Source organism: Chitinophaga sp. 22620 (assembly GCF_052044405.1).
Classification (GTDB): Bacteria; Bacteroidota; Bacteroidia; order Chitinophagales; family Chitinophagaceae; genus Chitinophaga.
This window is the reverse complement of record NZ_JBQEMV010000004.1, coordinates 692059-749729: the sequence shown is the minus strand read 5'-3', so window position 1 is coordinate 749729 and position 57671 is coordinate 692059. Positions and strand designations below refer to the sequence as shown.

41 protein-coding genes (2 of these 41 only partly in view) are annotated in these 57671 nt (G+C 54.0%); 21 read left to right on the top strand and 20 right to left on the bottom strand.

Annotated features, from left to right (window positions below):
• Positions 1-385, top strand: the 3' portion of a protein-coding gene (locus ACTJIK_RS22350; RefSeq protein ID WP_440649762.1) for a DoxX family protein. It extends 26 nt beyond the left edge of the window; only the last 385 of its 411 coding nucleotides appear in the window; the start codon falls outside the window, past its left edge; it ends in the stop codon at positions 383-385.
• Between the two features lie 78 nt (positions 386-463).
• Here ACTJIK_RS22350 and ACTJIK_RS22345 read toward each other — a convergent pair whose 3' ends face one another.
• From ACTJIK_RS22345 to ACTJIK_RS22335, 3 genes are all read right to left on the bottom strand, one after another.
• On the bottom strand, positions 464-1033 hold the full coding sequence (locus ACTJIK_RS22345) for a hypothetical protein (RefSeq protein WP_440649761.1): 570 nt from the start codon (positions 1031-1033) through the stop codon (positions 464-466).
• 302 nt (positions 1034-1335) lie between these two features.
• Positions 1336-2547 (bottom strand): DUF763 domain-containing protein, encoded by a 1212-nt coding sequence (locus ACTJIK_RS22340; RefSeq protein WP_440649760.1) that lies wholly within the window; start codon positions 2545-2547, stop codon positions 1336-1338.
• Between the two features lie 75 nt (positions 2548-2622).
• A complete protein-coding gene (locus ACTJIK_RS22335; RefSeq protein ID WP_440649759.1) occupies positions 2623-3606 on the bottom strand; it encodes a helix-turn-helix transcriptional regulator in 984 nt (327 codons plus the stop codon).
• A gap of 150 nt (positions 3607-3756) precedes the next feature.
• Here ACTJIK_RS22335 and ACTJIK_RS22330 point away from each other — a divergent pair, with 150 nt between their 5' ends.
• The 4 genes from ACTJIK_RS22330 to ACTJIK_RS22315 all read left to right on the top strand — a co-directional run bounded on the left by ACTJIK_RS22330 (position 3757) and on the right by ACTJIK_RS22315 (position 7248).
• Positions 3757-4530 carry a lysophospholipid acyltransferase family protein gene (locus tag ACTJIK_RS22330; protein WP_440649758.1) on the top strand — a complete coding sequence of 258 codons (774 nt, stop codon included), beginning with the start codon at positions 3757-3759 and terminating at the stop codon, positions 4528-4530.
• Between the two features lies 1 nt (position 4531).
• On the top strand, positions 4532-4699 hold the full coding sequence (locus tag ACTJIK_RS22325) for a hypothetical protein (RefSeq protein WP_440649757.1): 168 nt from the start codon (positions 4532-4534) through the stop codon (positions 4697-4699).
• 59 nt (positions 4700-4758) lie between these two features.
• Entirely contained in the window at positions 4759-5151 is a 393-nt protein-coding gene (locus tag ACTJIK_RS22320; RefSeq protein WP_440649756.1) for a hypothetical protein, read from the top strand.
• A gap of 366 nt (positions 5152-5517) precedes the next feature.
• Positions 5518-7248: a hybrid sensor histidine kinase/response regulator gene (locus tag ACTJIK_RS22315; protein ID WP_440649755.1), complete on the top strand. Its 1731-nt coding sequence runs from the start codon at positions 5518-5520 to the stop codon at positions 7246-7248.
• Between the two features lie 6 nt (positions 7249-7254).
• Here ACTJIK_RS22315 and ACTJIK_RS22310 read toward each other — a convergent pair whose 3' ends face one another.
• The 7 genes from ACTJIK_RS22310 to ACTJIK_RS22280 all read right to left on the bottom strand — a co-directional run bounded on the left by ACTJIK_RS22310 (position 7255) and on the right by ACTJIK_RS22280 (position 16971).
• Positions 7255-8223, bottom strand: coding sequence for a terpene synthase family protein (locus ACTJIK_RS22310; protein ID WP_440649754.1), 969 nt, complete (start codon positions 8221-8223; stop codon positions 7255-7257).
• Positions 8224-8519: 296 nt separating this feature from the next.
• On the bottom strand, positions 8520-9116 hold the full coding sequence (locus tag ACTJIK_RS22305) for a papain-like cysteine protease family protein (RefSeq protein WP_440649753.1): 597 nt from the start codon (positions 9114-9116) through the stop codon (positions 8520-8522).
• Positions 9106-10779: a hypothetical protein gene (locus tag ACTJIK_RS22300; protein WP_440649752.1), complete on the bottom strand. Its 1674-nt coding sequence runs from the start codon at positions 10777-10779 to the stop codon at positions 9106-9108. The genes ACTJIK_RS22305 and ACTJIK_RS22300 overlap by 11 nt, the downstream gene beginning before the upstream one ends.
• Positions 10776-11378, bottom strand: a complete 603-nt coding sequence (locus tag ACTJIK_RS22295; RefSeq protein ID WP_440649751.1) for a hypothetical protein — start codon at positions 11376-11378, stop codon at positions 10776-10778. Before ACTJIK_RS22295 ends, ACTJIK_RS22300 begins: the two co-directional genes overlap by 4 nt.
• Positions 11379-11381: 3 nt before the next feature.
• Positions 11382-12098, bottom strand: coding sequence for a hypothetical protein (locus ACTJIK_RS22290; protein WP_440649750.1), 717 nt, complete (start codon positions 12096-12098; stop codon positions 11382-11384).
• A 158-nt stretch (positions 12099-12256) separates the two neighbouring features.
• Entirely contained in the window at positions 12257-13939 is a 1683-nt protein-coding gene (locus ACTJIK_RS22285) for a RagB/SusD family nutrient uptake outer membrane protein (protein WP_440649749.1), read from the bottom strand.
• An 11-nt stretch (positions 13940-13950) separates the two neighbouring features.
• A complete protein-coding gene (locus ACTJIK_RS22280; RefSeq protein ID WP_440649748.1) occupies positions 13951-16971 on the bottom strand; it encodes a SusC/RagA family TonB-linked outer membrane protein in 3021 nt (1006 codons plus the stop codon).
• 305 nt (positions 16972-17276) lie between these two features.
• Between ACTJIK_RS22280 and ACTJIK_RS22275 the strand changes: the two genes are divergently transcribed.
• Positions 17277-18029 (top strand): sterol desaturase family protein, encoded by a 753-nt coding sequence (locus ACTJIK_RS22275; RefSeq protein WP_440649747.1) that lies wholly within the window; start codon positions 17277-17279, stop codon positions 18027-18029.
• Positions 18030-18120: 91 nt separating this feature from the next.
• Here ACTJIK_RS22275 and ACTJIK_RS22270 read toward each other — a convergent pair whose 3' ends face one another.
• On the bottom strand, positions 18121-18597 hold the full coding sequence (locus tag ACTJIK_RS22270; protein ID WP_440649746.1) for a hypothetical protein: 477 nt from the start codon (positions 18595-18597) through the stop codon (positions 18121-18123).
• 95 nt (positions 18598-18692) lie between these two features.
• Complete coding sequence (locus ACTJIK_RS22265) at positions 18693-18887, bottom strand: hypothetical protein (RefSeq protein WP_440649745.1); 195 nt, start codon at positions 18885-18887, stop codon at positions 18693-18695.
• 136 nt (positions 18888-19023) lie between these two features.
• Between ACTJIK_RS22265 and ACTJIK_RS22260 the strand changes: the two genes are divergently transcribed.
• Entirely contained in the window at positions 19024-19407 is a 384-nt protein-coding gene (locus ACTJIK_RS22260; protein WP_440649744.1) for an iron chaperone, read from the top strand.
• Between the two features lie 120 nt (positions 19408-19527).
• Here the strand turns inward: ACTJIK_RS22260 and ACTJIK_RS22255 are convergent, their stop codons facing one another.
• Entirely contained in the window at positions 19528-19950 is a 423-nt protein-coding gene (locus ACTJIK_RS22255) for an SRPBCC family protein (protein WP_440649743.1), read from the bottom strand.
• Positions 19951-20179: 229 nt separating this feature from the next.
• On the opposite strand from ACTJIK_RS22255, the gene ACTJIK_RS22250 reads away from it, so the two are divergent.
• From ACTJIK_RS22250 to ACTJIK_RS22240, 3 genes are all read left to right on the top strand, one after another.
• Positions 20180-21310, top strand: coding sequence for a DmpA family aminopeptidase (locus tag ACTJIK_RS22250; protein WP_440649742.1), 1131 nt, complete (start codon positions 20180-20182; stop codon positions 21308-21310).
• The gene (locus ACTJIK_RS22245) at positions 21307-22131 is read left to right on the top strand and encodes an aminotransferase class IV (RefSeq protein WP_440649741.1); all 825 of its coding nucleotides are present in this window, start codon (positions 21307-21309) and stop codon (positions 22129-22131) included. The genes ACTJIK_RS22250 and ACTJIK_RS22245 overlap by 4 nt, the downstream gene beginning before the upstream one ends.
• Positions 22132-22207: 76 nt before the next feature.
• Positions 22208-22825 (top strand): hypothetical protein, encoded by a 618-nt coding sequence (locus tag ACTJIK_RS22240; RefSeq protein ID WP_440649740.1) that lies wholly within the window; start codon positions 22208-22210, stop codon positions 22823-22825.
• Between the two features lie 57 nt (positions 22826-22882).
• On the opposite strand, the gene ACTJIK_RS22235 is transcribed toward ACTJIK_RS22240, so the two are convergent.
• Positions 22883-23467 carry a hypothetical protein gene (locus tag ACTJIK_RS22235; protein WP_440649739.1) on the bottom strand — a complete coding sequence of 195 codons (585 nt, stop codon included), beginning with the start codon at positions 23465-23467 and terminating at the stop codon, positions 22883-22885.
• 120 nt (positions 23468-23587) lie between these two features.
• Here ACTJIK_RS22235 and ACTJIK_RS22230 point away from each other — a divergent pair, with 120 nt between their 5' ends.
• Positions 23588-24448 carry a TolB family protein gene (locus ACTJIK_RS22230; RefSeq protein ID WP_440649738.1) on the top strand — a complete coding sequence of 287 codons (861 nt, stop codon included), beginning with the start codon at positions 23588-23590 and terminating at the stop codon, positions 24446-24448.
• Here ACTJIK_RS22230 and ACTJIK_RS22225 read toward each other — a convergent pair.
• The 5 genes from ACTJIK_RS22225 to ACTJIK_RS22205 form a co-directional block, all read right to left on the bottom strand.
• On the bottom strand, positions 24393-25508 hold the full coding sequence (locus ACTJIK_RS22225) for a hypothetical protein (RefSeq protein ID WP_440649737.1): 1116 nt from the start codon (positions 25506-25508) through the stop codon (positions 24393-24395). The genes ACTJIK_RS22230 and ACTJIK_RS22225 overlap by 56 nt on opposite strands.
• Before the next feature lie 110 nt (positions 25509-25618).
• A complete protein-coding gene (locus ACTJIK_RS22220; RefSeq protein WP_440649736.1) occupies positions 25619-26854 on the bottom strand; it encodes a glycoside hydrolase family 88 protein in 1236 nt (411 codons plus the stop codon).
• A gap of 8 nt (positions 26855-26862) precedes the next feature.
• Positions 26863-27783, bottom strand: a complete 921-nt coding sequence (locus ACTJIK_RS22215; protein WP_440649735.1) for a DUF5017 domain-containing protein — start codon at positions 27781-27783, stop codon at positions 26863-26865.
• A 24-nt stretch (positions 27784-27807) separates the two neighbouring features.
• Positions 27808-29823 (bottom strand): RagB/SusD family nutrient uptake outer membrane protein, encoded by a 2016-nt coding sequence (locus ACTJIK_RS22210; protein WP_440649733.1) that lies wholly within the window; start codon positions 29821-29823, stop codon positions 27808-27810.
• A gap of 52 nt (positions 29824-29875) precedes the next feature.
• Entirely contained in the window at positions 29876-33055 is a 3180-nt protein-coding gene (locus ACTJIK_RS22205; RefSeq protein WP_440649732.1) for a SusC/RagA family TonB-linked outer membrane protein, read from the bottom strand.
• A 317-nt stretch (positions 33056-33372) separates the two neighbouring features.
• On the opposite strand from ACTJIK_RS22205, the gene ACTJIK_RS22200 reads away from it, so the two are divergent.
• The gene (locus ACTJIK_RS22200) at positions 33373-37284 is read left to right on the top strand and encodes a two-component regulator propeller domain-containing protein (protein ID WP_440649731.1); all 3912 of its coding nucleotides are present in this window, start codon (positions 33373-33375) and stop codon (positions 37282-37284) included.
• 117 nt (positions 37285-37401) lie between these two features.
• Complete coding sequence (locus tag ACTJIK_RS22195) at positions 37402-40302, top strand: polysaccharide lyase family 8 super-sandwich domain-containing protein (protein ID WP_440649730.1); 2901 nt, start codon at positions 37402-37404, stop codon at positions 40300-40302.
• Between the two features lie 290 nt (positions 40303-40592).
• Here the strand turns inward: ACTJIK_RS22195 and ACTJIK_RS22190 are convergent, their stop codons facing one another.
• Positions 40593-41606, bottom strand: coding sequence for a LacI family DNA-binding transcriptional regulator (locus ACTJIK_RS22190; protein ID WP_440649729.1), 1014 nt, complete (start codon positions 41604-41606; stop codon positions 40593-40595).
• Positions 41607-41874: 268 nt separating this feature from the next.
• On the opposite strand from ACTJIK_RS22190, the gene ACTJIK_RS22185 reads away from it, so the two are divergent.
• The 8 genes from ACTJIK_RS22185 to ACTJIK_RS22150 all read left to right on the top strand — a co-directional run.
• Positions 41875-45018 (top strand): SusC/RagA family TonB-linked outer membrane protein, encoded by a 3144-nt coding sequence (locus ACTJIK_RS22185; RefSeq protein ID WP_440649728.1) that lies wholly within the window; start codon positions 41875-41877, stop codon positions 45016-45018.
• Positions 45019-45035: 17 nt separating this feature from the next.
• The gene (locus tag ACTJIK_RS22180) at positions 45036-46625 is read left to right on the top strand and encodes a RagB/SusD family nutrient uptake outer membrane protein (RefSeq protein WP_440649727.1); all 1590 of its coding nucleotides are present in this window, start codon (positions 45036-45038) and stop codon (positions 46623-46625) included.
• A gap of 3 nt (positions 46626-46628) precedes the next feature.
• Entirely contained in the window at positions 46629-47522 is an 894-nt protein-coding gene (locus ACTJIK_RS22175; RefSeq protein WP_440649726.1) for a DUF5017 domain-containing protein, read from the top strand.
• A gap of 8 nt (positions 47523-47530) precedes the next feature.
• Positions 47531-49237, top strand: a complete 1707-nt coding sequence (locus ACTJIK_RS22170) for a sodium:solute symporter family protein (protein WP_440649725.1) — start codon at positions 47531-47533, stop codon at positions 49235-49237.
• A gap of 2 nt (positions 49238-49239) precedes the next feature.
• Complete coding sequence (locus tag ACTJIK_RS22165; RefSeq protein WP_440649724.1) at positions 49240-51783, top strand: glycerophosphoryl diester phosphodiesterase; 2544 nt, start codon at positions 49240-49242, stop codon at positions 51781-51783.
• Between the two features lie 5 nt (positions 51784-51788).
• On the top strand, positions 51789-55115 hold the full coding sequence (locus ACTJIK_RS22160) for a hypothetical protein (RefSeq protein ID WP_440649723.1): 3327 nt from the start codon (positions 51789-51791) through the stop codon (positions 55113-55115).
• Positions 55112-56518, top strand: coding sequence for an SGNH/GDSL hydrolase family protein (locus ACTJIK_RS22155; RefSeq protein WP_440649722.1), 1407 nt, complete (start codon positions 55112-55114; stop codon positions 56516-56518). Before ACTJIK_RS22160 ends, ACTJIK_RS22155 begins: the two co-directional genes overlap by 4 nt.
• Positions 56519-56633: 115 nt before the next feature.
• Positions 56634-57671, top strand: partial view of a hypothetical protein gene (locus ACTJIK_RS22150; protein WP_440649721.1) — the beginning only. Its footprint extends 1788 nt past the window's final position; only the first 1038 of its 2826 coding nucleotides appear in the window; the start codon lies at positions 56634-56636; the stop codon falls past the right edge of the window.

The window sequence follows — 57671 nt, the reverse complement described above, 5'->3', positions numbered from 1 at the left end:
ACCGCTCAGTACTGATCTTGCAGCACTTCTTTTAAGACTTATTTTCGGCGGCCTGTTTATTTACCATGGCTGGGGAAAACTGTCCAACTACGAAGCAATGCTCGGCATGTTCCAGGACATTATCGGCATAGGCATAAAACCCACCGTGATACTCGTGATATTCGCAGAGTTCTTTTGCGGCCTCTTTGTATTACTGGGTTTCTTTACCCGACTTTCCGTGATCCCGATCTTCATCACGATGCTGGTGGCCTATTTTATCGCTCATGGTAAAGACCCGTTCCAGGTGAAAGAGCTGGCGTTCGCTTACATGCTCCTTTCCATCGTAGTATTCATTTTGGGCAGCGGCCGCTATTCACTGGATGCGGCGTTCCGCAGAAAGAGCTAAGGCATTACATGCCCGGATAAATAAAAAAGAGCGGTTGAAATCAACCGCTCTTTTTTTATGAATTGTACGACGATGTGCTTAGAACCTTGCGCTGATACCGATTTTGGTCCAGCTGATATCGTAACCCAGCTCAGCGAACGCGCTGATATTGGGCGTAAAATAATACCTGCCGCCGGCAACCACGCCCACGAAAGGATGTACGCTGTTGTCGTCCGCGAAAACGCCGGGTACGCTGCCGCCATCTATTTTATAATTCTCGGACCGCACGCCTATTAACGCTGCGCCATATACGTTATATTTCTCGGTCACCAGCTTTTCCCAGTAATAGGTGCCACGCGCGGCGATGAGCAGGGTGTTGAACTTGTTCTTGTAATGATTGTTTCCCGCGTTCCATTTGTAGTTCATGCTGCGGTAACCGACAATAGCGCCGACGCCCAGCAGGCCGGGGCCGATCTCTTTAGGCCAGATGCGCTCGTAGGAAACGCTGAGGGCGGGAAAGCCGCTGTAGTCGGAATGGAGGGAGTAGGTGGAACCGAAACCGATACCGAAATTGATCACGTTGTCGTTAACAGAAAGTTTCTGAGAGTATGCTGTTGAGCATAACAAAAGAAAAAACAGCGTAACTGGGTAAATGGCTTTTTGTTTCATGAAAGTTTAAATTTTTGATTTCAGGCGCCAAATTATAACATTATTTATTCCCGGGGATAATGAATCGGGCTGAGTTGTCATATTTACCGGTTAAACCGGAGACGACGCTACCGGTTTTCGTGTAGCCGTTACTACTGGTTTCCAGGTATTTACCGGTTTTCAGCCACAGGCGGAGTTTCCCGGGCGGTTGCCGGATTTTTTTGGGGGAGGATTGTAAAGTAATCTTGTGAGTATACGGGAAAGGCTAAACGGGCGTGTAGGCGATGGAGTTATAAACAGAAGATTATTAATTATTTTATTCTTTAAAACAGCCTAAGCTGCACCCCTTTCTTTCCTTTCGGCGGCTGCGCTTTTCCGAACACCGTTCTGCCGCCGTACCGCCAGGATTCGTCCCGCTCCTGCTGCACCAGCTCCTCGAAACGGTTATTGGGCACAAAATCCTTCTCCGCCTTAACGGCCAGCGTATGCAACGCTTTGATGGCCTCCTGCTTTTCTGTGTTTCCCAGCTTCGCTTTATGAACGGCGGTCTGCAAAGTGGCAATGGTTTCGTCGTATACCTTAACAGGCACGGGAAAGGGATGCCCGTCCTTCCCGCCATGCGCGAACGCGAAACGCGCGGGGTCTTTGAACCTTGCCGGTGTGCCGTGGATCACCTCGCTCACCAGCGCCAGCGACTGGATCGTACGCGGCCCGGTGCCCTGCAATAGCAGCAGTTCCTCGAAGCTGCCCACAGCCTGTTCATGCGCCATCCACAGCACAGTGCCCAGCCTTTTGAGGTCCACATCTTCCGCCTGCACTTCGTGCCGCGAGGGCAACAGCAGCTGCTGGATCTCCTGCATCATCAGCTCGGGTTTTTCGTGGGTAAGGCCCAGCATGCCGGCACGGGCGGAAGCGGCTTCTTTCGCGGTGAGGTTGAGGATAGGGCCAACATTTTCACCGCAGACGGCCGCGTGCGGCTCTTCCACGAAAGATTGCAGCTGGCCTGAATGCCAATGGTAACGGCGCGCCATCTGGCTGTCGGGGCTCATCCCCTGCTGGATCACCGTCCAGTCGCCGTGATCGCTTACAATAAAATTATGGGTATATAACTGGAAACCGTCCTGCACGGCGGTGTTGTCCACTTTTGCGCTCAGCCTGCTGCAGCGGGCGAGGTGGTTGCCGTCCAGCCCGGTGCGGTCGGCTACCCTGAACAGCTCATCCGGCGCTTCACGGGAGAAGCGGCCTTTGCCGCCGCAGATATACAGCCCCAGTTCTTTCGCGCGCGGGTTCACTGCTCTTTTGAGCGCGCCCATGACGGAAGTGGTGATGCCGGAAGAATGCCAGTCCATACCCATTACCGCCCCAAAACTCTGGAACCAGAACGGGTTGCTCATGCGGCTGAGAAAGGCTTCGTGCCCGTATTCTAGGAGGATGGATTCTGTAACGGCGAGCCCCAGCTTTGCCATTCTTTCGGCAAGCCAGCGGGGCACATAGCCGTAATGTAATGGCAGGTCTGCTGATCCGGAACGCTTCATGCTAACAAATTTAGCATTTTCCCGGTAAACCGCGGCCATTTGTGGCTTCCCGGAAGCCAAATTTTTGAGCTTTTTTTACTTCAGGCTTCCCGGGCTCAGCCCGAACTTCTTCCTGAATTCGTTGCTGAAGTGCTGCAAAGTGGAATAACCGGTTTCGTACGCTACTTCCGTGACGGACTTTCCGCCGCCGCGGATCAGTTCCATGGCCCTTTCCAGCCGGTATTCCTTCAGGTAGCTGAATACCGGCCGGCCGAACATCTTCCTGAACCCGCTTTTCAGCTTGAACTCGTTCAGCCCTGTTTGCCTGGCCAGGGCGCTGAGTGAAGGCGGATTGTGCAGGTCCGCCAGCAATATTTCCCGCGCGTCGCGCACTTTTTGCATATCGGCGTTGCTCAGGCCGGCCGGGCGTGTTTCTCCTTTATTCACCGCTTCCAGCTGGCTGCATTGCAGGGCCAGGAGCTCCAGCAGCTTCGATTGCAGGAACAGGTTCATCAGCCCGCCGCGGTAACAGCCCTGTTCGATCTCCAGGATAATGGCCAGCATACGCGGCGTAAGCGGCATGTTCGGGCCTTTCAGGTAAGGCGTGGGTTTGTTGGCCGCGATGCTTTCCGCCAGCTGGCCCATTACCGGCCCGGCATGCTCTGCCAGTTGCAGGAAACGCTCCGGCTGGAAGCTCATCAGCAGGATCTCCAGGTTTTGCTGCGCCGGTATTTCGGTGCTCACGGCCGTGTAAGGGTTCATAAAAACATTGTGCTGCCCCGCCGTGAACCTGCGCGGCCCGCCGCCGGAATATGCAGTGGTGGTAAGGTTTCCGCGTTTCACAAAGCCCATGCCCGGCAAAGGCCCCTGTTCGTTGGTAACGAGGCGGATATGTTCGTGAACATTGATATTAATAGAGCTGATGTGCATACCGTCGAAATAATGTTCGCGCATTTTCACATCCCAGAAAGGCATGTTTTCCGTTTGCCATTCGTTCCGCGGCGAGGCTGGCGTGATCCAATGTTCGCCCGGGGAGTTGTATAAGATCTCGTCTGTTCCGTACCTGTAGACCGTTTCCATAGTTCCTTTTCCTTTTTACGTAATAAATAATCCGGATGGTGCAACTTATTGCGGATATAATTCCGTCCCTTTGTGTAATAACAGAACGGCATATCCGCTCCCAACCCCTATGGGTGCAGCGGTATTTCGTTTACTTTAACATATGTGCGGATGATCTATCTGATTTTGTATAAAATATTGGGATACAGGTATGCGGTGGTACTGCAAAACCTTTCCCGTTCTTTTCCCGAGCGCTCTTACGAAGAAGTGAACCGCCTGGCGGGAGGATTTTACCGTCATTTTTCGGGAATATTCCTGGAAATGGCGCTGATGCTGCTGGCGCCGGCCAGGCTGGTGAAAAAGCGGGTGCGGGTAAAAAACCCGGAACTCCTTCGGCATTACCATGCGCAGCAGCGCAATATTATGATCATGCTGGGGCATTACGGTAACTGGGAATGCCTGAACGTACTGCCTGCCCATGTTGATTTTGATATGCATGCCGTCTATAAACCGCTGAGCAACCGTTTTTTTGACCGCGTGATGCGCAGGCTGCGCGCCCGTTTTGGGCTGAAGCTGCTGCCGATGGACAAAGCCGCGCGACACATGCTGGCCGCAAAACACCAGCCAGGGGCGTATATTTTTGTCGCGGACCAATGCCCGGGGAAAGAAGCGCACACGGTCGATTTTCTCCAACAGCCCACACCCGTGATCACCGGGGCGGAGCGGCTCGCCAAAATAACGGATGCGGTAGTGCTCTATGCCACTGTCAGCAAAACAGCCGCGCCGGCTTCCTGGGAAATATCCTTTCAACTCATTACCGATTCGCCTGGCAGCCTGCCGCCTTTTGCCATCACGGAGCGTTTTTCGCGTTTCCTGGAGGAAGACATCCGGCGGCAGCCGCAATACTGGCTGTGGACGCACCGGCGATGGAAAAACCGTTCCTGATATGACCACCTTCATCATTATAGCAGCCGCGCTTTGCGGCCTGTTTTTCCTGATGCTCACGGTGCTGGTTACACTATTGCTGCAGCTGCACCGCAGCGCCATCCCTGCCGAACTGGCCTGCTGCCCGTTCACGCCGGAAGAAGATGCCCTTTGGGAAGGCTCTGCCTGAAATTGGGTGTAACTTTTTACCGGCAACGCCCGTTAAAGGAGTATAACCAAAAAAACTCCATGAAGCTCATTTTACTCCCATGCCTTTTGTGCCTGTTCCTGTTCGCCGCCCCTGCGTGCAAAAAAGATAAGCAAGCCCCTTCCGTAACCGGCACCTGGGAACTCAGGCGAATCACGTCCGGCTGGGTGCCCGCCGTTGAATACGCTCCCGGCAACGGCAGCCTGATCGTATTTGACAAGGGCCGTTATAAAAAATACCGCGACGGCCAGCAGCAGTCTGAAGGCGCCTACCACATAGAAATACACGGGAAAGAAAACCGGATCATTTTCGATAAGGGTCAGCGCGCGGAAGTGAGCTACAATTATACGTTTATCGGAACGACCCAACTGGACATCCATACCGGCCCCGAGATATCTGATGGCGACGGTTCCCTGTATGAGCGGATCAGGTAGCGATGTCGCCAGCGGTGTGGGCAGACGACATCCCAATGCGCTTGTAAAAGATCAGGCAAATTATCCAGTCCGCCCCGCCGGGGCGGACCCCAACAGCAAACCCGCTTCAGCAGCACATTTCAACTACTCCTTTAACAAACAGATCACACGCTTCAACTTCCCTTCTATAATTGCTGTTTCAACCTCACCGTACTAAACCAATCATTAATACTTACCGGTAAATCGTCATGTCTGTTTTTCTTCCTGCGCCTGCAATATGCCATTCACAATCATTTAACAAAAACGGTTAAAGATTTAACTAACTTCGGCCCCATAACGGACACCCAACTGAACCAATCCGATTACACCCAAACAAACTCCGTGCATATGGAGCCCCTGCAACCTGTTAAACGCCTGCTTACCGCATGTGCGCAGGCCATCCGCAAATCTGTCATCAACGCCGGCACTTTCAACCTGGAAGAAGAAGCGCGGAAAAAAGTGCAGCTGGTCAACACGCTCTGCTTCATTACCGCCATACTGGCCGTATCTGTCGGGTATGTGTTTTACCGGGCCACCGGGCTGCTGGCCATTTTCATCCCGGCTGTGACGGAAGGCGTATTGTTCGCCGGCATCATCGTGCTCAACAGCCGCAGGCGTTATGCCGCCGCCAGCGTTGGTTTGCTGCTTGTGCATTGCGCGGGCGCATTATATTTCTCCATGCTACTGGGGCAGCTGATGAACTTCTCCCTAATCGTCGTATTTCTTTTCGGGCTTTGTTTCCTCGTTTATTCCAAAAAGAAACAGCGCCTGCTGGGGCTGGCGGCCACCCTGCTCACCCTGCTTTTCCTGGAGATCAACTTTTATTACCACTTCGTTTCCCCTGTGGAAATATCATTGCAGAACCAGTACCTCTTCCGCTGGATCGCCCTTCCCTCCTTCCTCCTGTTCGACGCGATGGTGCTGTATTATTATATCCGGGAAAACAAACGGCTCTTCCAGCAGGTAAAAATGGTTGTGTTCAAAACCACGCACGAGCTGCGCAACAATCTTACCTCCAACTCCATCCTGCTGGAGCTGCTGAAAAACGACGCAAAGGAAAACCCGGACCTGGAAAGGATCAGGCCGTATATCGACCAGCTTAGCATCATCAATGCGGGCATGAGCAACATCGTGAGCAATGTGCTGAGCATGGGCGAGATCGAAAGCGGTAAAATAGACCAGCTGGAAAATCATACTTTCCACATCCGCCCTTTCCTGAACAACATCGTGAGCATCCACCGCATCAAAGCGAAGCTGAAAGGCGTTACCATCAAGCTGTACATAGACAAGGGCATGCCGCCCATTATCGTGAGCGACAGCAACCAGCTGAACATCGTGATCACCAACCTGCTGTCCAACGCCGTGAAATACGCCAACGAAAACAGCGAGATCACCGTTAAGATACTTATCGCGGACGCATTCTTCCGCATCTCCGTCAGCAACCAGTGCCCGGAAATTGCGGAAGACAAGCTGAAATACCTTTTCGAGAAATTCTTCACCGCCAAAAAGAACAGCCAGGTGGAAGGTTCCGGCCTGGGATTGTATATCGTAAAGAATATCGTGGAGAGCTTCAAGGGCACCTATGCCGTGAAAAGCTCCCAGCGGGAAACCACCTTTACCGTGAAGCTGCCGCTGAAAACGGGCCACCCCGGCAACCTGCCGGAAGAACATGAGGACCTCATTTACCGGCTGGACAATGCGCTGGTGCTTTTCGCGGAAGACGACCTGATGAACCACCGCCTGCTGTCCAACCTGCTGCAATCCTTCGGCTGCACCATTTCAGGCAGCATCAACGGGCGGCAGCTGATCGAAACGCTGGGGCAGTGCAACATCCTGCCTGACTGCATTCTGCTGGACGGGCAGATGCCTGAAATGAACGGCCTCCAAACCCTGCGCTACATCCGGAGCCACGCTGATTTCCGGGAAATACCCGTTATAATCATCACCGGCAGGACCGAGAACAGGGACGAGCTGCTGGAAGCTGGCGCATCCGCCATCATCACCAAACCATTCGACAAAAAGACGCTCTTTAGCGTGATCAGCCATCAACTGCTGGCGGCTCATGCAGACCAGTACTGACGCACCTTACACCGTTTTGCCGGCTTGCAGGTCCAGGCTGGGATGGCCTCCTTTCTTATATCTTTCCGTGAGCTGCAGCGTCCAATGCAGGTAACCCGCGATCATCAGTTCAAGATTATTCACATACTCCTTTACCGCCCGGTTGTATTCCCTGAAATCGGGCAGGGAAGCGCCGATGCGTACAAATTCCGCCACGTCCCTGTCGTGGATCTTCAGCATTTCGACATAGGCTTCGCTGAGCGAGCTTTGATTGTGATGTTCCAGCATCAGTACGAGGTTCAGCACATCATGCCCTTTTTCGAGGTGGGCGGAAAAATAATCGTTGCTCCAGGAAAGGATGCGGCAGGTGAGATAGGCCAGGCGTTCCAGGTAAGGGTGCCTGATCACATGACCGGGCAATACAGTGCCGGTAATGGCTTCCGCCAGGTTCACCATGGGCAGCACGTTCACCGCTTTGGTACGCACGGCAATGAAAGTTTCCATGTCAGGGAAGATCATGGGCACGCGGTATCTCGTTTCTTCCTTCAGGCCCTGGAAATACAGTTCAATGCTTTCGCAGAAACGGTCCAGCCATTCAGGGCTGGAAATGGCCAGCAGTTCACGGCGCATAACAGGCAGGGTGGCATAGAGCGGGTCGTTGCTCACAAAGCGGCCATGGCGCAGCGCCTGCAACGAAATGTCTTCAATGATCTCCACCTGTCCGGGCGTGGAAAATTCATAAGTATCGTCTACCGTAAAAGCCCAGATAAAGAACCGGCAGATCGCCTGCAGCTGCTGCATGGACGCTTTCGGGAAAATGCAGCCGCCGCAATGCCCCATGCCCGTGTGCACATATTTTTTCTTTACTTTTTCAGGCAGGAAATCAAAATGCGTGGCCACCCAGGAATGGATGATCTTTTCCATTTGTTCTGCATGGGGATTGGTGCTGTGGGTAAAGGGGTAGTGTAATGTGTTTGCATTTAACATGTCTCCCATAACTCAAAGTTTAAAAGTGATGAATCCTTTTATATGTTGAATTTGATATCCCTTTCAACTTCGCTTACGCGGGCTGATCATGTCTAAGCTGCATATACATCAGAGGAGTGGGTAAAGAAAGGTCTAAGCTATGTGCTGTGTCTCTTTATAAAACCTGTATCGGATAAGGGACGGCCCCTGCCGGGACGCAGATATAAGTTACACCAATCAGTTGGTGTAACGGAGGGGCGATTCGTTAATGTCAACGAAGAGTGGGGTCGAAATCTGTAATGGGAATGTCTTTTTTTGTTAATGCATCAGTCGGGGTCGATGTTGTAGATGGAAGAGATCCAGACAGAGCGGAGCCGGGAATACTCCACGCCGGTGAAACCATTGCTCACCACGCTGTTCCACGAATAGGGATAGGGATCGCGCAGCACCACTTCTGTCCAGGGATTGCCGTATGCATCCCGCCGCTGCCAGATGCCCATGATCACAACGACGTGACCGATACTGGAAAAGGGACTCGGGCGGATGCTGATGATGATGGGCTTGCAGTCCAGGATATTATCCACGATCTCGTTCACGGAAAGGGGGCGGTTCACCAGGTCGCAGGTGAAAGTGGCGCCGAGGTCGTTATCTTCCAGGAAATCCTTCATTTTGTTCATATAACCGCCGGAGAATTCGGCTTCCTCGCAGTCTTCCACATCAAAGTAATCTTCCACGATGTCGCATTGCGAAGCATCCGAAGACGGGTCATGGAAATTGATGATCATTTGCAGCGTGGCGGCCCAGCACCACATGGGAGATTGTTGCCAGGCGCGCCGTACGCGGAAGTCCGATAGACAGTCCTGGGCGGCGGCATTCAGGGAGAAACCCATCAGCAGCAGAAAAACGGTAAGTTTAGTACGCATGTTTGCCGATTTCAAGTGTGATAGTATAATTTTGACTTCTTTTCCAGTATTGCATTTCGAGGTCAAATTCTATATTGCGGGAAGTGAGCGACACGGCTTCGTGCAGGAATTCTCCTTTTACGTTTTCATAAATGGAAAATTTGTTATCCCTTTTCAGGATGTACCCTTTCTCCAGGCTGTGTTTGCTGCCGAGGTACTCGCCTCCCCCCTTGTCCGCTATCCTCTCAAACAGGTCTTCATAATCCCGTTCAATGAACATGTACTTCTTCTTCTCCATATCCAGCAGGGTGCCGATCAGTTCATTGAATATTTTCCGCGCATCCTGTTTGCTGTATGCATCATAAAAACGGATTTGGACGGAGACGGTACTATCTTCCAGGTATTTGGATACAGTGGTTTCCAGCGCACCGGGCACTTCGTGCGAGCAGCTGAAATCAATAAAATCGCCGCTCCATTCCAAAGAAAAGCCGGCCCTGAGATTGCGGAAATTCTTAACGCCTTCGCGCCCGAGAAACATAAGCGAGAGCGGCAGCGACCTATTGCCAGGAGTTTGACGATCATTATGAAATCTGGCGCCTGCTGAACGGCATAGATCGTCCAGCTCAGGCTCGCCGTCCACATACGCTGCGCTGAACAGCACATCGTTATCCGGCGGAAAACGCAGTGTGGGCTGCTGTGCTCCCCTGCTGGCATTCCGCCAGTCCAGATCGCCGCTAAGCGTTACCTCCGCGCCAGGGGCAATTTCAACGATATGGTTTTTCACGCCGCCCTGCAAGGCGATCTGTTTGGGATCGCGATAGTAATTGGTGTCTACGCCGATCACCTTGTATTGCATGGTCAGCCTTATTTTCCTTTTCCCGTTATTGCGCAGTTTTTGCTCGTAATATACCATCGTGCTGCGCTCGTCGTCGTGAAAGCGGTAATGGATGCTGTCTGCCAGGATAGCGATATCCTGCAGGATGACTGAAGGAAAATGCACGATCTTCTTCGCGATATCCAGGCTCCATGGCCAGAGGTCCGTATTATCTGTTTTCATGATCACGCTTGCCAGGTAACGTTTCCGTTCTTCGCTGGAATTACCTTCCAGCTGGCCGTACACCAGCCCGTGCCGGAAGGCGTTGCGGCGCTGTTTGTAACCGGGATGCGTGTTCAGCCCGAATTCGTATGTGCCCATGTCGTACACGTATGCCATGACCGTTCTGAAACTGTTGGCGGTCACCGTGTCCTGCAGGCGGAGCGTATCTCCCAGCTTCCACATGTTTGCAAAAAGATAACCCGCAAGCACATCCGCCTGTGCTTCCAGCAGGGTGCGCTGTTCACAGGAAGCCGTGTTCAGCAGCGAAGCAGGGTGTTCCCTGAACTGCCGCTGGTGGGCGTATTCATGGGCCAACAAAAAGGAAACGCAGAAAGGATACACTTTTGGTCCGTAGCGGTTCATTATTTGGTCCAGGTAAGGCCTGCTCAGGATTATTTCGCCATTCCGGTCCGAATAATTGACTTCCCCGCTGGTTATCTTAACGTTCACGCCCAGGTTCCAGAGGCTGTTATAGTACTGCACGATACGCTCCGCCGTAACTTCATGATTGAAGCCGTTTGCCGCGGGCCGGTTGCCCGAAACCACCCATAATACCAGTATGGCGGCAGCCAGCGTAAGCGTTCTCATGTTATGGCGGTTTTGGGGATTTCGCTGATGCACCGCACGGCCTGCATGCCGCAAACGATGAACAGTGTGGCGAAGAAAATGATCAGCAGGTAGCGGATCACCAGCGTCCTGGCGTTGGCTTCGATCTCCTCCACCGGCCAGGCCTGCTCGGGCTCGTCAAAACCTTCCAGCACTATGCGTGGTGTGATCCTCGCGCCTTTGTTTTTTTCCGACCATGCGTCTATCATGACTTTCGCCTCGGGCAGGTAATTATTCCCGATAATATAACGTTCCTTATGAATGCCATTGTAGGCCGTATGCCGCTGGTAAACATTGTTGTACAGCGCCAGCGCCCCCACGGAAAGCCCGAAGAATAACAGAGCCCCAAACCAGTACCATTTGGCATGACGGCGTTTTTTATACAGTTCGAAAGGTACCAGCAGCAGCAATACAATTCCCAGGATAAGGTAACGGGCCATGCCGATGGTATTAAGATCGGAAGCGGAAAGGGAGCCGCTTATTTCCGGCGGCACCATGATGTCCGTCAGGAACAGCACCAGTATGGTCACCGCTTCCAGGAGGATGACCCATTTGTCTTTGAGGAAAGCCGCAAATTCCATAGTTTATTTTTTCTCGATGTAAAAATCGATCGTGTCGGACTCTACGCCGGCGGGCACAACAATGGTCCGCTCGCCTGCTTTCCGGCCGCCCTGTTCTATCCACACCAGCTTTATACCGGGCATAATACGTTTCAGGGCGTTGTTGGTGGGATTGAATTCTTCGGTATAGCGATCTGGCGCCAGCTGCGGCCTGATGAACACTTTCACGCCGGGAACTTCAGTACCCGAGGGTGCTTCCAGCACCCGCACCTTCAGGTTCACCAGCGCGGGCGGCACAGGACTCGCAGCCCAGGCATTGTCCATTTTGAGGGAAATATCCTCGTCGATAAAACGCAGGATGCTGGTGATGGAATCAAGGGCGTTCAGCTTATAAGCTCTATCCAGTAAGAGTGCGTAGATCTCCAGCTCTTTGTATAACTTTTGTTTGTAGCGCAGCTGTGGCTGTGCATTGTACTTGTTGCTGGAATAGTCCCAGTCCGCGATCTTCATCACTTTGAAATCAATACCGTCCACACGTTTCAGCACTCTGGCAAAGGTGGTATCTGTATCCGCCTTACTACCCCAGGTGCGGTGTGCGGCCAGCAATGTGTTGTTCATTTCATGAACGGAACGTTCAAGGGAATCGTTTACTTTCCTGGGGTCCTGTGCGCGGAGAGAACCCATCATCATAACGGACAGGACAGCGACGATCGCCTTCCTGAAAAGGGGTTGATTGCTCATGGTATAGACGGGGTTTACGGCAAATATGCTTACTGAATATATACCATTTCCGACATATTAACACATTAATAAATACCCCATACGTAAGCCTCAACATCACCAATAAAAAACGCGTGCGACCGGTATAGTGGCCGCACGCGCTGGTGTTAAATGGTTTATTAGTAACCCTGGTTCTGCACCAGGTAGCCGGGAATAATGGAAGCTCCGTCCATGGCGGTTTGCGGGATCGGGAACACGCGTTTGTTCTTGTCGGTGTTTGTCTTTTCGGTCCAGGCGCTTTCGTATTTTCCGAAGCGGATCATATCGGTACGGCGCTGGCATTCCCAGTAGAATTCGAAGCCTCTTTCGCGAAGCAGCAGGTCCAGGTTGATGGTGAGGAGCGGCGGCGCAGGTATGGATGCGGTCCTGGAAGCTCTCACAATATTCACGTCCGCCAGCGCGGTGGGCATAGCGTCTCCCCTTCTCAGCTTTGCTTCAGCGCGCATGAGATATACGTCTGCAAGGCGCAGTATCACGATGTCATGCTCGCCGAAATTACGGCCGCTCACGGAAGTTTTACTGAATTCGTATTTGGATACGCGGAAGCCGGTGTTGTAATTGCTGCCGGCAACGGTGAAATCTACCTGTTCGGTGAAATTCACGGGCATGGTGGGCCTGTTGCGGGTGTCGTAGAACAGCGGGCCTACTTTCATTTTGCCGTCGTCGCATTTGAGGAACACACCGCCTTTGCGGATAAGGCCGTATTGCTGGCCGCGCAGGATGCCACGGTTGATGTTATAAGCGGCTGCATCCACGCAGGTGTCGTTGGGATTGGTGTACACGCTCATGTTCTGCTTGTAGAAGCGCGGATCGGCCGCTGCAGGGTCTATCGGCGCATAGGCATTCACCCAGCTGCGGTAAAAGTCCGACGTGATAGCAGGGCCATCGGTACCGTTCGCGCCGGTATAAGCCGGGATCGGGAACTGGTCGCCGGAAAGCGAAAAATAAGCCATACGGTTGTGCCCGTTCAGGTCAGAACGCTGGTCCACAGCAAAGATCAGCTCTTTGTTGGTATGGTTCGCATCGTCGAACAGCGCGAAGTAGCTGGGCGATAAGGTATAGGCGTTGCTGCCGATGATCTTGTCGCAGTATTCCACCACTTTGTCCATATCCGCTTTCTGGAAAGTGAAGGCAGCGGCGTAGCGGTCGCGGTATACGGCGGCATTGAGGTGCAGGCGGGCCAGCAAGCCCCAAACGGCGGCCTTGGTGATCCTTCCGGGGCCGGTGGTATTATCCAGCACGGGCTCAGCGGCTTCCAGCTCTGTCCTGATATAGGCCATCGCTTCTTCTCCCCTGAGGACCACGGAAGTTTCACGCGGGTCTTCTTTTTTGAACACCAGGCCGAAGAGGTCCAGCGTAAGCATGCTGTAATACGCCCTCATGGCCCTGGCTTCTGCGAGGAATACTTTGGCATTGGCGTCTTTGTTATTCGGCAGCTCTACGATGGCAGACAATGCGCGGGAAATACCCTGGAATGTGTTATTCCAGGTATTGCGGAGGTTCGGGTCAGTGCTGGTGGTTTCGTGTTTATGGAGGGCGAGGTAAATACCGTTGTCTCCCCAGTCCGTACCGCCGCGGTAAGGCAGGATGGCCTCGTCTGTGGATATTTCCTGTAAAGCGAAATAGTTGGTATGGAGGAAGATGTCGGGCAGCTTTGCATATACGGGCGCAATGAGGCCTTCTGCGATCTGTTTATCCGTTGAGCCGGTGGAAGACGTTTCATCCAGCACTTTCTCCTCCAGTTTCGTACAGCCTGCAAACAGGGATACGCCCAGCAGCAGCGCTAATATTTTTTTATTCATGATCCGGTATATTAGAATGAAACATTTAAGTTAAAGATGATGGACTTCGCTTTCGGGTAGCTCAGCCAATCCACGCCATAAGACGAAAATCCTTCAATGGTACGGTCTGTATTCACTTCCGGATCATAACCGTCGTATTTGGTGATCACGAACAGGTTCTGACCGGTAACGGAGAGACGCAGCATGGACGCGTATTTGCTGATGCCCAGCGCTCTCGTGTTGAAGTTATACCCAAGGGTCAGGTTGTTTAAGCGGAGGAAGGCGCCATCTTTCAGGAAACGGGTGCTCACCGGTGCAGCGTTGTTCACGGATTCTTCCGGATATTTCACCGCTTCGGGCGTGGTGTTCAGGCTTTTGGAAAGACGGAGCTTGTAAAAATTCGCGTTGGCCGTGTTGTCGTAGATCTTGTTGCCGCCCACGCCGTTGAAGTTGGCCAGCAGGTCGAAACCTTTATAAGCCACACTTGCATGGAAGCTGTACATGACATTGGGCAATGCAGTGCCGGCAGCGATACGGTCCTTATCGCTTACAATACCGTCACCATCGGTATCACGGTAGGTACTGAGACCATCTTTATCAAAGCCTGTCCATTCTTTCAGGTAGAAAGTACCCAGGGGTTCGCCGTTCACATAACCGTTGATGGTAGCGGAAGTAAGACCAGCGCCGGAAGCAGAGCCGGATGGGATCACTGAGTAAGGTGAGTTCTTCAGCTCGTTCTTTAACAAAGTAATGTTACCGCCAACGTTAAAGTTCACATTGCGGCCGGATTTATAATTGTATTCCAGGTCCGCTTCAATGCCTTTGTTGACAACTTTTGCGTCTTTATTGTTTACCCAGGTTTCGAAAGTAGGATTGATAGGATCGGCGGCAACCACTTTGAGCAGCATATTGCTGGTCACTTTATTGAAGGCGTCGATAGAACCGCTGAGCGCTCCGCCGAGGAAACCGAAGTCTATGCCCACATTCGTCTGGTTAGAGGTTTCCCATTGGATGTCAGGATTGGCGAGGCGTGCGAAAGTAGTGCCTCCAGGGTAAGCGCCTGTCGGGTATAACGGATAGCTGGTTCCGGCAGAAACGGTGGTTTGGTAATATGCTCTGGTGATCTTGTTAGGAATTTCCTGGTTCCCGGTAATGCCCCATCCCGCGCGCAGCTTCAGGTTGCTGAAAAAGGAACCTTTCATCCATTTTTCTTCACTCACCCTCCAGGCTGCGGAGAATGAAGGGAAATAACCGTATTTATTGTTCTCGCCGAATTTGGTGGAACCGTCCGCACGGAAATTTACGGTCAGCAGGTAACGGTCGTCATATCCGTAGTTGATCCTTCCGAAATAACTTTGCTGTTCGTTTTCGATCGCAAACCCGCCGGGCCTGTTGGCGGCCAGCGTGAGTTCCTGCCCCAGGCCGGGATTATAGATCGGATCTACCGGCGTGATGGGGAATTTATTGATACTGGTGTTGCGGCCTTGCTGGAAAAATTTCTGGTAGGAATAACCTGCCAGCGCGGAGAAGCTATGTGCACCTGTTTCAAAATTATAGGTCAGGTAGTTTTCAATTAATGTGTTGCGGTTATAGATATTCCAGGTCACCAGGCGGCCGTCGCGCAGGGGCACCGCGTTGGGCCTGCTCACGCTGTCGCGGGTGGAAGTGGAATTGTCTATCCCGAAATTCAGCTTATACACCAGCCCTTTGATGATGCGAAGGGAGGGCGTAATGTTGCCGGTTACACGGTTAATGGTAGTGATATCGTCTTCCAGCTCCAGGGTTACCAGCGGGTTGCTGAGGTTCTGGTATTTGGCCGGATTGCCGCTGGCATCGTATGCCGGGTAAGTGGGATTGTTGGCAATCGCGTCGCCGATCATCCCGCCGATGGGAGGACGTTCATTCTTGGTATTGGCAACGCCGAGGTTAGCTTCGATGATCAGTGCATCGTCCCAGAATTTCTGGGTGGCGTTGAAGCGGCCGGAATAACGGTTCATATCGTTATTCTTCAGGATGCCCTGCTGCTTCTGCATACCGAAGGATGCATAGTAGGTCAGCTTGTCCGCACCACCGCTGAGATTGAGGTTGTAGTTCTGTGTAACGGCAGTCCTGGTGACCTCTTTCTGCCAGTCCGTATCACCGCCCTGGTCGTCCAGGTCGCCGCCTATGGCCACTACCTGCTTGCGGAATTCCGAAGCGGAGAAGACCGGTAACGCGCGGGCAATAGTAGAGAAACCTACGCCTGCGGAAAAACCGAGAGTAGAAGCACCGGCTTTGCCTTTGCGGGTGGTGATGAGGATCACGCCGTTGGCGCCGCGCGCACCGTAAATAGCGGTGGCGGAAGCGTCTTTTAATACGTCTATCGATTCAATGTCCTGCGGGTTCAGGAAGTTCAGCGGGTCTCCGCCGCCGGTGCTGGAATTATCCAGTGGCAGGCCGTCTACCACGAACAGGGGCGTGTTGTTAGTGCGCACACCACCGGGGCCGCGTACGGTAATACCGAGCATGCCGCCGGGCTCGCCGCTGGCGGAGGTTACATTCACGCCGGCCATCTTGCCCTGCAATAATTCCTGTGGAGCGTTAATAATACCCTTATTGAATTCTGCGCTTTTGAGGGTCTTCGTGGCGCCGGTCACGTCTTTCCGGCTCTGGGTGCCATATCCCACTACCACCACCTGGTTCAGGTCAGTGGAAATGGTCTGCATCAGTACTTCAACGGTAGTCTTACCGGCAATGGGCACTTCCTGGGTAACATACCCCACATAGCTCACCATCAGCGACGTTGCATTGTCGGGCACGTTGATGGAAAAGGCCCCGTTGTCGTCGGAGCTGGTGGTCTGCGCAGCGCCTTTCACGCCGATGGTTGCGCCGGACAGCGGTTTGCCGCTGGCCGCGTCTTTAATTGTTCCGCGTACGGTTTGCCTGAAGGAAATTTCATTCCCGGAAGGCACCACCCTTGCATGCGCACTGGCTGGCAGAATGCTGCATTGGCCGCATACCAGCAATGCTAAAAACGATTGCATCATGCGGTTAGGAAAGTAGACTTTGTTCATGGAAAGCGATTAAGATTTGATTACTAATACGGGCACGAAAAAAACACTCTCATGTTAACAGAATGTTACGTGGAAAATATATATGCCAAAACGTTGAATCTAGCTACCAGACTGACTTTGATTGGTTGATGCCGTAATATAAACGATTCCTGACAAACGGCTGTTGAAATCTACGAAAACGATGTAGTTGCAGCCCGGCGCGGATATTAAATTTATCCCGCCTCACCGGTGAGGATAAAAATTATTAAAGCGTTACTTTTATACAGATGAAGAAGGAGAAAATTGGTAAAGATTAAATTAGTGTTATGGTTTGGCTGGACAAATGGTTGCCCATTTTTTGGATGGTTGCCTTACGGTATTTCCTGCTCGCGGGGATTGCCTTTATTATATGGTACCTTATATTCCGCAAGCGCATCTTTCACCGGAAGATACAGCCCAAAATGCCGCGGAATAAGGATTACCGGAGGGAGATCCTGTATTCCTGCCTCACGATCCTGGTATTTTCGCTGGTGCCGGTGCTGATCCTGTTCACCCCATTACGGCCTTACACGCAATATTACAAAGATCCTTCCACCCACAGCACCTTCTGGTATATCGCGGTGTTCCCCTTAATGTTCCTTGTACACGATGCCTATTTTTACTGGACGCACCGGCTGATGCATCACCGCCGGTTGTTTCCCTGGTTCCATAAAGTGCATCATCTTTCCACGAACCCCTCGCCCTGGGCGGCATTTTCCTTTCACCCGCTGGAAGCGCTGGTGGAAGTGGGCATTTTCCCCGTGCTGCTATTTATGATGCCGCTTACGCAGATCCACCTGGTGGTGTTCTTTCTCGCCATGATGGTCTATAATGTATATGGTCACCTGGGCTGGGAACTCTACCCCCGCTGGTTCGCCCGGCACTGGTTCGGCAGATGGATCAATACCTCCTTCAACCATAACCAGCATCACCAGTATTTCAAAGGGAATTACGGCCTGTATTTCCTGTGGTGGGACCGTTGGGCAGGTACGATCCGGGAAGATTATGAAGATAAATTTGAAGCGCAGGCGCTGAAATAACGGGGATAACCATACGAGGTATAACAAACAGGCCCCGGAAATGAACGTGCTCGTCTTCCGGGGCCTGGGAGATGTTTTTGCTGGCTGGATATTATTGCACGGAGAAGCCGACCTCATTCACTTTCGTGAGCCCGCTCATACCGCCGGCCTGGTATATGGCTTTGTACTGGCCGGGTTTGGTGAGATCATAACCCCTGAGCAGGTCTACGGTAACGGATACACTATCTCCGGCGGGCACTTTAATATAAGCCTCTGCCGGCGGCGGCATTACCCTTTTGGCCATCGCGCCGCGGTATTGCACGTCTGTGCCGGCGGCATCTTTAATATCCAGGAAGGAGCTGATGAAACCTTCGAAGGGAGTATGCCATTTGCAAAACTGTGTGTCCACGGAAGAGCGGTTGTACACGGTAAATTGCAGCATCACGGGGCTGCCGGCTGTTACGGTAGCGGGCACGGACATGATGGTTTCCAGGCCGCCATTGCCGGAAGCGGATTTCTGGGTGTTTTTACAGGCGGAAAATTGAAATACGGCAATGCATGCCGCCAGAGATACGAGCAGGTTTCGCATGGAAAAAATCGGTTTAGGGCGGAAATTTACGATTAGTTCAAGGAACTGCTGTTATAAATACCCTGTTTTTTGTGTAAAAAACGCCCCGTTCCCGGTCAGGACGGCTTATCTTTCGTATTCCTGATCAGCCCCATACCGGCAAAAAAGAACACTGCGCCCAGGACGGCGTAAATAATGATCATCTTCACATCCCGCGTGCCGCTGCTGCCATTCACGAAGCTTACAGCCGCCATGATCAGCCCTACAGCCCCCATCAGGGAAAATACAATTCCAAGGATTCGCTTTTCCATAATGATTTTTAGCCTTGAAGTACAAATAATGTGCCCCGCCCGCGCCGCCTGTCGCATTTAACCCCCTATTTTGTCAGATTCCGCACCGCCAAACCCCGGTTCTCTTCGGTAATTTCATACTATAAAATCAAACCTCATGGCCACCGAAAAAGTAAAATTCGAAACTGTAGACCAGTACATCGGTTCTTTTGGGAAAGAAGACCAGCAGGTACTGGAAAAGATCCGCAAAACGATCAAAAAAGCCCTGCCTGCCGCGGAGGAAGTGATCAGCTACCAGATACCCGCCTATAAATCCAATGGGTTCGTGATCTATTTCTCCTGCTTCAAGGCGCACTACAGCCTGGCGTTCCCCCCGCCAACCCCGTTTGAAAAATTCAAAAAGGAGCTTGCCGGGTACGAGCAGTCCAAAAGCGTGGTGCAGCTTCCGAAGGACCAGCCTGTTCCTTACGACCTGATCGGGGAAATGGCAAAGTTCAAGGCCAAAGAAAATGAAGCGAACGCGGCGAAGAAGAAAAAATAACCACTGGTTTTTTACGATCCGTAAAAAATAATCTATAGCCGGTTCTGCCGGCTTATTGAACATAAAAAAATCGCTCCTGTTAGCCGGGAGCGATTTTCTATTCTGTTAGAAGCTGAATGATCAGGCTTCCACGTGTTTCTTAAAGTTGTCCAGGATAGCCTGCCAGCCGTCCCGTTGCATTTCCACAGGATTAGTGTCTTCCGCGTCGAAGGTGGAAACGATCCTCGTTTCGTTGCCCTGGGGCGTGAATACAACTTTCACCTGGCGGCCGTCGCCCATGATGTATTCGATCAGTTCGTTCTTTACCACCTGGGTGTATTCTCCGCCAAAGTCGAAGCCGAAGCTTCCGTCTTTCGCTTCCATGCGGGTGGTGAATTTACCGCCCGGGCGCAGGTCGTTCTCAGCGCGGGGCGCATGCCATTCGTCTGAAGCAAAGGCCCATTGGGTAATGTGTTCGGGCTCGCTCCAGTATTTCCATACTTTGTCAACCGGTGCATTGACCGTCGCTTCGATAGTTACAGCTGTTTTGTTAGTGGTTTCCATATAATTGTGTTTTTTGTTTTTAAGAATAATGTTTGATTCGATATTGCAAACATACGACGGCCAAACGGAACCCTGCACGTGCAATTACGACATAAAACAGGCGTTATACGACACCCGGTAAAATTCACCCGTTCTTTCTGCCCCGCATGCCGGAAAAACATTATCCCGGCCGGTTCCCCTGGCTGCCCGAGCAAGAGAACTTCGCGTATAATTGAGTATCATTGCAGGTATGTTCAGATCACTCATTCCTGCTTTGCTGATCCTCCCCGCCACCATGCTGGGCCAGGAAAAGAAAAGTCCCAGGCAATACGGCATCTCCATCGGCGTGATGCAACCCGGGCAACAGAACAGCATCACCGATGTGGCGGGTGTAAAAGTAGGCCATACCACCCTCATCAAAGGCGATTCCGTGCATACCGGCGTAACCGCGGTGCTGGCGCATGGCGGCAATATTTTCCAGCAAAAGGCGCCCGCGGCGGTGTATGTAGGCAATGGCTTCGGCAAACTGGCGGGCAGCACACAGGTGAATGAACTGGGCAACCTTGAAACGCCCATCGTGCTCACCAATACCCTCAGCGTGCCCGCCGCCATGGACGCCGTTATTGAATACACCCTCCAGGAAAAAGGCAATGAGAACGTACGCTCCGTGAATGCGCTTGTAGGCGAAACGAACGACGGCTACCTCAACGATATACGCGGGCGGCATGTTACCAAAGCAGACGTGCTGCAGGCCATCCGCAACGCTTCCGCGGCCAGGCCGCAGGAAGGTAATGCCGGCGCGGGAACCGGTACCATCTGTTTCGGGTTCAAGGGCGGCATTGGCACCGCTTCCCGCAAGCTGCCGGCCAGCCTCGGCGGTTTTACCGTGGGCGTGCTGGTGCAAAGCAATTTCGGCGGCGCCCTGCAGATCAACGGCGCGCCGGTAGGCGAAGCCCTTGGCCGGTTCGATTTCAGCGACCAGCTGCTGAACAATGTGGACGGCTCCTGCATGATCGTGGTGGCAACAGACGCGCCCCTGGACCACCGCAATTTGCTGCGCCTGGCCAAACGCGCCATGCTGGGCCTGGGCAGAACGGGCGGCATCGCTTCCAACGGCAGCGGCGATTATGTGATCGCATTTTCAACGGCGGAAGCAGCCCGTATTCCTCATAACCCCGACACGCGGGCGATCATGACCCCCGTTTTGCAAAACGACGCCGTGTCGCCCCTTTTTATGGCGGCCATTGAAGCCACGGAAGAGGCCATCATCAACTCCCTTTTTGCCGCGGAAACCATGACCGGCAGGAACGGGCGGAAGATCGAAGCATTACCTTTGGACAAAGTATTACCCATCCTGGAAAAACATAACAGCATTCCATGAGCAATATATTCGCAGTGATCAACGGCCAGTTCGTACAGGAGCAGGATGCAAAGATCAGCATCAACGACCTGTCTATCCAGCGCGGCTATGGCATATTCGATTATTTCAGGACGAGGAACAACGAACCCGTTTTCCTGCAGGACCACCTGGACCGCTTTTTCCATTCCGCCGCCGTTATGAACCTGCCGGTGGAGCAAAGCCGCGAAGAACTGGAGCAGCTGATCAACGGCCTGATCGCGAAGAACGGTCTCCCCCACTCCGGCATCCGCATCACGCTCACCGGCGGCTATTCGGATAACGGGTACACGCCCGCCAAACCCAACCTGCTCATTACCCAATCCGCCTACACATTCAATACCGAAGCTTTCGGAAAAGGGATCCGGCTGGTTACCTACGACCATCAGCGGCAGCTGCCGCAGGTAAAGACGATCGACTACCTGCAATCCATCTACCTGCAGCCTTTCATCACGGAACACGGGGCGGACGATGTGCTGTATCACCAGCAGGGCGCGTTGCGGGAATGCCCGCGTTCCAATTTTTTCATCGTTACCAAAAAAAATGAGATCATCACTCCCGCCGAAAAAGTGCTGAAAGGCATCACCCGGAAAAAGATCCTCAGCCTGCAGGGCCTGGATGTGAAAGAGGGAACGGTGATGCTGGAAGACCTCCATGACATCCGCGAAGCCTTCATCAGCAGCACTACCAAGGTTGTATTGCCGGTACTGGCGATAGACGGGAAAATCATCGGCAACGGGAAACCCGGGGAAATTACGGCTGAGATCTGCCGGAGATTGGTGGAAGAACGAGGCGGGTCGGAATGACATCATCGCCATGATCACGGGTTTTGATTATTATCCCGAATTTTTTACTTTGCAGCGTTTCAAATGATCTTATCCCATGTACCGTGTATCTCTGCTTATCTTTTTGTTTTTGCTGACCGCTGGTGTTATAGTGAAGGCGCAGAAATTGAAAGACAATGATATTCTCACCTACGAAACCGGCGACACCGGCAGATCTTATAAAAAGCTGCTGATAACAGGATTTGGAACCATCCCCGTAAGGCATTTCATGGAAAACCTCTCGGGCTTGCTGATAAAGCATTACAACGGGCGGTCTGTGAATGGTGCGTACGAATATATCGGCAACAAAATGGCCGCCTTTAACCAGAATGTACAGGTGGCAGTCAGCAAACACCAGCCGGACATTGCATTATGTATCTACGAGGTGCCTGATAATCCTGATACGCTTGCTATGGCCGGCCGAAGCCGCGAATACTGGCGTTGGCTGATGTACCCCGGGGTAAAATACCAGAAGGCCGTTCACGCCAGGAAACAAAAGTTCAAACAAAACCTCCAGGCTGTGCTTTGGGAACCGGCGGAGAACAAGATCGTCTGGAGAGGGGAAATATTTGTTTCCGGAAATGCAGCGTGGGACCTGACTTTTGAGAGGATTTCAGGGCTGATCACCGGCGAATTGGCAAGATTAAATATTCTCACAACTGTGCCCGTGAACTGAATAAAAAGCCGCCCCGAAACCGGGACGGCCTTTTAATTTATTTTTCAATCTTTCTTCTTACTTAACTTTCTTCGCCAGTTCCTTCCCGGCTTTGGCGTACGCCTCGGAGATCCTTTCGCCGGTATCGTAATCGTTGCCCCAGAAGCTGTTGCCGGGTGAATTATCGATCGTCGCTTTGGCTACCACCTTATTCCTGTCCGCCGTTTCAACGATCGTCACCTCTCCGTCGATGTAGGCATTCTTACGATGCACAACCACATTGAAACCAGGTTCCGTGAAAACGGTGTTGAAAATGATGGTGTATTTTGCATTTTTATCCAGCTGCATGCCGCTGGTTTTGCTGAACAGCTCATCGAATTTGGGTTCAAAGCGTTGCTTCCGGTCTGCCACCCAGGCTTTTGCCCATTGGTCGCCCCGGCCGGGTTCTTTTTTGTTCAATTCTGCTGTTCTGCTTTTAACATACTCTTCTTCTTTGTCAAATTTTCCTACTTTCATTCCTTCGTAAGAATACTCGATGTTGATCTCTTTCTGGCCTTCCAGCACATCAAGTTTTCCTTCGGTGACCTTGATGCGTTGCGCATAGGTGCTTACAGCCAGCAGCATGGCGCCGGCAATCATAAAAAGGGGGCGTGAAACATTCATATTGGTATATTTAAGATTTTATAACCGCTGGCGAAGATAAGGAATTTAGAAACATATATTATATTTCTACTTTATTTAAGTTCATTTATTTCATCATTCGTTATCAGAACCTTCCCCCGTATGAAACTGCTTTGTATGGTTGCCGCCGTTCTTTGCCTGGGCTGCCAGCCTGCCGTCATCCGCATTCCCTACCCTTCCCCCCTGCCGGATACAGCCGCGCTGAAGTTCCTGCCGGGCATTGTGAGTTCGGATTCGCTGGATTTTAATGCGGCCTTTTCCCCGGACGGGCAAACGTTCTATTTTTGCCGCCCGGCCAAAGGCAAATGGAATATCTGGCAAACGAGCTACGAAAACGGACAATGGGCCGCCTCACAGCCCGCGCCTTTCAGCGAAGCGGCATATTCGCAGGCAGACCCGTTCTTCGGCCCCGATGGAGCGTTGTATTTTATTTCGAACCGGCCCGCGCATGCAGCGGACACTGCGGGCGATTATGATATCTGGTGCGTGCGGCCCGAAGGCAACGGCTGGTCCGCTCCGGAAAATGTGCCGGGCATCAATTCCGACAGTACGGAATATTATGTTTCGCTGGCAGCCAATGGCAATATATACTTCGCTTCCAACCGCAGCGGCGATTTCGAGATCTATTACAGCCGACTGGAAGGCGGCCGGTACACTTCCCCTGAAAACCTGGGGCCGGCCGTCAATGCCCCGGGTATGGAACATGATCCATGCGTGTCGCCGGATGAAAAACTATTGCTTTTTACGGCGGTGGACAGGTCCGGCGGGCTTGGCTCCGGGGATATTTATATTTCCCGCAGAACTGCGGAAGGGAAATGGAGCAAGGCCGCAAACGCAGGCCCGGCGGTCAATACAGCCACTTACGAATATTGCTCCTATCTCACGCCCGACGGGAAATATCTTTTCTTCAGCAGCGATTATGACGTGAAGTGGATTGATGCGAAGCAGCTGGGAATACGCTAAGCGCTCCGGCGTTCAGCCGCTTCTCCATTTCCATCATCTTCTTTTCCATGGCTTCCTGTTTTTTATTTTGTTCCAGGATGTAAAGCGTCAGCTCTTCGATCTTCTTCAGCAGCGCCGCCTGGTTCTCTCCCAGCTCCAGGCCTTCCTGCTTCACCGTTTCCGCGGAAGGAATGCCCGGCAGATGTTTATGTTCCCCGAGGTACTCTTCCAGTTGTGGCAGGGGCATTAGCGGGTACTTTACGTCGAAAACATAATCCGGCCAATCCGTCAGCGTTACTTTCACTTTCCTGGCTTTGATATTTCCATTTACGTTTAGCTGTTTTTGCACTGCAGTAGTTCCGATATTGATATCGCCGGTAATGCTTCCGCCCGTCAATGGCAGATAGGCAGAAGGGTTGAAGTTATTGGAATCCCAGATGGTGCGCCATGAGGTTTCCCAAGTACCAGCCACTCTTCGCTTCGTGTAAAGGCTTCCGCTATTTGTGCCCATTGCTATCATACCGCTGTAATTGCCATCCCCGGTCAGGGAACCCAAATAAACATACACACCATAGTTATTATTGGGTATACCGTTCGGCGGCTGGAAAAAAGTATTCAGATACACACCTGGCCCGGGATAAGCATAGGTAGTGGGATCGCCGGCGTATGGAGTGGCGTATCGTAAAAAGGCAGAAGAATTCTCCCCATCCAGCAGATCGGCATTTAAGCCGGAACCCGTGCCCATATGGCCGGAGCGCCAGATGGTTTCGGTTGTTCCGTTGTTGTAGTATGTCAGCAGGTTAGCGCCTACATTCAGCGAATAGGTAGTAGTGGGCGCTGCTGCATCAGGATGCCATGTGATATTGCCGGAAGTTTTATTATTGGCAAACCCCACCTGGGTGGTTACTGCTCCATTCAGCCGTTTCACATAAAACCCTCTGAAAGCATCAGCAGCCGGGTCAATGATGATCAGGTCGTTGGTGGTATTCCCGTTGTCAGTCACATTCTGAAGGGTCGGCGTTTGCGAAAATGTGTAGTGAGCGCCACAAAGCATGGTCAACAAAAAGAAATGATATTTCATAGTATAGTGATTAATGTTTCAGCAAATTAAAAAAAATCCCGGAAAGCCCGCATAAAAAAGGGCGCTCCTTGCGGAACACCCCTTTTCTTCTCGTGCTCTAAGCGTATGAGCTATTTTAATGAATTTTCGTAGCGCTGCAATGCTTCGATGAAATAATAATCCGCGTACACCAGCGGCACATCTATTTCAAAATTGTGCGGGATGCTGCCTATACTGTGCATCAGCACAAAATTGCCGTTGCCGCCTTCAGGCGCGCGGTAAGCGCTGCTGCCGAGGGTGTGCAGCATCTTGATGGCCGCATCGCGGTATTTGCCGCTTTTATCGCCCGCATAACCGCTTAACTCAAACAAGGCGGAAGCCGTGATGGCAGCGGCGGACGCGTCGCGGTATCTGGTGCTTACCTTGTTGGCGTTGCTGTTTTTACCGGGTGTGTAACCCGCTTCCTGCACGTTGAAATCCCAGTACGGTATTTTGTCTTCAGGCAGGTTTTTATGATCCAGGAAAAAATCCGCCATACCCATCGCCGTTTTCAGGAAACGCGGGTCTTTCGTTTCGCGGTATACCATGGTGAAACCATAAATACCCCAGGCCTGGCCGCGCGCCCAGGTGGAGTTATCGGCGTATCCCTGCGCGGTTTCACGGCCTTCCACTTTACCGGTGATAGTATCGTAGCATACCACGTGGTAAGAACTGTAATCCCCGCGGATCTGGTTCTTCATCGCGTTTTCCGCATGGGTTACGGCAATGTGACGGAAAGATGTGTCGCCGGTTTCGCGGGATGCGAAAAAGAGCAGCTCCAGGTTCATCAGGTTGTCTATGATCACAGGGTAATAGTACATTTTGTTCCCGTGCCACGACTTAAACGCATTCCAGGATTTGATGCTGCCCGTGGTCGTGGAAAAACGGGTGCTGAGCGAGCGGGCGGCCTGTACCAGGATGTCGCGGTAGGCTTTGTTGCCGGTGAGGCGGTAAGCATTCCCGTAACTGCAATACACCATAAATCCAAGGTCGTGATGTTTGGTGAAGTCCTTCAACGGCTCCAGCTTTTCCGTCCAGGCGGTAGCCTGACGGCGGAGCTGCGGATCTTTGGTCTGCTCCCAGGCATACCAGAGGCTGCCGGGGAAAAAACCGGGCGTCCAGTCGTACATGTTGGTGGTTACCAGCTGCCCGGTTTTACCGGTTGAACGGGGAAAAGCAAGCGGGTCGTGATTGCCGGTTTCCTTCAGCATGTGCTTCAGCTGCGTTTTGGCGAAAGACACATTGTCCCTGATAAAATCCTCTTCTGATGTGTTTGTCGTAAACGCAAAAAGGCTAACGGTCGCAATGAGATAAATAAATGGTTTCATGTGCTTGATTATGGTATCACTTTGATGATCAATTCCCTTACTACGCTCTTTTCCTCATCCAGGGTATGATTGAAGGCCACGAAGGTGGCTTTGTATACGCCCGGGGCGCTGTATTTATAGTCGTACCCGGTCTTCTCCGGCTCGTTGATGCTCTTGACGCCGGTGCTCACATCGGGCGGAAGTTTGCCAATATACAGCGGTTTGCTGATGATCCAGCTGGTATTGGAAGGAGCCGACGCATTTCCACCGGTGATTTTCAGATCGTTCGCAGTGGCCGCCCAGCGGGCGGATGCGGGCGTCCATACATTGCCGTAACGCGTCCAGAAGCTGGCGTCGGTGCTGAGGCTGCTCACGCTGTAGGTCTGGTCGGGCAGCACATTGTTCACCACGTAATTGGTGATGGTCCAGGTGCGCTGGGTGCTGCCGGTAACGCCGTCGTATCTGAAGGCGATGAAGAGGGAATCCTTTTCATTGGCCACCAGGTCCGTCAGGTCCACCGTGCCTGAGTTCACCACGGTTGCGCTGGTGGCAAGCGCCGCGCGGGATGAAATGTCCGTCCATTGCGCATTCACAACGGCAGCAGAATCGAGGCCGGCGAGCTTGTTGGTAGCCAGCACTTTCAGGGTATTTTTCTGCGTGCCCCATTCTGATTTGGAGGCGAAGGAAAGGGTGATGGTTCCCAGGCGGAAAGACGATTCCCGGTTGGCATAACGTTTTCCGGCTTCGCCGGAATAGAACGTAATATTGCCCGCGTTGCCGGAGAACCGGAAACGCGTGGTATCTCCCACCTTGTAAGTGAAAGTATCCGCCACCCGCATGGCAGGGTCGAGGCTTACCTGGAAATCGGGCGCGTTCACTTCCATGTTTTTGGTGCAGGCAACCGCCACAACGGCGAGGCCTGCGAGTATGATAAAGGATAAACGTTGCATAGCTGAATGTTTTGAGTTCATGAATTACCAGCCCTGGTTCTGCACGAGTGCACGGTTCAGGTTCAGTTCGTAGGTCGGCTTGGGCAGCAGCACATGGCGCGGCATCACGTTCCGCACGCCTTGCAGGCCATTCGGGTTGCCGGTGGAAGTTACACCCGCGCCGTTGGCGGAAGCCCAGGAAGCGAAGGTTTGCATGTCCTGGTAGAAATTACCCCAGCGGATCAGGTCGGCCTTGCGCAAGGCCTCAAAGCACAGCTCGCGCATGCGCTCGTCGCGGATCAGCAGCTGGAAGTCTTCTTTGGTCAGCCCCCCGGGAAGATCCGCTTCGGTGCCGGTAGTAATGGCAGCCGTGGCGGTAGCGGCTTCGCCGGCGTAGGTGAACACTGCCCCGGTCTCGCCGGCATTAGAATCGCCGGAAGTATGCGTGGGCGGCGTATTGGTGGCGGTGCCCGCGGTGGTCACGGTATAAAGGTGGCCGTTATTGGCGATCTGTACATCCTTGGCATAAGTAGCGCCGGGCGTCCAGGGGGTGCCGATCACTACTACGGGCACAGACGTATAATAATTGCCCGCCGCGATCGTACCCGGACTGCTCAGGTAAACGCCGGTCACTTTGCCGCCGCTGATCACCGCGCTGGCTGCTGCGCCGTTGCCGCCGCCGCCGGAGATGGTCACCGCCGGGGCCGCGGTATAACCTGAACCCTCGCCGATAATGGTCACGGATTTCACGACGTTGCCGTTCATGATGCCATAGCCTCTTTTGCGCACGGCGTTCACATCCGCATATGCGGCGCCGGGACCATGCAGGTGGTTTTCCGCTTCAGCGCGCATCAGCAGCACGTCCGCATAGCGGATCACCGGCCAGTTGATATTGTAGGTGCCGCCAACGCCGTTGGTGTTGCGTATCTCGGCAGGGCAATACTCTCTCCTGAATTTACCCGCGCTCATCTGCCACACGTTGTTGCGGGCGGCTCTCACACGGGGCGTGCCGCTATAGATGAAGTTAGCGCAGTTCCAGTCGCGGCGGATGTCCGGCGAAGATTTTAACGGGGAGGCGGTGCTGTTGGGATCCTGTTCATACGCCTCGTACAGTTTCCGGGTGATGGACACCCAGCTGGCCGAGCTGTAGGAAGTGGGATCGGCAGCCTGGATGGAAGAAGTGATGCCCACGAAGTTCCCGATATCGTTCCCGCTTTTGTTCACCACGCCCGCGGCTGCGCCGGAGGAGCCGATTTCCCAGATGTTCTCTTTCACATCGTATCTATCCTGGCAAAGGTTAATGAATATCTGCTTGTAATCCGGGTTCAGCGCGTGCAGGCCTGAGTTCACCACCTTGTTGGCATACACGATCACCTGTTCGTATTTGCTTTCATCCAGCTGCGGGTAACCGGCCCAGTAGAGGTATACTCTTGCCAGCATTGCCTGCACGGCAGTGAGCGTTACCACGTCGTTGTAACCAACTTTAGCCACGGTGAAATCTTTCAGCAGCACCTCGGCTTCTTTCATGTCTTTTTCTATCTGCTCGTACACCTGCTTCTGCGGCGCTGCGGCCTGCGTTACTTCGCTGATCTCCAGGGGAGACAATACCAGCGGCACGTCGCCGTAATTGCTGGTGAGAATGAAATAAAGGAACCCGCGCAGGAAAAGCGCCTGGCCTTTGATGATGCCGCGCCTGGCTTCATCCATTTCGGGCTTGCCGATATTTTCCAGCAGGTTGTTGGCGCTGTTGATGCCGAGGTAAGCGTAACGCCAGATGTTGCCGATATGCACGAGCGATGCATCGTAGTTGTAGCGGAGACCTCGCGCATCGCCATCTGCCGTGCGGTTGCTCATCGCCTCGTCGGTAGTGGATACAAAGTTGAAGTGCATTACCTGGCCGTACAGCTCTGCGCGCATGAGATCGCCGTAAATGCCGTTGAGCGCCTGGTTCAGCTCTGCTTCGGTAGTATAATATTTATCGGGAGTATAAAAGTCGGACGGTTTTGTTTCCAGGAACTTCTTGCAGGAAGTGAGCCCTGCTAAAGCTATGCAGGCAATCATGCAAACACTCTTTATCCGCCCGGAATATGTTTTAAGTTTCATGTGTCAGAATTTAGAAGGTTACGTTTAAGCCCAGTACAAAGGAGAGCGAATGCGGATATACGGCGTAATCGAAGCCGGGTGTGAGGTTGCCGTTCCTGCCGGATACTTCGGGATCTTTACCGGAATAGTTCGTCCAGGTGTAAAGGTTCTGTGCGGACGCGTAGAGCCTGAAGTTGGAGATCTTCGCGCGGCGCAGCAGTGACGCGGGCACGTTGTAACCCAGCGACACGGTTCTCAGCTTCAGGTACGAACCGTCTTCAATAACACGGGAGGAATATGCCGCACTGCCCATGCCGCCTGCGCGGAACAGTGTGTTGCTGGGATTGTCCGGCGTCCAGCGGTTGGCGTAGGTGGCAAACTGGTTCAGGTTGGGGTTGTTCACAATCCCCCCTTCAAAAACGTAACGGTTGGCGTTGATGATGTCGTTGCCGTAAGACCATTGCAGCAGCACGTTCAGGTCAAAATTGCCGTAAGTGAAATTGTTGCTGAAGCCGCCGGTATGCTTGGGCAGGCCGCTGCCGATGATGGTGTAATCCTGGTTGTTCACCTGGAGGTCGCCATTCAGGTCTTTGTATTTAATATCCCCCGGGCGGATGCCGGTCCTGGAGTTACCGTTCGTCGTGATCTCGGGTTTGAGCAGGTAAGTACCGTTGGGCATCAGGTCGAAATCGGCATACTGGTACACGCCGTCGAACACGAGGCCGTACATCTCTCCCATCGGGCGGTCCACCACTGAAATGTATGGGAACAGGCCGGAGAAAGTGGTGTTGAAGAAAGTGCCTGAACCGGAAAGGATAGACGCCTGGCCTTCGGCGAGCGACAGTATCTTGTTCTGGTTGAAGCTGATATTGAAGTTGCTGCTCCAGCTGAATTTTTTATTGCTGAAGATCGCGCCGTTGAGGCTGAATTCAAGCCCTTTGTTTTCCAGCTTGCCCACATTTTTGAAACCCGTGGAGCTTTCGATGCCATGCATATAGGGCAGCGCGGCATTCAGCAACAGGTCTGTCGTGGTGCGTTTGTAAGCGTCTACCGTAAGGCCCAGCCGGTCTTTGAAAAAAGAGAGGTCGAGGCCGATATTGGTCTGTTCATTGGTTTCCCAGCGCAGGTCTGCGTTTCCCGTGGAAGTGATCACGGCGCCGATGGCCAGCGGTTTACCGCCCTGCGAATACCAGTACTGGTTGCTGGTGAGCTGCAGCTGCGGCAGGTATGCAAAATCGTCTACCCGGTTGTTCCCCGAAGCGCCGTAACCCAGGCGGATCTTCGCGTCGCTCACGAAGTGGAGGTTCTCCATGAAGGGCTCGGCGCTGAAGCGCCATGCGGCCGATGCGGAAGGGAAATAACCCCACTTGTTGTTGCCGGAAAATTTGGAGGAACCGTCCGCACGGATGGAAGCCGTGAAGTAATATTTTGATTTGTAGTCGTAGTTCACGCGGCTCAGGAAAGAGGCCATGGTCCATGCGGAGGCCCAGGATTGCAGCGAGGTGTTCGCCGGCGCTGCAAGGTCTATCCCGTCCAGCCCCAGCTCTTCGTTAGGCAGCTGCGTGGCGCTCTGGCGGCGGAAGGAACGCTTGTGCCCCTGCGCTTCAAATACGCCCAGCACGTTCAGGTTATGGTCTTTCCCGAACTTCCTGCGGTATGTCAGCGCATTCTCGCTCCGCCAGGTTGAGTTGGGCGCAAACGAGATCAGCCCGTTCACCCCGCTGCTGCTCCATTTACTGCCGCTCTGGGTGCGGGAGTTATTGAATATATTGGTTTCGGTGTTATAATAATTGATACCACCTGAAACGCGCAGGCTGAGCTCTTTGGTGAAAGCGTACTCCGCATAGGCGTTTGCAATGATCGTATTGGTCATGTTACGGGTCACCTGGTTCTGGATGTTCTGCAACGGGTTCACGCGGTAGTCCTGGTTATTGGCCAGCTCGTTGGTGGGATCATAGAACTCGTCCAGCAGGTTCACGCCACTGTCCCGGCCCGCGAGGCTGGTGGTGGGCCTCGCTCCCCAAACGGAATACAATGTGGTGGCGGATGCGTAGAAGTTGGTGGCGCTCACGGGAATGCCGTACTGTTCGCTGTACGCATAGTTCGCGTTGATGCCTACCTTCAGTTTGTCGGTCACCGTCTGGTCCAGCGTAAAGCGCGACTGGTACCGTTTGAAGCCGCCGTTGATGATGATCCCTTTCTGGTTGTTGTAGTTGCCGGAAAGGGAATACCGGGTCTTATCATTACCGCCCCTTACGGAGAGGTCGTGGTTCATGTTCTGGCCGGTCTGGTACACATGATCCTGCATATCCAATCCTTCAACATTGCGGTAATCGTCCAGCGTAATGCCTTTGGCCAGGTATACGGAATCGCGGATGCCGGGGTTGATGTCGCCGACATAGCGGACGAATTCGTAAGGGTTCATCAGCTCCACCTTTTCAGGTACCTTCTGCCAGCCGTAATAAGAATTGAGGGTCACCTGCGGCGGGCCCAGCTTCCCTTTTTTGGTGGTGATGAGGATAACGCCGTTGGAGCCTCTCGCGCCATAGATGGCAGTGGCGGAAGCGTCTTTCAGCACGTCGATGGACTCGATGTCTGCCGGGCTGATGGCGTTGGCGTTGTTGTTTTCCGTGGGGAACCCGTCTATCACGTACAGCGGCGAGTTATCCTGCGAAATGGAACCGGCCCCGCGGATTACGATATTCGCCACGGAACCCGGCTGCCCGTCGTTGCTGGCCACCGCCACACCGGCTACGCGGCCGGCGAGCGCTTCGTCGAACGACTTTACGGGGGCTTTCTCAAAGTCCTTCATGTTCACGCTGCCCACGGCGCCGGTAAGGTCCTTTCTTTTTTGCGTGGCATAACCTACTACCACCACGTCGCTGAGGGTGCCGGCTTTTTCGGCCAGGCGGATATTATATTCTCCGGCGCTGCCTACCACCTGCTCTACCTTTTCGAAGCCGATGTAAGTGAAAATAAGGGTGGCGCCCTGCGGCACGGAGATGGAGAACTTACCGTCAGGGCCGGTAGCGGCGCCCGCCTTGTCGCCCTTGACAGTAACGGTCACGCCCGGAAGCAGATCCCCGTTATTATCACGCACCGTTCCGGTCACTGTTTTTTTCTGTGCGAATAACAGGACAGGAAAGAGCAGCATCACGATAGTTCCCTGGAATAATTTTAAGGCATAACGGGAAATTTGTACAGTTCTCAAAAAGCGCATATCAGGAATTTTGTGGAATTTGGCTGAAATAAAACATCACATGATCGCAAATATGTGGTGCAGGGTTAAGAATATGGGGGGAGAATCGTAAACGAATGGGGTGAATATTCTAAATTGTTTTTAAGCGTTTGATTATCAATTTAATGTAAAAAATATAATCTGAAAATTCATCCCTCATTTCAGTGATTAAATTGTTCAAGTGCTTATATTTAGGTATGATTTTCAGGCGGGCGGGGTGCTTATACCTTTTTATTTTACTCGCGTTTACTACAACCAGGGGGCAGAACATCGCATTTAATCACCTGACGGTGGAAGATGGACTGTCTCACAATTCCGTGCTGGCCATTGCGCAGGACGCGCGCGGTTTTATGTGGTATGGCACGCGTTACGGCCTCAACCGGTTCGACGGGCAGCGGTTCCGCACCTACCAGGCCCGGCAGGGCGATACCACCGGCCTCTCCGAAAACCTTATCCTTTCCATTTATACAGACTCGCACAAAACATTATGGGTAGGCACCGCCGTGGGCCTGTGCCGGTACGTTCCCGAAAAGGACGCATTCGAAAGGATCGTGCTTACGCCCGGGCGGCAGGAAAATGTCAATTGCGTTTTTGAAGACAGGAAGGGCAGGCTGTGGGTAGCCGCCAGCAGCGGGTTGTACATGCAGACCGATTCGCTGAGCCACTTCCGCAAGTTCTCCAGAGACGAGGGGCACCTCGCCGGTTACGCTGTGCGCAGCATTTGCCAGGACAAGCGGGGCGACATCTGGATCGGCACCAACAACGGTCTGAACCGCCTCCGCGAAAGCGGCGGCCAGTTTCATTTCGATACCTTTCAGCACGAAGAGGGCAACGCGGGCAGCCTGGGTATGAATTACATCACTTCCGTTGCCGAAGACCTTTACGGCCGCATCTGGATCGGCACGCAATACGCCGGCGTAAACATCTACGACCCCTCCGCCAATACCTTCACCCATCTCATGCAACCCGCAGTGGCGCATAATTTCGTGCGCAGCATCCTCCGCGACAAAGCAGGTAAAATGTGGGCCGGCACCCAGGAAGGGTTGAACGTGATAGACCCTGTGACCATGCGCGTGGCGGCTTATCAGTACAATCCCGGCAACAAGAACAGCCTTTCACAGAACTCCGTCCACTCGCTGTTTGAAGACAATAACGGCTCCATATGGATCGGCACTTATTTCGGCGGGGTGAACATGGTGCATTCGTACAGCACGGCCTTCACCACCTGGCAGAACAATGCGCTGCGGCCCGGCATCAGCAACGATGTGGTGAGCTGCATCCTGGAAGATCACCGGCGCAACCTCTGGATCTGCACGGAAGGCGGCGGGCTGAACTATTACGACCGGCAGACCGGCGCTTATACCTATTATAAACATTCGCCGGACGATCCCGGTACCATAGGTTCCAATCTTGTCAAGATCGTATACGAAGACAGGGACCATAACATCTGGGCCGGCACGCATGGCGGCGGGCTGAATGTGCTGGAAAAAGGGTCCGGCCGTTTTAAAAGATATTTTTATAACCGGCAGGACCCGAACCCTTTCCCCCGGGAGATCACCTACCTGATGGAGGACAACCAGGGCCGCTTCTGGATCGGCTCCAACACCGGGCTGCATATTATGCGGCGCAACGGCGTTGAGCTTACACCGCTGAACGATTCCACGTTCACAGGCCCTGCCACCAGCGCTTCCATCCGTTACCTGTTCCAGGATTCCCGGGGCCGTTACTGGGCGGGCTCTATCAAGGGGCTGTATATGAGCCAGGGCGGGCCCCTGCGGGAAGTATTGTCAAAATACATTAACGCTATCCAGGAAGATTCCCGTGGCAATATCTGGGTGAGCCTTTATTACGGCGGGCTCATTCAATACAGCCCGGACCTGCAGCAGCAAACACTTTACACCGAAAAGAACGGCCTGCCGCATAATAACGTGATGGGCCTGCTGGAAGACGACCTTCACCAGCTCTGGATCAGCACCGCCAACGGCCTCGTCAGATTCGATCCCGGTAAAAAGTCCTTCCAGACCTACACCACCAGCGACGGCATTGCCGGCAACGGCTTCAACTACAACGCTTTCCTGAAAGACAGCCGCGGAGAGCTGTACTTCGGCGGCTTCAACGGCATCACCAGCTTTTTCCCCGAGGGCATTGCGGCCAATACGTATACCGCTCCCATCCGCTTCACCGGCCTGCGGCTGTTCAACGAGCCGGTGAGCATCAACGGGAACAAGGGTTTGCTGAAACAGGATATCGGCTTCACGCAAAAGCTGCGCTTCCGCCACGACCAGGAAGTGTTCACCATCGAATTCGCATTGCTCAACTATATCAAAAGCAGCAAAAACCGCTACGCCTATAAGCTGGAAGGCGCGGACCGCGATTGGATAGAGACCGGCAACCCGGCCGTGACCTATACCAACCTTTCTTCCGGCAGCTATACTTTTTGGGTGAAAGGCGCCAACAACGACGGCGTGTGGAGCACGCCCATCAAAATGGAGATCACCATCCTGCCGCCCTTCTGGCGTACCTGGTGGGCCTATTGCGGGTATGCGCTGCTGCTGGCTTTGCTCTTTTTCCTCGTCACCCGTTACTTCTTTATGCGGGCATTGCTGTTGAAAGAAGAAGACCTTCACCAGGTAAAGCTCAACTTCTTCACCCACGTATCCCACGAGATACGCACCCACCTTACCCTGCTGATGGCGCCGGTGGAAAAGATGATCCGCACCCTGAAGCAGGACGATCCCATGCAGCAGCAGCTGTACACCGTGCGGAACAATGCGGACAGGCTGCTGAAGCTCGTCAGCGAGCTGATGGATTTCCGGAAGGCCGAGACCAATCATCTCAGGCTGCAATTGGCCGAACAGGACCTTCTTCCCTTCCTGCAAAACATTTTCGCCAGCTTCCGCGAGCTTTCGCTGAGCCGGCAGATCAAAACGTCTTTCAGCCACGATATGCAGCAGGCGGATGTTTATTTCGACCGGGAGCAGCTGGACAAAGTGTTCTTCAACCTGCTGAGCAATGCCTTCAAATTCACGCCGGAAGGCGGCAGGATCAGCATGCATGTGGCGCAGCATAAAAATACATTCATCATCACCGTAACCGATAACGGCCGCGGCATCGCGCCGGAGTACCTGGACAAGCTGTTCACCAATTTTTTCCAGGTGGCCGATCACGGGTTCCAGAACACAGGGTACGGTATCGGGCTGGCTTTGTCCAGGAATATCGTGGAGCTGCATAAAGGCACGCTCACCGTGGAAAGTGAGCCGCCCGCAGCCGGGCGCGAAGGGCGTACGTGCTTCACCGTTACCCTCCTGCAGGGCAGCCGGCATTTTGCCGGCACTCAGCACGTTATCGGGAAAAACGGGGAGCAGGAAATAATGCCGTTACCGGCTGTTGAAGAAGATATCCAGCCCGCCGCCGCATCGGAAGAAAACCGCCCGCTCACCATCCATATCGTGGAAGACAACCCGGAGCTGCGGGAGCTGGTTCGGCAAACCTTCAGCGGCCAGTACCAGGTGCTGGAAAGCGTGAACGGCGCGGAAGGCCTGGCCCTGGCCACCGCGCAGATCCCGGACCTCGTGATCAGCGACGTGATGATGCCCGAAATGGACGGCCTGCGCTTCTGTTACCTCCTCAAAACCGACGAGCGCACCAGCCACATCCCCGTTATTCTCCTCACCGCCAAAAGCTCGCAGGACGACCAGGTGAGCGGCCTCGAGACCGGCGCCGACCTTTACCTCACCAAACCCTTCAGCACCAGGGTGCTGGAGCTGAACGTGCGCAACCTGCTCGTTTCCCGCGAAAAGATGCGGCAGAAGTACGGGCGGCAGCTGCAGGCCCGGGAACCCGAAGACCCTGCCCTGAGCCTGCCCAACAGCCTCGACAGCGCTTTCCTGGAAAAACTGGCGCAACTGGTGGACGAACATATGGACGACCCCGAATTCGGCGTGGACATGCTGGCCCGGAAAGTGGCCATGAGCCAGCCGGTGCTGTACAGGAAGCTCAAAGCCCTCACCAATATGTCCGTCAATGATTTTGTAAAGTCCCTGCGCCTCAAAAAAGCCGCCGAGCTGATCCGGAAAAAGCAGCATACCGTGTACGAGGTGGCGTATATGGTCGGGTACAACGACCGGAAATATTTCAGCAGGGAGTTCAAGAAACAGTTCGGGAAAACCCCTACGGAGTTCGCCGGCGAGCCGGAATTATAAATTTCCCCCCTTTTAGTTATAAAATTCACCCCGGCGCCCCAACGCGTTCGTTAGATTTGTTTTGTGCGGGAGGCAAACCATATTTTCCACGTAAAAATTCCACCAAAATCATTGTCTATGAAACGCTCATGGCTACTTCTTTCCTTTTGCTGTACCCTTTATTTTACCGCCGGCGCCCAAACGGACTATACCCTTGTGATGGACAGGGTGAGGGCCGAACTGCTGTCTACAGCGGGCAGCATCACCACGCTGGACAATAATGTGAACAGCACCCTGGCCACCCTGCAAACTGACGGGTCCTGGCCGGACGTCAACTACGCGTACAGTTCCACCACTTACACGGCGGATGTACACATCAACCGGGTGAAGACCTTCGTGCTGGCCTACACCCATACCAGCAGCACCCACTACCACAGCGCCACGCTCTTCGACGCCATCACGCGAAGCCTGCAGTACTGGGACACCTCCGACCCGCAGAGCTGGAACTGGTACCACAACCAGATCTCCAATCCCCAGCGGCTCGGCGAGATCCTCATCATGCTCTACATCGCTCCCCTTTCCCTGCCGGCCACCCTGCAGAGCAACCTGCTGGCGCAGATGAACCGCGGCTGGCCCCCGTCCCAGACCGGCGCTAACAAGCTGGACATTGCCATCCACTTCATGTACCGCGCCTGCCTCACGGCGGATGCCACGCTGATGAACACCGCCGTTACCGAGGCCTTCCTGCCCATTGTGCTCACCACCGGGGAAGGAATCCGGCACGACCTGAGCTACCAGCAGCACGGCCCGCAATTGTATTTCTACGGCTACGGCACCGTGTTCGTGGACGGAGAGGTAAAAGTGGCCACCTACCTGCGCGGCACGCCCTGGGCCTTGTCCGGCACCAAGCTGGCCCTTTTCAGCAATTTCATGCGCAACGCCTACTTGAAGGTCATGCGCGCACGGTATATCGATTTCAGCGTGAACGGGCGGAGCATCAGCCGGAACAACAATCTTTCCCAGGGCGGCACCGCCATGCTCACCAAGCTGAAAGCCCTGGATACCGCGTACACAGCCTTCTACGATGCCGCCATTGCCCGCGCCAACGGCAGCCAGCCGCCTTCGTACATGATCACTCCCCTGCACACGCATTACTGGAATTCCGATTATACCATCCATCACCGGCCCGGTTACTTTTTCGGGCTGCGGAACGTATCGCCCCGCACCTCCAAATCAGAGAACGGCAACGGCGAGAACCTGAAAGGATATTACCTCTCCGAAGGCGCTACCAATATCACCGTGAGCGGCGCGGAATATCACAACATCTTCCCGGTATGGGACTGGTCGCGGATACCCGGCACCACCGTGCCTTTCCTTACCACCCTCCCGCTGCGTGCAGCCTGGGGCGGCAATTACGGCACGGCCTCTTTCTCCGGCGGCGTGTCCGACTCGCTGTATGGCGCAACGGCGCTGGCTTTTAACGACTACAACACGCAGGCGCGCAAGGCCTGGTTCTTTTTTGACAACGAAGTGGTATGCCTCGGCGCGGATGTGAAATCCACCGCGGCGCAGCCCATCAACACCACCGTGAATCAAAGCCTGCTCAGCGGCAATGTAACCGTGTTTGCCAACGGCGCGCAGAGCACGTTGTCTGACGGCGCGCATAGTTTCAACAACACGCTGAAATGGGTGTCCCACAACGGCATCAGCTATTATTTCCCTAACGGCGGCAACATACAGCTAAGCAACCAGGCACAGTCCGGCACCTGGCAGAGCATCAACACCGGCGGCACTACAACCACACAGACCATGAACGTGTTTAAGCTCTGGTTCGACCATGGCGCCGCGCCCACCGGCGGCAGTTACGCCTATTACGTGCTGCCCGGGCAGAACATGGCCACATACGATACCACGCAGGTGCGCATCCAGGCCAACTCGGCAGATGTGCAGGCCGTGCGGCATACCGGGCTGAATATCCGGCAGATCGTGTTCTACAAAGCAGGCACTTTCACGCACGATTCGGTGACCATCACCGTAGACAGGGCTTGCGCAGTGATGCTGAAGAACGTGGGCAGCACCAGCGTAACCGTGTCTGTTGCGGACCCGGCGCAGTCTTCCGCGCCGGTGAACATCTATCTCAACCTGCCGAACATCCCGCAAACGCGGCATCTTACGGCAAACCTGCCTTCCGGTGTGCTGGCCGGTTCCACGGCAACCTATACCGTGAACCTTTCCACGCCGGTGTATGAGCCGCTTACCGCCATCCCGGCCATTGCGGACGCTTACGTGCGCAGCGGCAGCACCTATGCCACCACCAATTACGGAACCGCCACCTCTCTCGTGATCAAAAAAGACGCGGTGGGTTATACGCGGGAATCGTTTTTCAAATTCGACATATCCGGCCTGCCTTCCGGCGCGGATGATGTGAAGCTGCGCCTGTACGTGAACTACGCCAATAGCGGCGCCGCCGGCGTGCCCTGGATAGCGCAGTATATCAGCAACGACAGCTGGACCGAAACAGGCATCAACTGGAACAACATGCCTATCGTCACATCCAATATAGATACCGTGCCCGGCATGGCAGCAGGCAATTACGTGGAATGGGATGTGACCGGGATCGCGCTGGCGCAGCAGTCGGCAGACGGCATTCTTTCCCTCAAAGTGGTATCTAACGGCACCGGCAGTACGACGGATGTATCCTTCAGCTCAAAAGAAACCGGCGACGCCGCTTTGCGTCCGGCGCTGGTATATAGCGGGGGTTCAATGTTATTATCCAAAATGCAGCCCGCCGGCGCTGAAACAACAACCTCCGGCACAAGGATATTCCCTAACCCTGCTGCTTCTTTCATCCGCATACAAACAGACCGGCAGTACGACAAAGCAGAGCTGCGCGATGTTTCGGGCCGGGTGATCAAAGTGGAAAAGCTGGAAGGGAAAACACAGTTCGAGATCAGGCTGGACCGGGTGCAGCCGGGCGTGTACATGCTGCAGCTGAGCGGGCCGAAGGGTCAGGAAGTGAGGAAGGTGGTGAAGATGTAAGATGATTATCTGAGTTGAGTGCTTACCAGGGCACAAGTCAGCTCAGGCACACGGCCCGCGCTTCAGGCTCGCGCCAGCTTGCATGGGGCGACGAAGCAAACTTCTTCGTTGGATTGATCTGCACAGTACTGGGAGATTGCTTCGTCGGGGCTCCGTCACAATCCCCCGCTGCTCCTCGCAATGACGGACCTTCGGTCAACATAAAACGGCCATATCTGCCGATTGGCAAGTATGGCCGCTTTTAGTACAAGATAACCCACATGCCACATTTACAAGAAACATTCGCAGCATTAGCTCGATTTTCTCACGATCAGTTCCGTTTTTAATACTTTGATGATCGCTTTCCAATCCGCCACTTCCCGGTTGATCTGGTCGATCAGCAACTGCGCCGCAGCCTGGCCGATCTCTTTTACCGGCTGCGCCACCGTGGTTAACGCGGGGTCTATGAGGCCCGATACGAAATCGTTGCTGAAACCCACCACGGCGATGTCGTCCGGCACTTTCAGGCCGCGCTTTTTGATGACCTGTATGGTCTCGATGGCCGTCGGGTCGTTTACCGCGAAAATAGCGTCAGGCGGGTTTTCCATGTTTAGCAGGTGGTTCACGTAGATCTTCACCTTATCAATATTCAGATCGTAAGAGATCACCAGTTCCTCGTCGAAAGGTATATTGTGCTTGCGGAGGGCGGCTTTGTAGCCGTTGAGCCGTTTTTCGCTGATCTTGAGCGACGAGGGCCCCGCCAGATGGGCGATCCTTTTCCTGCCCCGTTCTATGAGGTGGCACACGGCGCGGAACGAGCCATCGTAATCGTCCACGATCACCTTTGGCACATCCATTTCGTCGCACACGCGGTTGAAGAACACGATGGGAATGCCTTTGCGCTGGAATATTTTCAGGTGGTCGAAATTCCGCGTTTCTTTGGTGATAGACACCAGGATGCCGTCTACCTGGTTGGCCAGCATCACGCGCGTATTGGCCACTTCGGTTTCATACGTTTCGTCGGACTGGCAGATAACCGTGGAATAGCCCGCTTTGCTGGCCACTTCCTGCGCGCCGATGATGGCTTTGGGGAAGTAGGAGCTGTGGAATTCCGGGACGATGATGCCGATGGTATTCGTTTTTTTGGTGATCAGGCTGATGGCCAGCATATTCCGCTGGTAGTCCAGCTTTTCCGCCAGATCAAGCACTGCCTGCCGGGTATCCGGCTTCACGCTTTTGTGGCCGGTGAGCGCCCGAGACACGGTGGATTTGGAGAGGTTCAGCTCCTTTGCAATATCGATGATGGTTACCTGGTGCCGTTTCATCCGTTAAAGATTGATTGTACCGCTAAGGAACGAAATATTTTCATTGTTGGGAACATTCCCGTAAATTGGGAATGTTCCCAATTTACCATGCGTCATTTTTTTATACGTGGAATTGCTGTTAGTTACAATCTTTGGTATCATTAAATCCACACGTATGAAAAAAACTGTTGCTTACCACGGGCAGACCGGCGCCTGTTTATACCACGTTGCATCCATTCCCTCCCCGCTTCACCACACATTTATCTCCTTCTAAAAATCAACCGGTTGTATGAATGTTAAGATACTGATTACATTATTGCTCTGGATAACCGCCATTGGCACAGGCTTCGCGCAAACGCCGGCTACTTCGCCCAACAGGACGGTTACAGGCAAAATTACAGACATGACGGGCGAGCCACTGCCCGGCGTTACCGTGGTGCTGAAAGGCGGTAAAGCCCAGGCCATGACCAGCGAATCGGGCGTATATTCCATCCGCATCGGCGCAGCGGCGGATGCCGTGCTGGTTTTTTCCTTCGTAGGCTTTCACACCAAGGAAGTGAAACTTGGCCCCACTGCCACCGTCTACAATGCCAGCCTCGAACCGTCGGTGAAAGGGCTGAATGACGTGGTGATTATCGGGTATGGCTCTGTGAAACGAAAAGACCTTACCGGGTCGGTGGCAGCGGTAAAGGTGGAAGATATGCAGAAGGCGCCCGTGCCGAGCTTCGACCAGGCGCTGGCGGGCAGGGTTGCCGGCGTGCAGGTAAGCGCGGTAGACGGCCAGCCCGGCGCAGCCATGCAGATCGTAATCCGCGGCAACAACTCCGTTACACAAAGCAATTCCCCGCTGTACGTGATAGACGGTTTCCCGGTGGAACAGCCGGATAATAACGTGATCAATCCCGCGGAGATCGAATCCTTCGAGATCCTGAAAGACGCTTCCGCCACCGCCATTTACGGCGCCCGCGGCGCGAACGGCGTGATCATCATCACCACCAAAAAAGGAAAGCTTGGCCTGCCTGTGGTCTCGTACCAGACATGGATGGGCACGCAAAAGATCCCCCGGCAGCAGGAAATGATGGACCCATACGAGTTCGTGAAATTCCAACTGGAGGCAAATTCCGCGCTGTACACGCCCGTGTACCTGAAAGACGGCAAAACGCTCGAGGATTACAGGAACGTGAAAGGCATCAACTGGCAGGACCTGGTGCTCCGCAAAGCCTTTATGCAAAGCCATAACCTTGCGCTGCGCGGCGGCACTGACAAAACGAAATATTCATTCTCCGGCTCCATGCTTTCGCAGGACGGCATTATCATCAACAGCGGGTTCAACCGTTACCAGGGCAGGCTGGTGCTGGACCAGACCGTGACCGACAAGCTGAAAGCGGGCGTGAACCTCAACTATACCTTCACGAAAACCTACGGCACTTTTGCCAATACCACCACCTCGGGCAATACATCCAGCCTGATGTACAGTATCTGGGGCTACCGCCCGGTTACGGGAGATGCCGCCACAGATGAAGTGATCATCGACGAGCCCTTCGATCCCGCGGTGGACCCGATGAATGAGTACCGCATCAACCCGGTGGTTTCCAACAAAAATGAATACAACCCGCGTTTCGGCAACACCCTTATCGCGAACGCCTACGTGGAATACAAGCCTATCCAGCACCTGACGCTGCGTGTTACCGGCGGGCTTACCAAAAGCGCCGTGCGCCGGGAGATATTCAACAATTCCAACACACGCGCCGGCAATCCGAAAAGCAGCGTAGAGGGTATCAACGGCTCGGTTAGCAATGAAGAGACCACCAACCTGCTGAATGAGAATACGCTTACCTATGCCCGCGTATTCAACAAAAAGCACAACCTGAATGTATTGGGAGGCGTCACCTTGCAGGAGGTATCTTTCTACCGCTACGGTTTTACCGCCAGCCAGGTGCCCAACGAATCGCTGGGTATGAGCGGGCTGGATGAGGGCATCATCAACACCGCTCCCACCGTGAAGTCAGGCAGCAAGCTGATGTCGTTCCTCGGTCGCGTGAACTATGGTTATGATTCCAAATACCTGCTCACCTTTTCTTTCCGGTCCGACGGATCATCCAAATTCGCGGACGGCAACAGGTGGGCTTATTTCCCCTCCGGTGCGGTAGCATGGCGGCTGGTGGAAGAACCGTTCATGAAAGGCATTACCTGGCTGTCTGACGCCAAAATACGCGCAGGATACGGGCTCACCGGCAATAACCGGGTAGATGACTTTGCTTATCTTTCCGCCCTCCAGCAATATCCGCACTCCGGCTACGTGTACGGCAACAATGTAACGCCGGGCGTCATTCCCGCCAACCTGGGCAACGAGAAGCTGAAATGGGAAACCACGGCGCAGACGGACATAGGGATCGATCTCGGTTTCTTCAAAAACCGGATTGAAGTCACCGCGGATTATTATAAAAAGAACACAAAAGACCTGCTGCTGTTCGCAACGCTTGCGCCTTCCACCGGTTACCTCAGCGGCTACCGCAACGTGGGCCGCGTTTCCAATGAAGGTTTCGAGTTCACGCTCAATACCGTAAACGTACAAACGAAGAAATTTACCTGGAGCAGCAACTTTAATATCTCATTCAACCGCAACGAAGTGCTGCAGCTCAACGAAGGAGAGCCCAGCTATTTATCGCGCATCACCTGGGGCAATTTCAACAACGCATATCCCCACATCGCCAGGCCCGGCAATCCCATCGCCATGTTCTACGGCCACCTGTTCGACGGCATTTACCAGTATAGCGACTTCGACAAGCAGCCCAACGGCAGCTATATACTGAAGGAACATATACCGAACAACGGTTCGCCACGCGCGAACATAAAGCCGGGAGACGTTAAATACAGGGATATCAACCAGGACGGGCAGGTGGATAATACAGACCTCACCATCATCGGCAATCCCAATCCCATCCATACCGGCGGCTTCTCGAATAATTTCACCTACGGCAATTTCGACCTGAACGTATTTTTCCAGTGGAGCTATGGCAACGACCTGCTGAACGCGAACCGCATCGTATTCGAGTACGGCGAGGCCAGGAGCTACCTGAACATGTTCAAATCATACGAGAAACGCTGGACGCCTGACAACCCGAGCAATGAGCTGCACAGGGTTGGCGGCCAGGGGCCGCTGGTATATTCTTCCCGCGTCATTGAAGATGGTTCTTACCTGCGACTGAAAACCGTGTCGCTCGGTTACAACGTGCCGGCGCGGATATTAAAAAGAGCGCATATCCAATCGCTCCGCGCGTACGCATCCGCGCAGAACCTGGTTACCTGGACGAATTACAAGGGTCTGGACCCCGAAGTGTCCGTGCGGCCTTCGGCGCTCACGCCAGGCTTCGACTGGTCCGCCTATCCGAAAGCCAGAACGATCACCTTCGGACTGGATCTTACCTTCTAATTTTAAATACGTGCAAAATGAACAAGCGCATCATAAACCGGCTAAAACGCATCCTCATACTTCTTTCGCTTACTTCCGGCATTTTCAGCGCCTGCAATTACCTGGATACAGAGCCGCAGGATTTTGTAACGCCGGATAATTTCTACAATACCGAAGCGGATATGGAACGCGCCGTGGCCGGGGTGTATAACCGGCTGATAGACCAGTTTGGCCGTATGTATTCCCGCGGCCTGTACAGCTACCTGGTGATCAGCGATGAATTCTATTACAAAGGCATCAGCATCAACGACCAGCGGGTGATGGATTTTGACGCGGGGCATCTCGATATCAACAAGTTCTGGGAAGTGCTCTATTCTGGTATAGACAGGGCGAACCTGCTGCTGGAAAACATCGACAGACCCAAGATGGACGAAACCAGGCGGAAGGAGATCCACGGCGAGACCCTCTTCCTGCGCGCTTATTATTATTTCCTGCTGGTGGACAATTTCGGCGGCGTGCCCCTGAAGCTCACGCCCACCAAATCGCCTCTGGAGACTTATCTTCCCCGTTCATCCGTGGCCGAGGTATATACGCAGATACTGAAAGATATGCAGCAGGCGGAAACGCTGGTGGGCGACATCAGCAAACACGCTTTTAATGAAAGGATCACCCAGACAACTGTGCAGGCCGTGCTGGCAAAGGTATACCTCACCATGGCCGGCGAGCCGCTGAAAGACGTTGCCCGGTACGAAGATGCGCTTACCTATGCCAATAAGGTGATAGCCTCGGGCCGTCATTCGCTGAACCCCGATTACGCGCAGATCTTCATCAATCATACAGAAGAAAAATACGACCTGCAGGAATGCCTGTGGGAAGTGGGCATGACCGGCAACCAATTAGGCAGCGTGCAGCTGGCGGGCCGCGTGGGCCTCGAAAACGGTATAGAATGCCCGGACGATGTGATCGGCTACAGCAACGGGCCCCTGAAACCCACCGGACGGCTCTTTAAGCTGTACGGCGACGGCGACCTGCGCAGGGATTGGGCTATTGCGCCGTATAAATACGTTACCACCAACGGCGTCACCACTAAAAGTTTTTATACCGCCACGCAGATGTACGAACGCACCTGCGGCAAATGGCGCAGGGAGTATGAACTGCTCAAACCTAAAAGCAGGGGCTACAGCCCTACCAACTTCCCAGTGATGCGTTACGCCGATGTGCTGCTGATGAAAGCGGAAGCGGAAAATGAAGTGAACGGTCCCAATGCCGAAGCATATGAAGCCATCAACATGGTGAGAAGAAGAGGATACGGCAAGCCGGTGAACATGCCCGATGCCGTGGCAGACGTGCCCGCCGGGCTGGACAAGACCGGCTTCCGCGAAATGCTGCAGGACGAACGCGGCAGGGAACTCGCCTTTGAAGGCGCGCGCAAGCATGACCTCATTCGCTGGGGGCTGTTTATTTCCAATATGCAGTCGCTGGCCGTAGAAGCCGCCGCGGAAGCGCCGACAAATTATAAGTACTCCGCCAACGCCGCGAAGAACACCACGCCCAGGAATGTCCTTTTCCCTATACCTTCCACAGAGTTGTCCGTCAACCATCTTGTTACACAAAACCCGAACTGGTAATTTATGCGCAAAGTAATATATACCATGGCAGCAGCCGTTTTGCTGCTGGCCTGTGCCAAAGAAAAAGTACCTGTGCCGGACTTCCAGGTGCAGACAGCCTCCCTGAGCTATAAGGTCGGGGATTCCGTACGGTTCTCCCTCAGCGGCAACCCGGACAACCTTGTATTTTATTCCGGCGAGCCCGGCCATAACTACGAATTCCGCAACAGGTCATCCGCCGCGAACGACCTGCAGATAGACTTCAAAACATGGGTGCGTTACGGCGTGATCCGTGATAACCTGCAGCTGCTGGTGTCCAACGACTTCACCGGCGTTGCAGACACGAATGCCGTAAAAGCCGCCACCTGGATGGATATCAGCGACCGCGTCACCTTTTCCACCGGTACGGACCAAACGCCGTCCGGCCTGCTTAGCCTGAAAGAATTTACGCGCCCCGAAGCGGATTCCGCGCTTATCTACGTGGCTTTCCGTTATACCGATTTCAAAAAGCCACAGGGCCAGAACCAATGGATAGTGCGTACCTTCACCGCCAATAATGTATCCGCCGATGGCGTTGTTTCCCCGCTGGCCGCTATGGCTTCAGCCGGGTGGATGAAGGTGGATTTCAAAAATCCCGGTTTTGTATGGAGCGTCACCAGCACGCAATTGCTGATGCAACACCCGGGCAGCGCCAACGACGATGACAACGAAGACTGGGTGATCACCAAGGGCTTCAATCCCTGGTATATCAAGCGCGACGTGGGCGTAGTGCTGAAGAACGTCAGCACCGCGGTACGGGAATATGCTCACGTGTATACAAAACCCGGCAACTACAAGGTCGTATTCGAAGGATCAGCCGTTCGTTACAATGGCGAGCGGTACCTCACCCGCGAGATCAATTTAACCATTACACCATAGCAAGCGATATGAATACTGCGATAGACACCTCCGTAATAGTGATTTTCTCCGTTTTTATCATGCTGGTAGGATTTTCCTTTTCCAGGACGGGAAGGAATCTCAAATCCTTCTTTGCAGCCGGAGAAGCAGTGCCCTGGTTCATCGGCGGACTTTCGCTTTTTATGAGTTTTTTCTCCGCAGGCACTTTCGTGGCCTGGGGTTCTATTGCCTACAAATACGGCTGGGTAGCCGTTACCATCCAGTGGACCATGTGCATCGGCGGGCTGGTAACCGGGCTGTACCTCGCGCCTAAATGGAAGGCAACCGGCAACCTCACCGCCGCGGAGTTCATTCGCGAGCGGCTGGGCAGCGGCGTACAACGGTCGTACATCTACATTTTCATGATCGTGTCGCTGCTCATCAAAGGCTCCGTGTTGTATTCCGTAGCGCGGCTGGTAAGCTCTTCGCTGGGTTTCCCGCTGATGCCGAGCACCGTGGTGCTGGGCCTGTTCATGATCGCTTACACAGCCGTAGGCGGACTGTGGGCCGTTATGGTCACGGACATCCTGCAATTCGTGATACTCACAGCAGCCGTGCTGCTCATCATTCCCCTGGCCTTCGATGCTGCGGGAGGCGTGGACCGTTTCCTGCATTTTTCACCCGAAGGTTTTTTCAGCGTGGTGAACGGCGAATATACCTGGGGCTTCATTTTCGCCTTCGCGTTGTATCATATTTTTTACATCGGCGGCAACTGGACCTTCGTGCAGCGGTATACCAGCGTAGACACGCCGAAATCCGCTTCCAAAGTGGCTTACCTGTTCGCCGGCCTTTACATCATCAGCCCTGTGCTGTGGATGCTGCCCCCGATGCTGTACAAGCTGATCAATCCTTCCCTGACAGGGCTCGATACGGAGAACGCCTACCTGATGGTATGCCGGCACGTATTGCCCGCAGGGCTGATGGGGCTCATCCTCACCGGCATGTATTTCTCCACATCCGCTTCCGCCAACACGGCGCTGAACGTAGTGTCTGCCGTATTCACCAACGATATCTACAAAGGCCGCATCAATCCCGCCGCCAACGATAAAAAGCTCATGCTCGTGGCGCGGCTTTCATCCTGGCTCTTCGGCCTGGGCATGATCGGCATTGCGCTGATCGTACCTTACATCGGCGGTATCGTGGAGTTTACGCTGAGCATCGGCGCCATTACCGGCGGGCCTTTGCTGGCGCCGCCCATCTGGGCGCTGTTCTCCAAACGGCTGAACGGAAAGGCCACATTGTTCATCACCGTTGTGAGCCTGGGCGCCAACCTGCTCTTTAAAATGATCCTGCCTTTTACCTCCGGCATCCGCCTGAACAGGGCCGATGAAATGCTGCTGGGTGTGGGGCTGCCATTCCTCATGCTGCTGGCTTACGAGATATATGCGCGCATGGCCGGGAAAACAAGTGAAGAATACATACAGTACCAAAAAACAAAAGCAGCGCGGAAGATCTCCGCGCTGGCGCCCGACCCGGAAGAAGCGGCGGCCGTTCAGCAGCAGAATATTTTCGGGCTGAAGGTGATCGCTTTTTCGCTGGCCTTCATTGCCCTGCTGCTGTACATCCTTTGCTTCTTTGCCGCGGGCAGTGCAACGCTGGTAGCAATTATTGCCACGGTCGTGCTTTTGCTGGCCGCCATCCCGCTGAGAGCTTCTTTCAAAAATGCGCACCGCGCGGTGCAACCTGTTAAAAACTAAAGATGATCCGCAGATATTCGATGATATTGTTGAGCTGCCTGCCCGGGCTTACCGCCTTGGCACAGCAGCCTGCCGCCTTGCAGAACGGGAACCTCCGCCTGCAATGGGAACAGACTTCGCAAGGTTATTCACTCAAAACCCTGGCGGTGAAAAAAGACCGCGCCTGGCACAAGCTGCCGCGTTCCGCCGGGGAATACACCTTATTGTATTCAGCCGTTAAACCCGATAAAAACCCCGTGCCGGTATACGATGGAAACGGGAAAGAGATACATGATTTCCCGGAAGAAAAATACCGCTATATCCAGGCCGCATGGAAAGAGCTTACGCAGGGCGTACAGCTGAACACTGCCGGCGAGGCTTATCATTTCCGCCCTTCATCCGTATCTGCCAAGGGCGACTCGCTCGTGTTCAAAGCGGAAAATACATTGGCGGAAATCACCGCCGTATGGCGTACCGATCCTTCCTTTCCTACAGACATACAGGTGCGGATGACGTTGCGGGCAAAAACGGAAGGTTATTTTTCGCTGGCATCCCCCACCCTCGCCACTTTCCGTGAAAACGAGCTGGAATGGGCCGGCATCCCCGGGTATTACCAGGGCCGTTACCTCGAAAAAGATTTTATAAAATCAGGCATGTATCTGCAGGGCATACCCGCAAAACCGCTGGTAGTAAGGGAAAGAACAGCCGCCACTTTATCCCCCTTCATCAACAGCCGCGATCATATCACCCTGGCGGTGATCCCCGACCCCGGAACCGGCCGCGACCCCTGGGAGAAAGATAAAAAAACACATTCCACCTGGAAACTCGGGCTTTCGCTGATGAACAGGAAAGCGGAACTTACGCCGACCATCTACCATCCCGTTTTAGGCGAAGACCGCTCCTTCATGAAAAAAGGAGAAACCGTTGAACTTTCCTTCCGGTACAGCCTGCAGCCGGCGGACTGGTATGCCGTGTACAAACATGCGGCCAACGACATCTACCGTTTCCCTGATTTCCTGGCGCTGAAAGAAACAAAACGCTCGCTCACCAACCGCATACTGGACATGCACCGTTATGTAACGGACGATTCCACTTCCATGTGGCGCAACGAAGACATGAACGGCATGAAAATAGGCGCCCAGGCTTATCTCGGCGGGGTATACCTCTCCGAGAAGGACGCCATGAAAAATTCCGATTACGGCGCGATGTGGATGCTGGCCAATATCATGAACGATACCATATTACGCAGCAGCAGGCTGCCCAATGCCCGTAATTTTAAACTCCAGCAGCAAAATACCACACCCGGTTTTTTCCACGGCTCCGCCGGCGGGCAATACTTTTTGTACAAAAGCAAACGGTTCACGGAAGAATGGGGGCCTTATGTGGAGCCCATCGGTCTTACCTATTACATGATGATGGACGCCGGGAACATCCTCCTCTTCAACCCGGACGATGCCGCCATGAAACAGCTGCTCACCGGTGCGGCAGACCGTTTGCTGGCCTGGATGGGAAAAGACGGCCAATGGAAGGTGGCGTATGACCACATTTCCACCCAGCCGCTTTTTACAGAAGTGCAAGACTTCCGTCCTACGTTCTACGGCCTGGTGATCGCGTACAGGATACTGAAACAACAAAAGTACCTGGACGCCGCCAGAAAAGGGGCTGACTGGTATGTTAAGAACGCGGTGAATGAAGCCCGTTTCCTTGGCGTATGCGGCGATGCCCGTTTCGTGCCTGACTTTGCCACCGGCCAAAGTGCGGAAGCGCTGATGGACCTTTACGACATCACCGGCGAAAAAAAATACAAAGAAGCCGCCATTAAAACGGCGCGTTTTTATACTGCTTCAGTCTACACCCATCCCATTCCATCCAACGCTGTTAAAACCGTGAATGGCGTGCAAAGGAAAGACTGGGAGATCAGCCAGGTGGGCCTTGGCTTCGAGCACGGCGGCACCATTGGCAGCGCCAATCCTTCCGGGCCTATCCTGCTGGCTAGTCACGCAGGCATGTTCGTAAGGATGTTCGCGCTTACCAAAGATTCGCTTTTCCTCACCATGGCCAGGGCCGCCGCACTCGGCCGCGACGCCTTTGTAGACTCCGCCACCGGCGTAGCATCCTACTACTGGACGAATATGAATAAGGGCGCAGGCCCCTATCCTCACCATGCCTGGTGGCAAATAGGCTGGATCACCGATTACCTGCTGGCGGAAGCGGAACTGCGCTCCGGCGGGGCGGTCAAATTCCCGAGGGGATTTATCACGCCGAAGGTAGGCCCTCACCAATCCTATGGCTTTGCGCCCGGCACGGTGAACGGTACGCCCGCATCACTCCTGCTGCGGCAGGGCCTGCTGCAGTGCGACAACCCCTACCTCGATTATTACTGCGCCATCAACCGGGAAAAAAAGCAACTGTTCTTCATCCTGCTGAACAACGACGACGAGCCGATGCGTACCACTATACACGCAGACTATACGAAAGTGCCTGTAACGCCCATAGAAGCTGAAACAAATATCCCGGTGGAAATAGCGCCTTACGGCATCCGGGTGATCACTATAAACTTCCGATGAACCGCATGAAAAAGCAATTACTGGCATGCACGCTGTTCACCCTCTGCTTTACCAAGGCGAAGGCACAGCGTTCGTATTTCATGGAGGCGGAAGATTTCAGCATCCGGGGAGGTTGGATTGTTGAAAAACCCGCGGGTGGCGGCGTTTCAGGCAAACATATCCTGCGTGTGATATCAGGTGGGGTGAAGGCGGCGGATGCGCTCACGGTGATCCGCGTAAAAGAAGCCGGTGAATATACCATATGGGCCAAAACCGTAGATTTCCCGAACGACCGGCCCGGAACCAGGGTTTTCCAGGTGCTGGTGAACGATGAGCCCATGGCGGATGAACCCGGCGCGCACGGGCATGCGGATTACCGCTGGGAAAAAGCAGGCGTTGCCCGGATGGATACGGGAGAGAACGTCATACAGCTCCGCGACAGCCGCGGCAACTACCCGCGGGTGGACGCACTGTTCCTCACCGCGGAAAATATTGCGCCAGATAAAATCAATCCTGAACAATACAAAACGCCACCCTTACCCGTCAGTCTCACGCCTGCCGCAATGCCCGGAACCGGCGCCAGGAAGTCGGATGCGAACGCTGAGGTGGTTGCTGTACTGGAAAATGAAAATATTAAACTGGAAATATTGCGGTCCGGCGGGCTGATGACCCGCACCGCCATTAAACACGGCGGCGCGTGGCAATACCTGGATGCGCAGGTGGAAGAGAACCGCATCGTATTAATGACAGCCAGCGACCCGCAGATCACTTTCGGAGGCTTTCTTCCCGGCTGGAACGGTTCGCTGGGTTACAGCCGCTTCAGCTGCAAAGGGAAAACATATACCGTGATGCTGCCGGAAAATCTCGGCAATCCTTTTCTTTCCGGCAAGCTCACCGTTTTTATACCGGCTGCCGCCGAAAAAGATGGCCCGGGTAAATTGTCGGTCACCTACCGCGCCGAAGACGGGCAAACGATCAAAGGCCGCTGGAGCCTGCGCCCGGGGCAGCGCCATTTGCAGCTGACCCTGGAATACACCGCACCGCAGGCTGCTTATTACAGCATGGCTGTGGGCGCTTTGCAGGGAGTGGCGGACAATAAAGTCTCCAGCATCCAGCTTCCGCCCATGTACCAATACCAGCGCATCCCGCAACAGCCCGTGCTGCTGCCTTCCGCGCTGATGCCGCAGCCACTGGCGATGATGGAACTTGAAGGAAAAAAATTCACGGTGTTCATCAGCGGCACAAAAGAAAGTTTCCCGCAGGACTGGAGCACATCCAATACCTCGCCGATGGGCTTCGGCATCAGGAATGAAAGGAATGAAGTGCAGCCGGTGGCGTTTTCACCCGTACCGGGATCGGCATCTTCAAAACTGCGGGCAGGCCAGGTGATAACAGGTTCTTTTGCCGTCGGCGCTTTGCCGGCTGGCTGGAACGATGCACTGGAGTACATTTCAGACAGCATCTATACCGTGAGGGATTACCGCAGCCAGCAACTGTCACTTACCGAAACGATGTTCAACATCACGGACCTCATCCGCAATGATACAGCCTCCGGCTGGGCGCCCGCGCTAAAAGGGTTTTACGATATCGAAGCAGACCCGCAGGCCGCGCCGACCGTAGTACAGGCTGCGCCGCTGGCGGTGATCGCAACGGCTATCCTGGCGCGTGACGAAGACTTCTACATCCGCCGCGCCCTGCCTTCCATTGAATACACGCTTTCGCGCAGCGGCTTCCGCTGGGCGCAGAAAGGCATGAGCAAAACGGCCGCCATGCTCAGCCCGTATAATTCACAATTCTCCACCGCTTACTACGAAGGGCTGCACAAGCTGCTCGGGGAAAACAATCCCTGGCTGGAAAAGATCGCGCTGCCCGACGGCCGCATCCGCAAGGCAGGCGGTTATTCCGTGAATGTCCCGGCATGGACGCAGGAACTGGCCGCCTACCGCCTCACCGGCCGGAAAAGCCGCCTTGATTCAGCGGTTGCGCAGGCAAAAACATTTATCAGCACGGAAGTATACGGCCGCAAAACCGTTCCCCTCGGCAAAGTACCCTTCTACAATACTTCGTTCTACACCTACTGGTGGGACCTTACGGACCTCTACGACGCCACCGGCGACCCGTCCTTCCTCGATGCTGCCTATACCTCCGCATTCCACACGCTCATAGGCGTGAGAAGCTATCCGGGCGTGGCGGATACATTGCAGACCATCCACAGGGGAAATCACTTTGAAGGCAATACCACGCTGTGGTGGAAAGGCGGTGAAAAATACCGGCTGGGCTTCCCGCGAAAACCGGGGGATGCCCCGGAAAAGAAAGTGCCTGCATGGCTTGTATCGCCCGTGGGTCTTGGCTTTGAGCAGCCCGTAACTTTCTTCCCGCACGGAAAGGAAGTGCGGCACGTGTTCATGAGCAGCTGGGCACCGCACCTGTTACGGTTATACGAAAAAGGCAACCGGAAGATATTTGAAACATATGCCCGCAATGCAGTGATCGGCCGGTTCACCAACTATCCCGGATACTACGCTACAGGCTATACGGACATTACCCTGCGCCCGGATTTCCCCTACAAAGGTCCCGATGTAAGCTCTATTTACTACCACCATATCCCACCGCACCTGGCTTTTACGATGGACTACCTGGTTACAGAAGCCATGCAGCGTTCTGGCGGAAATGTGCGTTTCCCTTACGCAAAACAGGACGGCTTTGTATGGTTCAACAGCCGCGTGTTCGGCGCAGGCCCGGGCATGGTGTTCGGCGACGGGGAAGTGAACATTTGGTTAAAACGCGGGCTGGTGCGCATCAGCAGCCCGGAAGTGAATTACGTCACCGGTATTTCGGGAGACAGGTTCTGGGTGATACTTACCAGTGAAGCCCGGGACGCGCTCAATTGCAGGATAGAGCTGGGTGAAGAAGCGCCGGTTGCGGGCAGCACCGCGCTAATGCATACAACAAACGCACAGCCGGTATCGCTGCCAGTGGACAACCGCGCAGTGAACGTGCAGCTGGCGGGGAAAGGATTTGCAGCCGTGTCGTTCCCTCTCGTCCGCAAACCTTCCAAAACAAAGATCACTCCTTTGAAAGAAGGCATGCAGGTGACGGACATGGGCGCAGGCATCGGCCGGTGTTACACTTTCCGCATCCGTTCGCCTTTCGGCTGGGACGCTGTGTACGGCTACCTGGAATCGTTTGAAGGCGGCAGCGTGACCGTTACCATGGATCACCGGGAAGAAACCATCACGGCTTATCCTTTCGAATGGTCGTTCCACCCGTTGAAAACCAGGGAGGGAGCGCAATTAAAAATACAGGTAAAAACAAAAGACAGGCGCACCGTTGAAAAAACGGTTGTGCTATGAATACAAACACCATGAAACAAAAATGGCCCATACTGGGATTGCTCCTGCTGATGGCGGCAGGGAATGCGGCCGCGCAAAGCCGGCAGGACCTTATTGCCGCCTCACAGGCAGGCGCTTCTCCCCTGTTCTTTCAGCCCGGCGAGGACGTGCCATTGGTGAGCACCGGCGGTTTTTCCGACAGCAGGGAATCCATCATACGGAACGGTCTTCCCAGATTCTTTAAAAAGGCCAATGCCGGGAAACCGGTGGTGGTCGGCTTTATCGGCGGCAGCATCACCCAGAGCAACGCAGGGTACCGGCCGCAAACGGTGCGGTACCTCCAGGCCATGTATCCCGGCGTGGAGATACAGGCGCTGAACGCGGGCGTTTCAGGCACAGGCACGGAACTGGGCGCCTGCCGCATTGGAGAACAACTGTTGCAGCATCATCCGGACCTGGTGTTCGTGGAGTTCGCCGCCAACGGCGCTTACGCCAAAGGCATGGAAGGGATCGTGCGGCAGATCAGGCGTACAAGCCCGGCTACGGATATCTGTCTTATCTATACCATTATAGGCGCTCAACCGCAGATATACGCCGCAGGCAACGTGCCTGAAAATATCAAAGGCCTGGAAAGGATCGCGGAACATTACGGCCTGCCTTCCGTACATCTTGGATTGCATCCGGCTTTGCTCGAAAAGGAAGGCAAGCTGCTGTGGAAAGGCAATAAAGCAGACAGCGGCAGGATACTTTTTTCGAACGACGGCGTCCATCCCCTGCAGGAAGGCGGGAACCTGTATGCAGCGGCGATAGCGCGCAGTATGGAAAAAATGAAATCGCAAGCTGCCGCGCAAAATGCCCAACCACTGCCTGCTCCTTTGTTCCCTGACAACTGGGAAGACGCCGGCATGTACGACCCGCGGCAGATCGCGCGGTTCAGCGGCGGCTGGGAAGCAGTTACCTTACCGCAATTCTCGGCATGGTTCCCTGTCATACAAAAAGCCTCCTCACCCGGCGACTCCTTCACCTTCCGCTTCAAAGGCAGCGCATTCGGCATCTTCGACGTAGGCGGCCCGGAAGCGGGACAGATCGTGATAGAGGTAAACGGGAAAACCATGAAAACCATCGGCGCAGCTGAACCGGGCACACAGATATTTAAGCTGGAGCAGGGAGACAGCATACCGGTGAACCGCTTCAACACGTATTGCAACAACCGCTACCGCGGGCAGCACCAGTTATTCACCCTGGAACCGGGCGAGCATACCGTTACCATCCGGCTTTCTTCCCAAAAGGCAGACAAGGCAGCGATACTCGGTCCGGAGAAAACGGAAGACATTAACCAACACCCGGAGAAATACGACAGGACCGTGTTGTACCTGGGAAAAATACTGATAAAAGGCAAGCCTGTTTTAAACGGAAACCGCTGACGCGGCTGGGAATGTTCCCGCAAATTGGGAATGTTCCCACTTCATTTAAATGGGCGAAGACTAAGAGCACAGATCACACGATAATAAATTTGCTATCCGGCATTAAAGAACACTTATGAAGAACAGGTATTTACGGATGACCATATGCCTCCTGCTGGCCGCTCCCGGCTTGCAGGCGCAGGTGCGTGTATCATCCGCGAAAGACGGGATAACGATCACATCAGCCGGCAGCCGGTACACCTTCGCGCCTGTATTTACCGTACTGTATAATGCCGCCGATCCGGGTATGGCGCTGAAACCCGCGGGGATCAAAAAAGTAAGCTATAATGTGCTCAGCTGGAAAGTGAAAGACAGCAGCAAGGCAGACCTTGTACAGCAGAAGATCAGCGCCGCCGTAGCGGGCGATGGTTTTGATGACAGCATCCTGCGCGGCAAAAAAGAACAACGCACCCGGAGCATACTGAATGCCGGCGAAAGCACCGAGCTGCGGGCAAACAACATCCGCAGCAAAGGCGACACCGTATTTTTTTCATTCCCTTCTCCCGGTGGCATTGCGTTCAGCGCATATGTTGTCACCCATGCGAAGCCTTATCCTGTATTACATTTTACGTTCACACCCGCGAAACCCGGCTATTACAGCATCGGGTACACCGGCGCTCCCGCGCTTTCGCCTGAAGCCGCCGCCGCCTTATGGCAGCCGATGATCTGGCAGGAAAAACGCGTGCCCGATGCGCCTTATCTCACGCCTGCCTTCATGGCCCCCTTGCCTACCACCATGGTGTACGACGGCAAACACACATTAGGCGTGCTCGCATCGCCGGAGCACCTTCCCTTCCAGCCCTTGCCTACCCTGCCTAACAGCCAGTTCGGCATCGCACTGCGGAACGGCAAGGGTCAGTTGCAGCCGCAGCTTTACGCGCCCATTCCCGGCGGTTACGGCTCGCTGATGAAAAGCGGGGTAAGCTTCTCCTTTTCCATGCAGCTGGTGGCGGAACCACAGGACATTACCCATACCTATCAGAAAATTGCAGAGAACATCTTCGGCTTCCGTGATTACCGGCGCAACGATATCGCGTCGCTCAACACCGTGCTGGATAATATGACGGCCTATGCCATGACGCACTACGCCTGGTTTGTAGACAGCCTGAAAGGT

Excerpts from the sequence above, each read along its gene's own strand:
- ACTJIK_RS22310 (WP_440649754.1), bottom strand. The coding sequence starts at position 8,223 with ATGGGAGACATGTTAAATGCAAACACATTACACTACCCCTTTACCCAC.
- ACTJIK_RS22165 (WP_440649724.1), top strand. The coding sequence starts at position 49,240 with ATGATCCGCAGATATTCGATGATATTGTTGAGCTGCCTGCCCGGGCTT.
- ACTJIK_RS22325 (WP_440649757.1), top strand. The coding sequence starts at position 4,532 with ATGACCACCTTCATCATTATAGCAGCCGCGCTTTGCGGCCTGTTTTTC.
- ACTJIK_RS22320 (WP_440649756.1), top strand. The coding sequence starts at position 4,759 with ATGAAGCTCATTTTACTCCCATGCCTTTTGTGCCTGTTCCTGTTCGCC.
- ACTJIK_RS22280 (WP_440649748.1), bottom strand. The coding sequence starts at position 16,971 with ATGAACAAAGTCTACTTTCCTAACCGCATGATGCAATCGTTTTTAGCA.
- ACTJIK_RS22240 (WP_440649740.1), top strand. The coding sequence starts at position 22,208 with ATGTACCGTGTATCTCTGCTTATCTTTTTGTTTTTGCTGACCGCTGGT.
- ACTJIK_RS22220 (WP_440649736.1), bottom strand. The coding sequence starts at position 26,854 with ATGAAACCATTTATTTATCTCATTGCGACCGTTAGCCTTTTTGCGTTT.
- ACTJIK_RS22210 (WP_440649733.1), bottom strand. The coding sequence starts at position 29,823 with ATGATTGCCTGCATAGCTTTAGCAGGGCTCACTTCCTGCAAGAAGTTC.
- ACTJIK_RS22190 (WP_440649729.1), bottom strand. The coding sequence starts at position 41,606 with ATGAAACGGCACCAGGTAACCATCATCGATATTGCAAAGGAGCTGAAC.
- ACTJIK_RS22170 (WP_440649725.1), top strand. The coding sequence starts at position 47,531 with ATGAATACTGCGATAGACACCTCCGTAATAGTGATTTTCTCCGTTTTT.
- ACTJIK_RS22315 (WP_440649755.1), top strand. The coding sequence starts at position 5,518 with ATGGAGCCCCTGCAACCTGTTAAACGCCTGCTTACCGCATGTGCGCAG.
- ACTJIK_RS22340 (WP_440649760.1), bottom strand. The coding sequence starts at position 2,547 with ATGAAGCGTTCCGGATCAGCAGACCTGCCATTACATTACGGCTATGTG.
- ACTJIK_RS22195 (WP_440649730.1), top strand. The coding sequence starts at position 37,402 with ATGAAACGCTCATGGCTACTTCTTTCCTTTTGCTGTACCCTTTATTTT.
- ACTJIK_RS22215 (WP_440649735.1), bottom strand. The coding sequence starts at position 27,783 with ATGCAACGTTTATCCTTTATCATACTCGCAGGCCTCGCCGTTGTGGCG.
- ACTJIK_RS22300 (WP_440649752.1), bottom strand. The coding sequence starts at position 10,779 with ATGAGAACGCTTACGCTGGCTGCCGCCATACTGGTATTATGGGTGGTT.
- ACTJIK_RS22175 (WP_440649726.1), top strand. The coding sequence starts at position 46,629 with ATGCGCAAAGTAATATATACCATGGCAGCAGCCGTTTTGCTGCTGGCC.
- ACTJIK_RS22345 (WP_440649761.1), bottom strand. The coding sequence starts at position 1,033 with ATGAAACAAAAAGCCATTTACCCAGTTACGCTGTTTTTTCTTTTGTTA.
- ACTJIK_RS22225 (WP_440649737.1), bottom strand. The coding sequence starts at position 25,508 with ATGAAATATCATTTCTTTTTGTTGACCATGCTTTGTGGCGCTCACTAC.
- ACTJIK_RS22245 (WP_440649741.1), top strand. The coding sequence starts at position 21,307 with ATGAGCAATATATTCGCAGTGATCAACGGCCAGTTCGTACAGGAGCAG.
- ACTJIK_RS22230 (WP_440649738.1), top strand. The coding sequence starts at position 23,588 with ATGAAACTGCTTTGTATGGTTGCCGCCGTTCTTTGCCTGGGCTGCCAG.
- ACTJIK_RS22330 (WP_440649758.1), top strand. The coding sequence starts at position 3,757 with ATGATCTATCTGATTTTGTATAAAATATTGGGATACAGGTATGCGGTG.
- ACTJIK_RS22260 (WP_440649744.1), top strand. The coding sequence starts at position 19,024 with ATGGCCACCGAAAAAGTAAAATTCGAAACTGTAGACCAGTACATCGGT.
- ACTJIK_RS22335 (WP_440649759.1), bottom strand. The coding sequence starts at position 3,606 with ATGGAAACGGTCTACAGGTACGGAACAGACGAGATCTTATACAACTCC.
- ACTJIK_RS22275 (WP_440649747.1), top strand. The coding sequence starts at position 17,277 with ATGGTTTGGCTGGACAAATGGTTGCCCATTTTTTGGATGGTTGCCTTA.
- ACTJIK_RS22180 (WP_440649727.1), top strand. The coding sequence starts at position 45,036 with ATGAACAAGCGCATCATAAACCGGCTAAAACGCATCCTCATACTTCTT.
- ACTJIK_RS22290 (WP_440649750.1), bottom strand. The coding sequence starts at position 12,098 with ATGAGCAATCAACCCCTTTTCAGGAAGGCGATCGTCGCTGTCCTGTCC.
- ACTJIK_RS22250 (WP_440649742.1), top strand. The coding sequence starts at position 20,180 with ATGTTCAGATCACTCATTCCTGCTTTGCTGATCCTCCCCGCCACCATG.
- ACTJIK_RS22305 (WP_440649753.1), bottom strand. The coding sequence starts at position 9,116 with ATGCGTACTAAACTTACCGTTTTTCTGCTGCTGATGGGTTTCTCCCTG.
- ACTJIK_RS22270 (WP_440649746.1), bottom strand. The coding sequence starts at position 18,597 with ATGCGAAACCTGCTCGTATCTCTGGCGGCATGCATTGCCGTATTTCAA.
- ACTJIK_RS22160 (WP_440649723.1), top strand. The coding sequence starts at position 51,789 with ATGAAAAAGCAATTACTGGCATGCACGCTGTTCACCCTCTGCTTTACC.
- ACTJIK_RS22265 (WP_440649745.1), bottom strand. The coding sequence starts at position 18,887 with ATGGAAAAGCGAATCCTTGGAATTGTATTTTCCCTGATGGGGGCTGTA.
- ACTJIK_RS22235 (WP_440649739.1), bottom strand. The coding sequence starts at position 23,467 with ATGAATGTTTCACGCCCCCTTTTTATGATTGCCGGCGCCATGCTGCTG.
- ACTJIK_RS22155 (WP_440649722.1), top strand. The coding sequence starts at position 55,112 with ATGAATACAAACACCATGAAACAAAAATGGCCCATACTGGGATTGCTC.
- ACTJIK_RS22255 (WP_440649743.1), bottom strand. The coding sequence starts at position 19,950 with ATGGAAACCACTAACAAAACAGCTGTAACTATCGAAGCGACGGTCAAT.
- ACTJIK_RS22285 (WP_440649749.1), bottom strand. The coding sequence starts at position 13,939 with ATGAATAAAAAAATATTAGCGCTGCTGCTGGGCGTATCCCTGTTTGCA.
- ACTJIK_RS22295 (WP_440649751.1), bottom strand. The coding sequence starts at position 11,378 with ATGGAATTTGCGGCTTTCCTCAAAGACAAATGGGTCATCCTCCTGGAA.
- ACTJIK_RS22185 (WP_440649728.1), top strand. The coding sequence starts at position 41,875 with ATGAATGTTAAGATACTGATTACATTATTGCTCTGGATAACCGCCATT.